This window comes from Paenibacillus sp. RU5M, assembly GCF_900221055.1.
Classification (GTDB): domain Bacteria; phylum Bacillota; class Bacilli; order Paenibacillales; family Paenibacillaceae; genus Paenibacillus; species Paenibacillus marchantiae.
In genome coordinates this window covers 57,672-115,342 of record NZ_OBQM01000009.1, presented here as the reverse complement: position 1 = coordinate 115,342, position 57,671 = coordinate 57,672, and the positions used below count along the sequence as shown (strand labels likewise).

Annotated in this window: 52 protein-coding genes and 1 tRNA gene (2 of these 53 cut by a window edge); 44 read left to right on the top strand and 9 right to left on the bottom strand. The window is 46.2% G+C overall.

Annotated features, from left to right (window positions below):
- The 5 genes from CRO25_RS23550 to CRO25_RS23530 all read left to right on the top strand — a co-directional run.
- Window positions 1–879, top strand: partial view of a GldG family protein gene (locus CRO25_RS23550; RefSeq protein ID WP_079696629.1) — the 3' portion only. The gene continues 516 nt to the left of window position 1, outside the view; 879 of the gene's 1,395 nt are visible here — the last part of the coding sequence; the start codon falls outside the window, past its left edge; its stop codon occupies window positions 877–879.
- Complete coding sequence (locus CRO25_RS23545; protein ID WP_179132247.1) at window positions 876–1,895, top strand: DUF4340 domain-containing protein; 1,020 nt, start codon at window positions 876–878, stop codon at window positions 1,893–1,895. The genes CRO25_RS23550 and CRO25_RS23545 overlap by 4 nt, the downstream gene beginning before the upstream one ends.
- A gap of 226 nt (window positions 1,896–2,121) precedes the next feature.
- Window positions 2,122–3,087, top strand: a complete 966-nt coding sequence (locus tag CRO25_RS23540; RefSeq protein WP_063566682.1) for a YhcN/YlaJ family sporulation lipoprotein — start codon at window positions 2,122–2,124, stop codon at window positions 3,085–3,087.
- A gap of 311 nt (window positions 3,088–3,398) precedes the next feature.
- Window positions 3,399–3,623, top strand: coding sequence for a helix-turn-helix transcriptional regulator (locus tag CRO25_RS23535; protein WP_017692532.1), 225 nt, complete (start codon window positions 3,399–3,401; stop codon window positions 3,621–3,623).
- A 198-nt stretch (window positions 3,624–3,821) separates the two neighbouring features.
- Complete coding sequence (locus CRO25_RS23530) at window positions 3,822–4,292, top strand: virulence RhuM family protein (RefSeq protein WP_097115821.1); 471 nt, start codon at window positions 3,822–3,824, stop codon at window positions 4,290–4,292.
- Between the two features lie 142 nt (window positions 4,293–4,434).
- Here CRO25_RS23530 and CRO25_RS23525 read toward each other — a convergent pair whose 3' ends face one another.
- Both CRO25_RS23525 and CRO25_RS23520 read right to left on the bottom strand, forming a co-directional pair.
- The gene (locus tag CRO25_RS23525) at window positions 4,435–5,181 is read right to left on the bottom strand and encodes a helix-turn-helix domain-containing protein (RefSeq protein ID WP_179132246.1); all 747 of its coding nucleotides are present in this window, start codon (window positions 5,179–5,181) and stop codon (window positions 4,435–4,437) included.
- A gap of 127 nt (window positions 5,182–5,308) precedes the next feature.
- A complete protein-coding gene (locus CRO25_RS23520) occupies window positions 5,309–8,080 on the bottom strand; it encodes a TrlF family AAA-like ATPase (protein WP_079696625.1) in 2,772 nt (923 codons plus the stop codon).
- A 415-nt stretch (window positions 8,081–8,495) separates the two neighbouring features.
- On the opposite strand from CRO25_RS23520, the gene CRO25_RS23515 reads away from it, so the two are divergent.
- Together CRO25_RS23515 and CRO25_RS34310 are read left to right on the top strand one after the other, a co-directional pair.
- Window positions 8,496–9,638, top strand: a complete 1,143-nt coding sequence (locus tag CRO25_RS23515) for a hypothetical protein (RefSeq protein ID WP_079696624.1) — start codon at window positions 8,496–8,498, stop codon at window positions 9,636–9,638.
- 3 nt (window positions 9,639–9,641) lie between these two features.
- A complete protein-coding gene (locus CRO25_RS34310) occupies window positions 9,642–9,806 on the top strand; it encodes a response regulator transcription factor (protein WP_101749464.1) in 165 nt (54 codons plus the stop codon).
- Window positions 9,807–9,886: 80 nt separating this feature from the next.
- On the opposite strand, the gene CRO25_RS33710 is transcribed toward CRO25_RS34310, so the two are convergent.
- Both CRO25_RS33710 and CRO25_RS23505 read right to left on the bottom strand, forming a co-directional pair.
- Entirely contained in the window at window positions 9,887–10,033 is a 147-nt protein-coding gene (locus tag CRO25_RS33710; RefSeq protein WP_218843447.1) for a hypothetical protein, read from the bottom strand.
- Window positions 10,034–10,194: 161 nt separating this feature from the next.
- A complete protein-coding gene (locus tag CRO25_RS23505) occupies window positions 10,195–10,548 on the bottom strand; it encodes a hypothetical protein (RefSeq protein ID WP_079696622.1) in 354 nt (117 codons plus the stop codon).
- A 244-nt stretch (window positions 10,549–10,792) separates the two neighbouring features.
- On the opposite strand from CRO25_RS23505, the gene CRO25_RS23500 reads away from it, so the two are divergent.
- From CRO25_RS23500 to CRO25_RS23485, 4 genes are all read left to right on the top strand, one after another.
- A complete protein-coding gene (locus CRO25_RS23500) occupies window positions 10,793–11,656 on the top strand; it encodes a MurR/RpiR family transcriptional regulator (RefSeq protein WP_063566684.1) in 864 nt (287 codons plus the stop codon).
- Window positions 11,657–11,660: 4 nt separating this feature from the next.
- Window positions 11,661–12,389: a glucosamine-6-phosphate deaminase gene (gene nagB, locus CRO25_RS23495; protein ID WP_063566685.1), complete on the top strand. Its 729-nt coding sequence runs from the start codon at window positions 11,661–11,663 to the stop codon at window positions 12,387–12,389.
- Window positions 12,386–13,600 carry an N-acetylglucosamine-6-phosphate deacetylase gene (gene nagA, locus CRO25_RS23490; protein ID WP_256863741.1) on the top strand — a complete coding sequence of 405 codons (1,215 nt, stop codon included), beginning with the start codon at window positions 12,386–12,388 and terminating at the stop codon, window positions 13,598–13,600. Before nagB ends, nagA begins: the two co-directional genes overlap by 4 nt.
- A 114-nt stretch (window positions 13,601–13,714) precedes the next feature.
- Window positions 13,715–14,086 carry a hypothetical protein gene (locus CRO25_RS23485; protein WP_053783145.1) on the top strand — a complete coding sequence of 124 codons (372 nt, stop codon included), beginning with the start codon at window positions 13,715–13,717 and terminating at the stop codon, window positions 14,084–14,086.
- Window positions 14,087–14,525: 439 nt separating this feature from the next.
- Here CRO25_RS23485 and CRO25_RS23480 read toward each other — a convergent pair whose 3' ends face one another.
- Window positions 14,526–15,881: a dipeptidase gene (locus CRO25_RS23480; RefSeq protein WP_079696621.1), complete on the bottom strand. Its 1,356-nt coding sequence runs from the start codon at window positions 15,879–15,881 to the stop codon at window positions 14,526–14,528.
- A 229-nt stretch (window positions 15,882–16,110) separates the two neighbouring features.
- Between CRO25_RS23480 and CRO25_RS23475 the strand changes: the two genes are divergently transcribed.
- The 14 genes from CRO25_RS23475 (at window position 16,111) to CRO25_RS23410 (ending at window position 37,532) form a co-directional block, all read left to right on the top strand.
- On the top strand, window positions 16,111–18,513 hold the full coding sequence (locus CRO25_RS23475) for an AraC family transcriptional regulator (protein ID WP_079696620.1): 2,403 nt from the start codon (window positions 16,111–16,113) through the stop codon (window positions 18,511–18,513).
- Between the two features lie 331 nt (window positions 18,514–18,844).
- The gene (locus CRO25_RS23470) at window positions 18,845–19,774 is read left to right on the top strand and encodes a sugar ABC transporter permease (protein ID WP_052016746.1); all 930 of its coding nucleotides are present in this window, start codon (window positions 18,845–18,847) and stop codon (window positions 19,772–19,774) included.
- Between the two features lie 39 nt (window positions 19,775–19,813).
- Entirely contained in the window at window positions 19,814–20,701 is an 888-nt protein-coding gene (locus tag CRO25_RS23465) for a carbohydrate ABC transporter permease (protein WP_079696619.1), read from the top strand.
- Between the two features lie 18 nt (window positions 20,702–20,719).
- A complete protein-coding gene (locus CRO25_RS23460; RefSeq protein ID WP_072735430.1) occupies window positions 20,720–22,225 on the top strand; it encodes an extracellular solute-binding protein in 1,506 nt (501 codons plus the stop codon).
- 239 nt (window positions 22,226–22,464) lie between these two features.
- Window positions 22,465–25,815, top strand: coding sequence for a glycosyl hydrolase (locus CRO25_RS23455; protein WP_079696618.1), 3,351 nt, complete (start codon window positions 22,465–22,467; stop codon window positions 25,813–25,815).
- 117 nt (window positions 25,816–25,932) lie between these two features.
- Entirely contained in the window at window positions 25,933–26,754 is an 822-nt protein-coding gene (locus tag CRO25_RS23450; protein WP_079696616.1) for a polysaccharide deacetylase family protein, read from the top strand.
- A gap of 11 nt (window positions 26,755–26,765) precedes the next feature.
- Complete coding sequence (locus tag CRO25_RS23445; RefSeq protein WP_256863740.1) at window positions 26,766–28,988, top strand: glycoside hydrolase family 105 protein; 2,223 nt, start codon at window positions 26,766–26,768, stop codon at window positions 28,986–28,988.
- Window positions 28,989–29,181: 193 nt separating this feature from the next.
- On the top strand, window positions 29,182–29,394 hold the full coding sequence (locus CRO25_RS23440) for an RHS repeat domain-containing protein (RefSeq protein ID WP_079696615.1): 213 nt from the start codon (window positions 29,182–29,184) through the stop codon (window positions 29,392–29,394).
- A gap of 100 nt (window positions 29,395–29,494) precedes the next feature.
- Complete coding sequence (locus CRO25_RS23435) at window positions 29,495–34,363, top strand: RHS repeat-associated core domain-containing protein (RefSeq protein ID WP_079696614.1); 4,869 nt, start codon at window positions 29,495–29,497, stop codon at window positions 34,361–34,363.
- 13 nt (window positions 34,364–34,376) lie between these two features.
- The gene (locus CRO25_RS23430; protein WP_079696612.1) at window positions 34,377–34,619 is read left to right on the top strand and encodes a hypothetical protein; all 243 of its coding nucleotides are present in this window, start codon (window positions 34,377–34,379) and stop codon (window positions 34,617–34,619) included.
- 119 nt (window positions 34,620–34,738) lie between these two features.
- A complete protein-coding gene (locus CRO25_RS23425) occupies window positions 34,739–35,698 on the top strand; it encodes an RHS repeat protein (RefSeq protein ID WP_143806581.1) in 960 nt (319 codons plus the stop codon).
- Window positions 35,650–36,564, top strand: a complete 915-nt coding sequence (locus CRO25_RS23420; RefSeq protein WP_079696610.1) for an RHS repeat-associated core domain-containing protein — start codon at window positions 35,650–35,652, stop codon at window positions 36,562–36,564. The genes CRO25_RS23425 and CRO25_RS23420 overlap by 49 nt, the downstream gene beginning before the upstream one ends.
- 20 nt (window positions 36,565–36,584) lie before the next feature.
- Window positions 36,585–36,908 (top strand): hypothetical protein, encoded by a 324-nt coding sequence (locus tag CRO25_RS23415; protein ID WP_079696609.1) that lies wholly within the window; start codon window positions 36,585–36,587, stop codon window positions 36,906–36,908.
- A gap of 219 nt (window positions 36,909–37,127) precedes the next feature.
- Complete coding sequence (locus tag CRO25_RS23410; RefSeq protein ID WP_079696608.1) at window positions 37,128–37,532, top strand: hypothetical protein; 405 nt, start codon at window positions 37,128–37,130, stop codon at window positions 37,530–37,532.
- Between the two features lie 380 nt (window positions 37,533–37,912).
- On the opposite strand, the gene CRO25_RS23405 is transcribed toward CRO25_RS23410, so the two are convergent.
- Entirely contained in the window at window positions 37,913–38,788 is an 876-nt protein-coding gene (locus CRO25_RS23405) for a DUF72 domain-containing protein (RefSeq protein ID WP_063566692.1), read from the bottom strand.
- 311 nt (window positions 38,789–39,099) lie between these two features.
- Between CRO25_RS23405 and CRO25_RS23400 the strand changes: the two genes are divergently transcribed.
- The 5 genes from CRO25_RS23400 (at window position 39,100) to CRO25_RS23380 (ending at window position 43,144) form a co-directional block, all read left to right on the top strand.
- Window positions 39,100–39,843 (top strand): class I SAM-dependent methyltransferase, encoded by a 744-nt coding sequence (locus tag CRO25_RS23400; RefSeq protein WP_063566693.1) that lies wholly within the window; start codon window positions 39,100–39,102, stop codon window positions 39,841–39,843.
- Between the two features lie 18 nt (window positions 39,844–39,861).
- Window positions 39,862–40,851: an MBL fold metallo-hydrolase gene (locus CRO25_RS23395; protein ID WP_079696607.1), complete on the top strand. Its 990-nt coding sequence runs from the start codon at window positions 39,862–39,864 to the stop codon at window positions 40,849–40,851.
- 170 nt (window positions 40,852–41,021) lie between these two features.
- Window positions 41,022–41,417, top strand: coding sequence for a hypothetical protein (locus tag CRO25_RS23390; protein ID WP_063566695.1), 396 nt, complete (start codon window positions 41,022–41,024; stop codon window positions 41,415–41,417).
- Window positions 41,414–42,457, top strand: coding sequence for an FAD:protein FMN transferase (locus CRO25_RS23385; protein WP_072735427.1), 1,044 nt, complete (start codon window positions 41,414–41,416; stop codon window positions 42,455–42,457). Before CRO25_RS23390 ends, CRO25_RS23385 begins: the two co-directional genes overlap by 4 nt.
- Window positions 42,458–42,490: 33 nt before the next feature.
- Window positions 42,491–43,144: a ferric reductase-like transmembrane domain-containing protein gene (locus CRO25_RS23380; protein WP_063566697.1), complete on the top strand. Its 654-nt coding sequence runs from the start codon at window positions 42,491–42,493 to the stop codon at window positions 43,142–43,144.
- A gap of 131 nt (window positions 43,145–43,275) precedes the next feature.
- Here CRO25_RS23380 and CRO25_RS23375 read toward each other — a convergent pair whose 3' ends face one another.
- Window positions 43,276–43,842, bottom strand: a complete 567-nt coding sequence (locus tag CRO25_RS23375; RefSeq protein ID WP_063566698.1) for a phosphatidylglycerophosphatase A — start codon at window positions 43,840–43,842, stop codon at window positions 43,276–43,278.
- Between the two features lie 214 nt (window positions 43,843–44,056).
- On the opposite strand from CRO25_RS23375, the gene CRO25_RS23370 reads away from it, so the two are divergent.
- The 8 genes from CRO25_RS23370 to CRO25_RS23335 all read left to right on the top strand — a co-directional run bounded on the left by CRO25_RS23370 (window position 44,057) and on the right by CRO25_RS23335 (window position 52,305).
- Window positions 44,057–45,112 (top strand): GerMN domain-containing protein, encoded by a 1,056-nt coding sequence (locus CRO25_RS23370; protein WP_063566699.1) that lies wholly within the window; start codon window positions 44,057–44,059, stop codon window positions 45,110–45,112.
- 145 nt (window positions 45,113–45,257) lie between these two features.
- Window positions 45,258–46,016 carry a ribonuclease PH gene (gene rph / locus CRO25_RS23365; protein ID WP_053783129.1) on the top strand — a complete coding sequence of 253 codons (759 nt, stop codon included), beginning with the start codon at window positions 45,258–45,260 and terminating at the stop codon, window positions 46,014–46,016.
- A 1-nt stretch (window position 46,017) separates the two neighbouring features.
- Complete coding sequence (locus CRO25_RS23360; protein WP_063566701.1) at window positions 46,018–46,641, top strand: XTP/dITP diphosphatase; 624 nt, start codon at window positions 46,018–46,020, stop codon at window positions 46,639–46,641.
- A 367-nt stretch (window positions 46,642–47,008) separates the two neighbouring features.
- Entirely contained in the window at window positions 47,009–47,851 is an 843-nt protein-coding gene (locus CRO25_RS23355) for an STM4015 family protein (RefSeq protein WP_063566702.1), read from the top strand.
- 12 nt (window positions 47,852–47,863) lie between these two features.
- Entirely contained in the window at window positions 47,864–49,216 is a 1,353-nt protein-coding gene (locus tag CRO25_RS23350) for an STM4014 family protein (RefSeq protein ID WP_244552227.1), read from the top strand.
- Entirely contained in the window at window positions 49,209–49,994 is a 786-nt protein-coding gene (locus CRO25_RS23345; RefSeq protein ID WP_072735426.1) for an STM4013/SEN3800 family hydrolase, read from the top strand. The genes CRO25_RS23350 and CRO25_RS23345 overlap by 8 nt, the downstream gene beginning before the upstream one ends.
- 53 nt (window positions 49,995–50,047) lie before the next feature.
- Entirely contained in the window at window positions 50,048–51,445 is a 1,398-nt protein-coding gene (locus CRO25_RS23340; protein WP_063566704.1) for an STM4012 family radical SAM protein, read from the top strand.
- Entirely contained in the window at window positions 51,442–52,305 is an 864-nt protein-coding gene (locus CRO25_RS23335) for an STM4011 family radical SAM protein (protein WP_063566705.1), read from the top strand. Before CRO25_RS23340 ends, CRO25_RS23335 begins: the two co-directional genes overlap by 4 nt.
- An 80-nt stretch (window positions 52,306–52,385) precedes the next feature.
- Here CRO25_RS23335 and asnB read toward each other — a convergent pair whose 3' ends face one another.
- Window positions 52,386–54,230 carry an asparagine synthase (glutamine-hydrolyzing) gene (gene asnB, locus CRO25_RS23330; RefSeq protein WP_063566706.1) on the bottom strand — a complete coding sequence of 615 codons (1,845 nt, stop codon included), beginning with the start codon at window positions 54,228–54,230 and terminating at the stop codon, window positions 52,386–52,388.
- A gap of 194 nt (window positions 54,231–54,424) precedes the next feature.
- Here asnB and CRO25_RS23325 point away from each other — a divergent pair, with 194 nt between their 5' ends.
- The 3 genes from CRO25_RS23325 to CRO25_RS34005 all read left to right on the top strand — a co-directional run bounded on the left by CRO25_RS23325 (window position 54,425) and on the right by CRO25_RS34005 (window position 55,326).
- Window positions 54,425–54,724: a hypothetical protein gene (locus CRO25_RS23325; protein ID WP_063566707.1), complete on the top strand. Its 300-nt coding sequence runs from the start codon at window positions 54,425–54,427 to the stop codon at window positions 54,722–54,724.
- Between the two features lie 25 nt (window positions 54,725–54,749).
- Entirely contained in the window at window positions 54,750–55,106 is a 357-nt protein-coding gene (locus CRO25_RS23320; RefSeq protein ID WP_063566708.1) for a hypothetical protein, read from the top strand.
- A gap of 91 nt (window positions 55,107–55,197) precedes the next feature.
- Window positions 55,198–55,326 carry a hypothetical protein gene (locus tag CRO25_RS34005; protein WP_256336669.1) on the top strand — a complete coding sequence of 43 codons (129 nt, stop codon included), beginning with the start codon at window positions 55,198–55,200 and terminating at the stop codon, window positions 55,324–55,326.
- 78 nt (window positions 55,327–55,404) lie between these two features.
- Here CRO25_RS34005 and CRO25_RS23315 read toward each other — a convergent pair whose 3' ends face one another.
- On the bottom strand, window positions 55,405–55,698 hold the full coding sequence (locus CRO25_RS23315; RefSeq protein WP_063566709.1) for a DUF4870 domain-containing protein: 294 nt from the start codon (window positions 55,696–55,698) through the stop codon (window positions 55,405–55,407).
- A gap of 279 nt (window positions 55,699–55,977) precedes the next feature.
- Here CRO25_RS23315 and CRO25_RS23310 point away from each other — a divergent pair.
- The 3 genes from CRO25_RS23310 to CRO25_RS23300 all read left to right on the top strand — a co-directional run.
- A tRNA-Arg gene (locus tag CRO25_RS23310) sits at window positions 55,978–56,051 on the top strand.
- A 158-nt stretch (window positions 56,052–56,209) separates the two neighbouring features.
- Window positions 56,210–57,004 (top strand): class I SAM-dependent methyltransferase, encoded by a 795-nt coding sequence (locus CRO25_RS23305; RefSeq protein WP_244552226.1) that lies wholly within the window; start codon window positions 56,210–56,212, stop codon window positions 57,002–57,004.
- A gap of 383 nt (window positions 57,005–57,387) precedes the next feature.
- On the top strand, window positions 57,388–57,671 hold the beginning of the coding sequence (locus CRO25_RS23300) for a S8 family serine peptidase (protein ID WP_079696605.1). 4,243 nt of this gene lie beyond the right edge of the window; the window shows 284 of its 4,527 coding nt (coding positions 1–284); its start codon is at window positions 57,388–57,390; its stop codon lies beyond the right edge, outside the window.

Sequence of the window (57,671 nt, the reverse complement as noted above, 5' to 3'; positions counted from 1 at the left end):
ACAGGACATGAAGAGCTCGGCCTGGATCAACTGACTACACTGCGCTCATCTCTGGAACAAAATAATATCACGACCGAAGAACTTCAGCTGAATCAGGCAGGTCAGGTTCCGGAAGATGCGGATGTACTCGCGATTATTGGACCACAGCGGGATATTAGTGATACAGAATTGAAGGCTATTCGGACTTATCTAAGTAAAGGAGGAAAATTGCTGTTATCCCTCGGTTTTCATGAAGACATGAAGTTGACTTGGAAAAATATCGATGCACTCATGACGGATTATGGCGTGGTTGATGAGCATGCAGTCATGGTGGATAATCAGCAGGCCAGCACAATGGGCCCACTGTGGGTTGTGCCGGAGTATGGCACACATGCCATCACGGATAAACTATCAGAAAGCAAACTTTACCCGATGTTATCTTTGTCCATTGCTTTGACGAGCAAAGAGCAGGATAAATACACCTTGTCGCCGCTCATTCATTCATCGGATGACAGTTATGGCGAGACGAACATTGCAGGTTTATTGCAAAACGAAACAACCAACGATCCCGATCAGGATGTACAAGGTCCTGTTGAGCTTGGATATGCGGCGGATACAACAGATGGCAAACCGAAGGCTGTAATTCTGGGTTCATCTATTTTCATGCAGGACTCGGAAATAGTGAACGGTGGGAACCGAGATTTTATTCTGAATACCGTCAATTATTTAAGTGAAAAGGAAGATGGATTAACGATCCGGCCTCGGGTGCAATCCGGTTATCAAACGGCGTACCTGGATGGTAAACAAGCCAGAACCATTTTCTTCGTGGCGATTGTCGCATTCCCGCTCATCTTTGTTATGATAGGTGTACTCTTATGGTGGAGGCGCAGACGCGTATGAAAAAATGGGTCCCAACGATTCTAGTCTTATTGGTCTTGATTATCGGGTGGATCTATGCGGCCAGTCAGAATTATTTTCGTGAAGAGGAAGCGGAGAAAGTCAAGTTACTTGGTATTAAGTCTGCCGATATACAGTCCATCACGATTCATGATAACAATACAGACACATCAGGTGCTTCAAAACCCTCATCTTCACAATTGGAACTAAAAAATGGCGTGTGGAGTATGGTGGAACCCAAGGCATATCCTCTGAATGGGTATACGGTTAGCAGCTGGCTTGATGCCTTAAGTGGTGCAGATCAGGAACTGGTTGTGGAGGAAGAGCCGAAGGATCTCGCCAAGTATGGATTGGGTTCAGATGCAACGTTGCTGGATATCCAACTGAAGGATAACCGTGAGATCAAACTGAGCATCGGTGGTCAGCTGCCAGCAGATGACGCTCGTTATGTGCGAGTAGACTCCGGACCTGTCGTAGCAGTACAAACGGAATCCATAAGTAATATAGAAAAATCACGGCAGGATCTGCTGGATACAACTCCGTTTAATCTGGATGAAACCAATGTCACTACGCTGGAATGGGAAGGCGAAGCAGCCACCTGGATGCTCAAATCTTCCTCCGAGGAAGGTGCGGCAGAGCAGACGTGGAAGCTTAATGGTGAAGCGGTTGAAGCTACCGATGCTGTATCGCTGATTGGCAAAATTAAAAACCTGTCCACAGCTGACGATGTGCGCAAAGCCTCTGAACTGAAAGGCACCGTGCCACGCTTTACTTTATCTGTTGAGCAGACGGTTAATGGAGAAGCTGTTACGGATGTGTACCGGGGACTTACTATTCCATCAGAACCGGATCAGATCTGGGTAGTCACACCGGACGGTCAGTGGGCCTATCCGATGGATGCAGCTAGTCTGAAGGAAGCAGAGCAATTTCCGAATTCGATCAAAAAATCAGAATCAGATGCAACCTCTTCTTCGAGTGGAGAAGATGCTGATGCGAATTCCTCATCCACATCCAAGTAAGGGATTGGCTCCTTCAACATAATAATGAAGGTTCTCACTTGAACAGGAAATACGCGGTTATACAGAGCGGTGCTGCACTTTGTGCAAGCATCGCTTTTTTATGTGGAACAAGACCCATTGAGCCCAGATAAAGGAGTCTAATGTTCCATATCCTTTCAGCATATCGCTCCGTACAGAAGAGCATCCTATCCTTGTGACCAAAACCAACATAATTGGAGGATGAGACATGCCAGCAGCCAAAAAGGCGACAGCAATCAGCTTATCTTTGTCTACTGCAATCTTTGTAATGGCCGGATTGACGGGTTGTGGAACAAGTACAAAAGATAACAATCTGCACACCCAAAGTGTTCGTCATGAAGTGAAAGGCATTAACCGTTATGGTGTTGAATCCAATGGGATGGATGGCATTCGTGCGAAAAGTTATCGGACGCATAACGTCACCGACCTGAAATCAAGTGACGAGCTGGCTAAACGCATTACGGAAATGAAAGAAGTGAAGTCAGCACATGTCATGCTGACCGATCGTAACGCGTATGTTGCAGTCCGTTTGACAGATGGTCACACTGGCAAATTGGAAAGCAAATCTTTGCGTAACCGGGCAAATGGCACTATGCGTACAGAAAGCATGGGTCAGGATATGGGCGGTTTGCGTGTAAATGGTGGTAATGGAACCATGTCTCCATACAGCACCAGTGGCATTGCTCCGGGACTAAACACCAATGCAGCTACGGATCGCAGCCACATGGGCAATGATCGCAGTATCTATGGCACAATGGGTACCGGATCTTATGGCATGATGCGTGGTCTAACTAACAGTGGCAATGGCAATGCACGTACAATGACCGAAGGTCACTACGGGATGAAGAGTGAAACATCGCGTATTGACAGCACGGATGACAACACATCCGAAGAGATTAAATCCAAAATCTCGGCGAAAATCAAACAATTTGCACCTAACGTCGAGAACGTATATGTATCGGCTAACCCGGAATTTGTTCAACATGTGGAGAGCTATGCCACAGATATCCGTAACGGCAAACCGGTTAGCGGCATGATTAACACGTTCCAATCGATGGTTGAACGTATTTTCCCAACGAATGCGATGAACACAAATCACCGTGACGGCGTGCTTGATGATGGCATCATGAATCGTAACAACAACGATGGCATGATGAACCGCATGAATCGGTAATTTAGGTTGAACAAGTATGCCTTTGCGCTGATGGTCAACATTAGTTGCAGGGGCATGTTTGTTTTTAAAGGGATATTGAAAATAACGATTAAGAAGGATGATACATAGTATGCTCATATAATACTTAGTCCAAATTGACGATTTTGGATTACTACGTTTGTACCTACATAGCGATTATTCGTTCAAATTACAATTCACTGCCCATTTTTTTGATAAAACTGAACCAACGCCCTTGACCTTACATAAGATGAGTTGACTGTATCCCCTTAACCTTGTTACACCAACACAACCCAGGCAAGGAGGGGTGAACATTGAAGGGTATCGATCATAAAAGCAAATTTCTGTTGACCCACCGTGAACGCGAAGTATTCGAATTACTGGTTCAGGACAAAACGACGCGTGACATCGCAGGGCAGTTATTCATCAGCGAGAAAACGGTGCGCAACCATATTTCGAATGTGATGCAAAAACTCAATGTTAAGGGTCGTTCGCAAGCAGTTGTAGAGCTGATTAAGCTCGGAGAACTGAAGATCTGACGCGATACTGCACAGTTGATTGAAGCAGCATGAAAGTCTTTTTCTATTCTTCATCATGAAGAATGGGGAAAGACTTTTTTGTGTCTAATTTAATGGCATTTATTAGCACATAGGGACTAACAAAGCTGGCTTGAGATATGATAAAATGGGAACATACATTCCAATGCTTGCAGAGTAAGAAATGAGAGAGGTTGAAAAATGGACAATCTTACAGGTATCTTAATGTATCAAACTGAAGATGGGAATACCAAAATTGACGTTAAGCTGGAGAATGGAACGGTCTGGATGAGTCAGAAAGCTGTTGCCGAGTTGTATCAGACAACCCCTCAAAACATCACTCTTCATATTAAAAACATTTATCAAAAAAGTGAGCTAGCATCAGAATCAACTTGTAAGGAATACTTACAAGTTCAAACTGAAGGTTCAAGAGAAATTAAACATAAAGTCAAGCACTACAACCTGGAGCTAATTGTTGCTGTAGGCTATCGTGTTCGTTCCCACAGAGGTACACAGTTTAGACGTTGGGTAATGGAGTATGCAGAGGATCAAGCTGAACATCAGTCTCCTATGTATATGAAAGACTGGATTGAAAAGCTAAATTTGTTCCCTAAATTTAATGAGCGCGAGATTTTGACCGATGGAGGAAAAATTTCGCAAGAAGTTGCATAGAAACTGGCTGCGGCTGAGTATGAAAATTTCAATCATTAGAGGTTTACTATTGAAGTGAACGATGATTTTGCTGACTTTGTGAAACAGAATCGATTGCATAAAAAATAATCATTTGGGAGGAGTTAAAAATGAGGAAAGGACATCAAAGATCCCTTTCTTCCAGCCTTTTTAGTGCCTTTTTATAAGCTAACTCTCTTTGAGTCTCTTCCCAGTCAAGTCTTTGTAAAATCTGTTTCCAGTAAATATTACCTTTAGCCGCATAGGATTTTGCTGTTTCTCTCCATAAATAAGTTTCTGCTTCTTCGAGTACAATATAGAATCTACTTTGTATTTTCAAGTGTGGCATACCATCTTCCTTTATTAGACCATAAATTGTTGCAGGACTGGTTCTAAAGTGTTCAGCTGCTTCTTTTATGGTTAAAACAGTTCTGCCATAGTAGCTTTGTTTTTCTTTTTTTGTAATACTCAAAATTTCTTTCGAAAAACTTTCAAGCTCTTCTTTAATTAATTGTCGAAATATATCCTCAATCATTGGTGATTTCTCCTTATCTTGATAAAAATTTGTAATTTGAGATTGGACTGCTTTTACATTCCACTTATTATAAGGATCATCCCATCCTATTTTTTTATAATTAGTTATCGAGTCAGATATTTCGGACTGTTCAAAAATGATTCGTGATCTTACTTTTCGATGCGGCATTGCTCTGGAAAAAGTAAGTTGTCTTAAAGTATATGTTCCAATTCGAGTAAGTTTAGAAACTTCACCCATAGTCAGATATTTCTTATTTACTGCAGTTTGAGAAATAGACACTGATCCAATCATTTCAGCAATTTCAGATTGTAATACCGTTTTCAACAGATCTTCAATAACTTTTTTGGTGTTACTCATAAAGTGGATGCGCTCCTTTTCAATCCAATGTTTCTTTTCTGTAAAAATCATTTTTGCAAAGTAAAAATTGATACAGAGCAACCTCCGAAGTTGTGTGATATTCGGAGGTTGTTTGCACGTAGATTGCTTAGAAGTTATACTTCTCTTGTCTTCGCCTAAAAGCTTCCCTGGAACCTTCCATTATGTTCAATACTGCTTCTTTGACGTTTGGTTTTTCTAGTCCACCTTCAGCCTTTAAAATACCTTTGCCCATTTCGGTATTTAATGCATAAAGTAATTCGCAATCACCGTTGACCGGAATATTAGCATTGTGTGTAGCAAGGATAATTTGTCGCTTATATTTGACTCTCCTCAGTAGTGGAACCAGTTGATTGTATATGAAATCTGAGTCCAGCTCATCCTCTGGCTGGTCAATGAGGATTGGATTTGTGCCATGAGCAAACAGCAAGGCTAAAATCGCAGTGTTCTTTTGTCCATCAGACAGCCCACCATCATCTAGAGATCCAGCGCGAGTTCCATCATCCCGATATAATGTGATATTAATTCTGTCATTGATACGAGTAATTTGCATTGTCTCCCAAAATCCAATGCCATCCCCCGTGAGATATGCATTAAAGTCTCTATGATGTCCTCTTAACTCAGCGGGCATTAACTCTTCATTCTCAAGCCACTGTGCTAGTATAGCCCACGGTGTCAATTCCTCGCTTGCTTCAAATGTTTGGAACAGCCGCTCACCGATTGCTTCCCAATTCCTTCCCAAACGAGTATTTCCGCGAATATTATGATTTGCACTCCAAATCTGCTTGAAATGTTCCTGGTCTCTACATTTATAAATTTCGACAGATATGAACGGAGAACCTTGCCTTGTGTAAGGAATAGATCCAGAAGCTAAAATTGAATTAATTTTCTCGATTTTTAACGTTGTTTGAGCGAGCCAAGTGTCATGAAGAGTTCCGATGCTTGCAAATAGTTTTTCGATTTCCTGCGATGAGTTGGTTAATTTCTTTTCTCTGTCATCTAAATCTTGCTCCTTTAATCGAATGTTTTGCTCTAGCCCTTTCATGACTTCAAGTTGATCGGGTTGAACTCCTTTTTCATGGCAGGCAGAAATAAAATCTGTTTTTGTTTGCTGAATAGCGATTGCTATTGTCTCCCATTTTTCGTTTTTATCAGTGAGGCTACCAATCTCTTCTGAGAATTTTATTAATGCCGCTTCAATATTCTTTTCTAATTCTTGTTTTGCAGCTCTTAAACCTATATTTAAATCATCAAAATAAGAATCATTTAACCAGTCTTGTTTAACAAGATCAGCGTGTTCTCTTGTTGATGATTTAATCAGTTCCTTCCATGATGTAACAAGTGTATTAGTTTCATCTACGACTTCATGGATGTAGTTTTCTGCCACGATTGCTTTATTCCTACGTTCATTTTCTGCTTGTACAGATACGAATGCATCCCACTGCCTTTTAATCTCCTTGATTTCTTGAAGAAGAGTGTTTCGCTCGTTCTTCAGACGCTCAATTGTCTTTCTTGTTTGGAATAAACTTTGGATAGTTGATTTCAACTCAATTTCATTGGATTTCAGCCTATTAAGCTCAGAGCCAGAAATTGAATCAATCAGAGTTGATAAACTTTTTTGTTCTTGAGCAATTTCAGATATTTCTCGCTGACTGAATACTTGCACTTTCAAGTTCTTCAAGATAGTTGCAGGGTCCTGTGCTTCTCTGCTAGTAATATTTGCGGTTTGAGAGACTGCATCGTACTCAAAGTTATCCGTCAGCCCATTTGCGCCCTCCCAAGTGAGTCTTACTACTGATGTTGGTGACAATGTTCTCCTTACTCTAACAACCTGATCTTTACCTTCAAATTCCTGCTTATGAGATACTGCGAGCCTGATGTATTCAAGAATTGATGATTTTCCAGAACCTCTACCTCCAATAATACAATTTAAATTAGGAGATAAATGAATTGTTTGATTATCAAGAAAGGCAACATTCTCAATGGAAAGAGAAACGATTTTATCGTGTCTGACATCTTCGTCAGGACTATTAAGACTCAATTCAATTCGTTCACAATCTAAAAAAGCTTGAATGACAGATTCTAAAGATGGGTTGGACATCTTAACCCAAGTATGTCTTTTTCCTATGTAGCCTTTAGAACCTTCATGCAAGCTGTACGCATCAGAGGACATGACAGCAGCTACTCTACGTTCTCTTCTCCACTCGGCGTGACAAGCAACATCTGCTGTAATCAGCATTTGCATATTGGCAGAAAATTCAGCAAGCGGCTTTGGGACTTCAATAGCTAACAGTTTCGGATTGAGGAACATATCCCTTTGAAAATAATCAGTGAGGAATTTATCATTTAAGAGTCCGCTTTCTGATAGAGGATGTGCAGCAATGATAACACCGTTATGGTCCTCCTGAACGATTTTCTGAATACTGTCAAAAGTAGCCTGTGGTAATGGAGCAATAGTCCCATTTATCACACGTTCAGAACGGGGAAGACCTAATTGTGTAACAATATCATCTATATCATGAAGTGATTTGTTTTCTTCAAAAACACAAAGTAAATGAACACCTAACCCTTGAGAAATCTCCACTTCAAATCCGGGGAATATAATTAAAGGCTTTTTTTGCAAATGATCTGCTATGTATTCGTTTCTCCCCTTCAATACGCGAAGATATTCTAGTCCAATAAAATTGTGATCCGTAATACACACTAATTCCAATCCAACTTCGTAACATCTAGTTAGATATAAATCAACGGACGTAATTAGTTCTTCTTGCGTATACTCCCTTCTTAAATAGGCAGGATCATTTTGCAGCCAATTATTAGGGTCACCGGGTGTTTGCATTTGAAAATCACACTTATACCATCGCATTCCTTTGTAAGACATGACAAACTCCCTCCATGCACATTTTGATCATGTTAAATTCGACACTAGACATGGAAAAACCTTCAAGTTCACCAATTGTTTCGGTTGGAAACATGAAATTAAGCCTACTCTGTCGAAACCATTACTATTCTTGTATAATTACAGAATAGTAACTTACGGGGTGGGCTTTTTAATGAGTACAGCCTATCATAGTCAATATTTTGCAAATGAACTGGACCTTGGTTACAAGGTGATATAATAGAACAGCTAAAAGTTCTAGTGAGGGTTCACGATTCCCAATTACATTACCTTCAGGAAGAGTTTCTGCTAACGGATGACCCAATCGATAATGATGTACATGATCGCTTGATGCATGTTTCTTCGCTGGTGATATTCATTCCGTATGTTTGTTATAAAAGATAGAGGGAGGATTTACGTGTTACATACAATTATTGATTTTTTTATATGGATAAAAAATTGGTTGGATTCATCAAGTGATTTAACAAAGCGAATTGCAGTATACATCGTGGCGTGTTTTGTAATCATATTTTTAATATCTTTTACTCTTACAGTTATTAAAGAGATCATTATTTTAATAAAACAGATATTCATTCTTATAAAGAAACAGACTTGTGTTTTTTCTAATTCTTCAAAAAATATTATTCAATCATTTAATGAATCGGGAATAATAGAACATAAAACTTTATATTTGTTGCCTGATGGACTTAAATTATTTTTCGGTAAGAAATCAGGCTTGCTTTTAAAAACAGGAATTTATATGCTAATACCAGAAAATTTAAAGGAGCGGTGGTTTGAAGGCTCAATTCAAATTAACAATAGAATTAATGAAGAAAATAAAGTTAGTCAAAATGGAATTGAATTACAAATATTGGATGTTATGATTATGCCTGGACAAGTAACAAAAGTCCTTTTTAAAATAAGTAATCTAGAGAAAATAGCGAAAACTATACAACTATATAAACTTAAAGCAAGAAAAAAGGATGATGAAGAGTTTAATGTACATAGTGGGCAAGAAAAAGACTTAATAAAACGAATAAAGTTATTTGTTGATAATCATATATTGTTATTTGAGCGATTTAATGAAAAACAATTGATTAGAGAAATAAATTTCGGAAAAGAAAATCAAATAACATTCGAAGCGATTTTCGAATCATTAGCATTATCAGAACTTAGAGAGGCAAAGAATGTGACTTTGGAAGTTGAATTTAGATATTTAAAACACGGTAACGAAAATGCTAAACAAATTAAATTGAGTTCTAGTTTAGAAATCTCAAGCCAAAAGGAAACCAACATTCATAATATTATTCGGAATCAGATATCATTGCCAATTATTTTTAACTTTTTAGCATTTGGTGGATATTTAATGTTTTTAATGCCATTGATAATCATTTTTAGTCTGCTGACTTTATTTATATACTCACGTATTTTATTTGTTTGCTCTGCTTTATTCCTGTATCTGATGTTTTGTTTAGCGATTAATTTGAATAGCAAACTTGCTCAATTATATTGGGACATGAGCAATGATAAAGAAACAGAGATTACTTATAATAATGGATAACAGATATCAATCGAGTGTATTTCAAACCACATCTCGAATGTGATGCAGAAACTCAATGTTAAGGGGTTGATTGAAGCAGCACGAAAGTCTTTCTCTATTCTTCATGATGAAGAATGGGGAAAGACTTTTTTGTTTGAAGTTGGAAAGCAAAAACAAGCGAATTCCTAAAATGAAGGAATCGCTTGTTTTAAATAGTCATTCTCAGAAGTCTGAATTCAGAAGCTGCTGAGTGCAGTCTGCTATTCTGCTTAGCTCGGATTTAGGATAGCCAAGACGATTTGTCTTTTCGCAGCACCACCAGCAGGAACAATGAATTTTTCCTTTGGCAAAAGTCCCTTCGAACTTGTAGGACCAATCGTACCGAATAGCGAGCTGTTTTTTACGTTGAATAACACGCTTTCTCTGGTGCCTGTAGTAGGCTTGATTTCTTTGCTGAGATTTCATGGATCATCACGCTCCCTTGGGAAAAGGCTCAGCCCGCAGAAATTCCAAGGGTATAGATTGCTACGGGCAGAGCGTGATGGAAATCGTAATCGTATATGGCATAAGGGTTCACCTACATATGGTTATTGGAATGTTCCTCAATAAAGGATCTCCATTGTTTCTTTGAAAAAGGCTGATAGAAGAGCTGCTCCAATTCCCTGTATTGTGTTTCATCTAGGTGCAGATAGAGTGCTTTTTTCGCAATTTTGGCAGCAGGTTGGGAGGAAGATTTTGTACCGCCAGTTTTACGTTTGATTGGAATATGAAACTGCAGCAAGTCTGCGAGGCTATTCCAACCTTCCCAGCTCAGTCGCGCTCCGCGCTTCCAGTCGATGGCATAGAGGGCAAAGTATTTACGAGCTTCGGTCTGTTTTATGGCAATAATCCAGGTGGAAGGAATCATTTTTTGACGTTGTCGTTGATTCATCGAGTGTACTCCTTCCTTTGAAGTGAAAATGTCCACATTCACTTCAAGGTTTATCTCCAATATAAGCGGAATCCCATTCCTTAATCAAGAAGATACCTTTTTAAAAATTTCATCATACATACCGCGAATACATGGTTAAAATCCTCTTGATTTGCAACAACGTATTGATTAAAATGAAAATATAAAAATAATTTTCTTTATTTATAATGAATTAATAAAAATAATTTTCATAAAAGGAGAACTCATGGCAGCCATACTACATGCGTTGCAGCAAGAGCTGAATGAACTTCCGTCTCAGGAACGACGAATCGCAGAGGTGATTTTACAGTCCCCATCTGATATTCCTGGCTGGACCATTAACCATCTTGCACAGCAAAGCGGAACAAGTGCGGCTACGGTAACCCGCTTTTGCAAATCATTCCATTTCAAAGGTTTTCCTGATTTCAAAATGAAGCTGGCCGCAGAATTGTCGCATTCCACCAATGAAACAGCATATCAGGATATCGTGGCAGGTAATCCTTTATCCAAAATTGTGGAAGCCATCGAAGCCAATCATCTTGCATCCATTGCGGACACCACCCGTTTGCTGGATCTAGGAAGGCTGGAGCATGCAGTTCAGTTACTATGCCATGCCCGTCGTATTGATCTCTACGGTGTTGCAACCTCTTCCATTGTTACGCAGGATTTCTATCAGAAACTTGTACGGATCGGCAAAAGCTGTACTGCCTTCTCGGATTCACATATGCAAATTACGTCGGCTTCTTCACTGGGTGAGGGAGATGTGGCGATGGCGGTATCTTATTCGGGTGAAACACCGGAGACGATCGATGCCTTGCATTGTGCCAAACAGGCGGGAGCCTCTACCATTTCACTGACATCCTATGGAAATAACAAACTTGCGGGGGTGTCTGATATTCCGCTCTTTACGTCTTCGTTGGAAGAAGGCATGAGACGGGGGGATATGGCTTCACGTATTGCACTGCTGCATGTCGTCGATATTCTATTCACGGGCATGGTTAGTGCCGACTTTGACCGTTTTATCCCCAAATTGGAACAATCGTATCACAATGTACAGTCTTATCGAGTTCAACATAACGGAGGTGCCTAAGAAGATGAATATTCGTATTTTTGAAAATGAAGAAGATTTGAATGCAACGGGTGCAGGGGTGATTGCCAGTTTGCTACAGACAAAACCCCGGGCTGTACTGGGACTCGCGACTGGAAGTTCTCCTGTGGGTATCTATAAACAGCTTATTGCTTTGTATCAGAAAGGTCTGGTCAGCTTTGCGCAGGCCTCTTCCTTCAATCTGGATGAATATGTCGGTCTTCCTGTAGAACATCGCGAAAGCTACCGCAGCTTTATGAATGAGCAACTGTTTTCGCATATTGATATCGATCTCGCCAGAACCCAGGTGCCGAATGGACAGGCTTCGGATTTAAATGAGGAGTGTGTTTCCTATGAACAACGGATTGATGATCGTGGACCAGTAGATCTGCAATTGTTGGGTATCGGACATAATGGCCACATTGGCTTCAATGAACCCGGAACCGAGCTTACAGGACGGACACATGTGGTGGATCTCAAAGAAGAGACAAGAAAAGCAAACGCCCGCTTTTTTAATCATATTGATGAAGTTCCAACTCAGGCCATTACGATGGGGGTAGGTACAATTCTGAAAGCCAAACAAATTCTGCTGATCGCCCGTGGTGAGGAGAAAGCCGAAATTATTCGTGAAGCCTTTATGGGGCCGATTACGACACAATGTCCCGCTTCGCTGCTGCAATGTCATCCTAATGTGGTCGTGTTACTGGACCGTGCGGCTGGGAGGCTGGTGAAATGAACGTAGAAGCTATGGAAAACCAGGAGCAAGAGAGTGAAAAAACCATTTCACTTCTTCGAGGTAAAATCGTACTGCCCGATGGTGTAATGGAGGATGGTGTACTGGTCTGGACGGATGGGAAGATCCTTTATGCTGGCGCACCCGAGGGATTATCTGAACAGATTCGCCGTGAAGCCGTATCTGTGCCTGTTTCCAAGCATGGCGTCATTGTGCCTGGATTTATAGATATCCACGTACATGGTGGCAATGGCGAAGACTTTATGGACGCGAGTAAGGATGTGATGGATAAAATCACTTCATTCCACAGCACACAGGGGACCACTGCCATGCTGGCAACGTCTATGACAGCGCCCAAAGATAGTCTGGACCGGGTATTGGCTGAAGTGGACAGCTACCGTTCCGGTGACATGCCTTATGCACAGCTGGAAGGTGTACATCTGGAGGGTCCTTTTTTCAGTCCGAAGTGGCCCGGCGCACAAAACCCGGATCATATTGTATTGCCTAATGTGTCCTGGCTGGACGCGTGGGAAAAACAATATCCCGGCCTGATTCGTCAAGTCACCCTGGCGCCGGAACGTGAGGGAGCGCTCGAAGTCATTTCATGGCTGCGCGAGCAGCGAATTACGGCAGCATTAGGACATACGGATGCGACCTATGAAGAAGTACAGCTTGCGGTCGAGGCCGGGCTGCACCATGCCGTGCATACATTCAATGCGATGACACCGCTCCATCACCGGAATCCCGGAGCTGCCGGCGCAGTGCTTAGTGATTCCCGCATCAGTGCAGAGATCATTGCAGACGGTATCCATGTGCATCCGGCGGCGATGTCTATTTTGGCTCAACTGAAAGAACAAGCAGATCAGCTTGTGTTAATCACAGACGCGATGTCTGCTACCGGGCTGGATGATGGTGAATACAAAATTGGCGATCTGCCTGTGATTGTTACGAAAGGTGTGGCACGTTTGAAAGACGGAGGCGCACTGGCAGGAAGCACGCTCACGATGATTCGTGGTTTCCGCTATCTGGTACAGGAAGTAGGCTTGAGTCTGAATGCAGCTTCACGCGCAGCCAGCCTGACGCCGGCACGTCTGCTCGGCATTGATCACCGCACGGGTTCCTTTGCTAAAGGCAAACAGGCGGACGTCGTTTTGCTGAATGGTGATTTGAAAATTGAGGAAGTGTGGGTGAAGGGAAGACGAATCGGCGGTTAATTCTACATTTGTAGTGTTGTCGTGTGCCTCAACAGGCAATAGCTTGCGTAATGTGTTAAAATAGATCTCAAAAAAGCCGGGATCTGCGGATCACGCATTACGGAGGCGTGAAACATGGAACGTAACGCTATGCTCGAATTCGACCCGTTCATCACAGAGCTGGCGGAAAAGCTGCACGTACACGGATATTATGCCTTTTATGGCGAGCACTACAATGAGACCGATATGGAGCAGTACCGTAGACACCTATTCACCTCATTCAGCAATATCGTATGGGTGGAGCTGGATGCACGCAAAAAGTATATGATTGTGGATCATCGTGGACGCAATACGGTCATGAAGTTAATCGACGGTATGCTGAACACCCGTAGAACGCTGCGGGCCAATCTGGCGATGGCAGGTACAGACACCTCCGAAGTCCAGCAGGAAATCACGCACATGATGCAGCTTGTGCATATGTTAAATTTCACAACCTTCCGCTCATAAGTGGAGGATACAGGATTAAAATCTAGAGGATGTCTCCGGAAGTTTGTATACTTCTTCTAGTCACAACGCTAACGAATCTGTCGCACCAATTATAAAAGGGGCGTGCCGTCATGAATATAGACGGCACACCCCTTTTTATCTATATATCTACCTACCCTACTACTACCCTTCATTTGTAAAGTAAGCTCAGTCTTAAAATAAGTTCATGGAAAAGCTGCAAAGTAGTGAAGGGGACGAAATCGATTCTGGAAAAGCGAAGCGTTCGCCTAAAAGCTTTCTGCAAGAAAGCTACTTCGGAAGCATATGCTATCGTCGGATCTTACCCTTTGAGAAGGGGAATCAAAGAAATCCGGGGATAACAGCGATCGAAAGAACGATTCGGCACCGGAACGTCAACCCAGCACGCTTTCCAATACTTATTTTTCACATGAACTATACTTTACAAACTTTTTAAAAACTGAACAATCGTCAACAACCCTTTATCAAAGTTCTCCAGGTTGAAATGCTCATTCGGTGCATGCAGGTTCTCATCTGGCAAACCGAAGCCCATCATAACAGCCGGAATACCAAGCACGCGTGAAAGTTTCTCCACGATCGGAATGGAGCCGCCATCTTTCGTAAACAGGGCACGAACGCCGTACACTTGCTCATAGGCATCAGCTGCTTTTTGCAGTACCGGATCGGAAGGATCAGTATTGAACGCAAAGGCTTTCTCGATCTGTTTCACATGCAGCGTTGCGCCAGGTTGAACGTGCGCGCGCAGATGTGCTTCGATACGGTCCAGCACCTGCTGTGGATCTTGATCCGCAACAAGGCGGCATGTAATTTTGGCATGAGCTTCCTTCGGAATAACGGTTTTGGTGCCTTCACCTTGGAATCCGCCCCATACGCCATTCAGTTCCAGCGTTGGACGTGCGCCAATACGCTCTACGAACGAGTAGCCTTCTTCCCCGTACAATTGCTCCAATCCGAGGTCTTGACGAAGCTGTTCTTCATTGAAGCCTTGCTTCACGAACTCTTCTCTCATCTCAGGAGAGAGCGGCAGAACGCCATCATAGAAACCATCTACGCTCACGCGACCTTGCTCATCATGCAGCGAAGCGAGCAGGGATACGAGTGCGTGCAGTGCGTTCGGTACACCGCCTCCAAATGAACCGGAGTGCAGGTCCGTGTTGGCTGTATTCAGATCCACTTCAAGTGAGCAAAGACCACGCAGACCCGTGGAGATCGCCGGTTTTCCTTTTTCGAGCAGGGACGTATCCGAGATCAGTACCATGTCTGCACGCAGTTTGTCTGTATTGTCGTTCAGGTAGATCGGCAGGTTCGGGCTGGAGATTTCCTCTTCGCCTTCGATGCAGAATTTCACATTAACAGGAAGTTCCTTGTTTTCGGCAAGCAGAGCTTCAACCGCCTTGATATGTAAGAAAATTTGTCCTTTGTCATCCGTAGCACCACGTGCAAACAGTTTGCCATCACGAACGGTAGGTTCGAATGGAGGTGTTTCCCACAGGTTAAGCGGATCGACAGGCTGAACATCATAGTGTCCATAGATCAGTGCGGTTGGTTTGCCGGGTGCATGCAGGTGATCTGCATATACAATCGGATGTCCCGCTGTTGGAATTACCTCTACATTTTCCATACCTGCACGAGTGAGTGCATCTGCAGCCCATTGTGCCGCACGGTTAATATCCTCTTTATGTGCCGAAATGGCTGAAATACTTGGAATGGACAACCATTCGTTCAATTCCGCCAGGTGTTTCTCTCTATTTTCTTGAAAATAAGTTTGTTCCTTCATTAAAAGGCCTCCTTCATGTTTTGCTTTATCCTATTGTAATCCATTTTGATGCGTTAATAAAACATTGGTTAAAAAATGATCTGCTACAACCCGTTTCATTCCCCCGGAAATTATGCGTATAATACAAGAAACGGATTTCATCCATATATTCTCATGTAAACCATTCAGCAGGGGAGTGAGGGAGTTCCCATGACAGTCAGAGCATACGCAAGCAAGCAGGTGAGCACTGATGGAACCAGTTAGGAAGGTAAGATCCTCCGGCAGACTCACGCGTTGGCCAGGGTTAACCACAGGACGACATAAAGGGCGTTTTTATCGAAACAGCCTGATGCTTATTTTGCTCATTGCCAGCATTCCCGGACTGATTACAGGCATCGTGATGTATCAGTTGGTCGTTGGCCGGATGGAAAATGAATTTAATCAGATGCACCAAAGCCAGATTGAGAACCGGGCGCGCAACGTGGACGACCAACTCGCTTATTTGGAGATGACCTTGTCCCATTGGGCTTTTGAACCCAGGTTTGGCAATGCGCTGCGAACACTGGATTTTGTGTATTATTTCAACGAAACACAGGAGATCGTCACCACACTATACGTGTTGCAAGGCTCTCATCCGCTCATCAAATCCGCGCAGCTATATTTACAGGAACCGAAACCGATTTTGTTTAACCGGGATTATAACGAGTTGAAGGATGATGCAAAAATACAGGCCTACGACCGCTATCTGACGATGGGCAACCATGTGTATTGGACAGACTGGATTGCGAGCCAGAGCAGTGATAAAGCATCTCAAACGAATGATAGTATACTGCATACCGATCCGGGTAATGCACTGGTTCTTGTACATAAGATTCCGGGTGAAAGCATTAATCCATTTGGTGCGCTGATCATTACGCTGGATAATGAGAAAGTCGCCAGCTTGTTGAAAACGCTTACTCCTTATGATGAAGGGTTAACGTTCCTCATGGATAAACAGGGTAATACACTGGTTACCGGTAATCCGGTAGCAGGGAAGACCGACCTTGCTTTTGAGCAGCAGCTCAAAGAAGAGGTAGCCCTGCATGCAGACAACCATTCATTCCTGTTCAAATATGAGGACGAAACCTATTCCGTGTCCTATGGATCACTGAGTCGGATTGATTCGGACTGGACGTATGTCTCCGCAGCTCCGCTGACATCGGTGACCTCACCGGTGAAGCTCGTATCCAAAATCATCGTCATTGCGAGTGCTGGCAGTCTTATCCTGGGGTTGGTATTATCCTGGTTTGCTTCACGCAGAATATACTCTCCCGTAGCAAGGATGCTCCATTTATTGACGCCGGGCAGGAGTGAAACGACAACAGATACCAGGCTAGATGAATTCCAGCTATTGGAACAACAGTGGAACGAATTGACTTCGCAGAGTCTGACCGCCCATCGACAATTACAGGAGCAGCTTCCCCATTTGCGGGACAGTTTTGTATTACAACTGGTGCAGGGGCATCTGTATGCCTATAACGAGAAGGATCTTCAGCAGCGGATGAGGAATCTTGGTTTTGAGGTGGAAGGCCAGCAGTTTTTGCTGCTTCAGATGTATTTTACGGGCTATGCCCAGTTACAGGGGCGATTTGGGAGCCAGGATACAGGGCTGGTTACCTTTGCAGCAGTTAATATCATTGAAGAAGTTGCCAAAAATGTTTTCAGTCAAATTAGTGTAATGAACTTTCACGACCTGTCTTCAGCCATGCTTGTGATTGCTCCCAACGACGAGCCTGTGAAATCACAAGCGTTATTGTGGGGACAAGAGTTGGTGGAGGTCATAGGTCAGACTTTGAAAATGAACGTGACGGTGATCGTAAGTCGTCCTGCTGCCTCCCCGCAGGAATTGCCGGGATTATTCATGGAGATGGAGCAGGCGGTTGCTTATCGCAGCGTGGAGGACGGGAGCCAGATTCTCGATTTGGAGGATGAGCAATGTTTCCGCAGAACGGAAGAAGCCTCATATCCACTGGGGCTGGAACGTGAGATCCTTCAGGCGATTAGGCTTGGGAAGAAGGATGAGTCTGAGCGTGTACTGGAGCAATTTGTGACCGAGATCACCCAAGCGGGCAGTTCCGAATTCCAGGTGCAGCAGATGATGCTTCAATTGCTGGGAAGTATTCAGCATATGATGCTGCAGACCGGGGTAACGCCTTACAAGCTGTTTGGTGGCTGCAACATGTATGAGCGCTTGTCCACGATTCGCGAACCTGCACAAATGATGAAATGGATGATCGGAGAAGTATTGCTGCCATATGTTCAGGAGATCGAGATGCGTTCCCAGGAGCCGATGAAGCAGGTAGTGGAACGTACGATGTTGTTTATTGATGAGAATTATAGAAACGAACTTTCCCTGGAAGGCTGTGCAGATGCGGAGCAGATGACTCCTTATGCATTAAGCAAGGCATTCAAGCAAGTATCTGGCATGAATTTCATTGATTATTTAACACGGGTACGAATGGATGCGGCGAAGCAATTGCTGCGTGAGACCACGATGAAAATCAATGATATCGCAGGCGCTGTTGGATACCAGCACAGTTACTTTAATCGGATTTTCAAGAAACAGGAAGGTTTAACCCCGAGCCAGTATCGGGATCAATGGCTAGGTAAATAAACCTGTTCATAAGACTTCATCATTGACCGGAATCCCGCTTCATGGGAGTCCGGTTTTTCATGTTTCACCTCGGAAACAAAGAAGGATAATGCTGCAAAAATGTGCAATAACCTTTGCCAAAATATATCCAAATTGAAGAAGGAATGGCGTTATAGCGGGCTTTCGGACCACTTTGCGCAACCATGCAAAAAATGAAGGTTGCCGGAAACAAGGCAGCTGTATAGTCTGAATAACAGGTCGATTGATAACGCTTACATAAATGGGGAGGGGAGACATTATGAACGGGAAGACGGACTGGAATGGAAATGGCGCTACAGCAGCTCAAGTGGATATGGCCGCATTGCCGATGAAGCGGGAGTCCAACTGGAAGAGGCAGATCAAACGAAATAAATGGCTGTACGTGCTTGTGCTTCCCGGATTTTTGTACTTTGTCATTTTTAAATACTTGCCTATGTGGGGGATCGTTATTGCCTTCCAGGACTATCAGCCTTTTCTGGGCATTCGCGACAGTCAATGGGTGGGTATGGAGAACTTTACGAATTTTTTCTCCAATCCGGACTTCTTCCGATTGCTGAGGAATACGCTCGTCCTTGCCCTATATGATCTTATATTCTTTTTCCCGGCACCGATTATCATCGCTTTGTTACTTAATGAAATCCGGGTCGCTTTCTTCAAAAGAACGATTCAGACGCTGGTCTATGTACCTCACTTTGTTTCCATGGTCATTATCGCGAGTATCACTTATGTATTCCTGACTCCGCAAGGCGGGGTACTCTATGACCTGATCTCCTGGATCACAGGCAAACCGATCGATGTATTGGCAAGTCCGGGGTCATTTCGTCCGCTCATTATTGTTCAGATGATGTGGAAAGAGATGGGCTGGGGAACGATTATCTTCCTCGCAGCACTTGCAGGTGTGGATACAGAGCAGTATGAGGCTTCAATTGTGGATGGTGCAGGTCGATTACGGCGCATGTGGCACATCACGCTTCCAGCGATCCGCACGACCATTGTTATCTTGCTCATTCTCAGGCTGGGGAACTTCCTGGATACCGGTTTTGAACAAATCTATCTGATGACCAACTCGCTGAATCGTGATGTGGCAGATGTATTTGATACGTATGTATACACCGTCGGGATTACGCAAGGTGCATTCAGTTACAGTACCGCGGTCGGGTTATTCAAGTCGGTTGTCGGAATTATTCTGGTGCTGGGCAGCAACAAACTGGCCAAGAAATTCGGACATCCCGGAATCTATTAAGAGCATGTTCGTCATCCATCGATAAGGAGGAAATTGCCCATGAACAGCCGTCTATACAACAGCCCTGCCGGCAGAGTATTTGATATTTTCAATTACGTCATGCTGGGGATTCTGGGCATATTAACCGTCCTTCCTTTCCTGTATATTATAGGAAATTCATTCGCGACCGAAGCCGAGATTACCGAACGCAGTTTTTTCCTTATTCCGAAGGTGTTTTCGTTCAGTGCGTATGAGTATATTTTTTCCTCGTCCACCATCTTCCACAGTATAGGGGTTTCGATATTTGTTACGGTTGCAGGTACATTGGTCAATCTCTTCTTCACACTGACGATGGCTTACCCACTGTCCCGAAGTGACTTCTGGGGCCGAAATGTCATGATGAACATGGTGATTTTCTCCATGTTGTTCGGCGGCGGGATGATCCCGACCTATCTCGTCATTCGTGGACTTGGACTTCTGGATTCCTACTGGGCCCTCATGCTTCCTGGCGCGATCAGCGCTTTTAACTTAATTGTTGTCAAAAACTTTTTTCAACAAATGCCGCCAGGGCTGGAGGAAGCGGCCCGCATCGACGGCTGTTCGGATCTTGGGGTACTGTGGCGAATTGTTCTGCCATTGTCGAAACCGGTGATTGCCACCTTTGCGTTGTTCTACGCCGTAGGGCACTGGAACAACTTTTTCTCGGCACTCCTGTACATTTCCGACAGTGACAAATGGCCATTGCAAGTCATGCTGAGACAGATCGTTCTGCTCTCACAGGCCAGTGTCGGAGATATGGCAAACATGGACCCCAATTTTGTACAGCCACCGGAGCAGTCCATTAAAATGGCGGTCATTGTGGTTGGTACCATCCCGATTTTGCTGGTGTATCCGTTTTTGCAGAAGCATTTTGCCAAGGGTGTCATGTTAGGTTCAATTAAAGGCTAAAGCCAAGGGGGAGAACGTATGGGACAAAAGACGGGATTCAAAAAAGGCGCATTGCTACTCTCTGCATCATTGGTATTGAGTACGATTCTGGGAGCTTGCTCCACGGACAAAGCAGGTTCAGGAACAGCTGCGGGTGGCACGGATCAGATCACGATTATGCTTCCGAACTTTGAAGCGGAGAATCCGCCGGATAACAGTCCTGTGATTCAGAAGCTTGAGGAATTGACCAAGATGGATGTGAATCTGCAATGGGTACCGAGTAGCTCCTATGAGGATAAATTCAATATCACACTGGCTTCGGGCAAGCTGCCCGATGTTATGGTTGTGCTTGGTAAGTCCCCAAGTTTCATTAATGCGGCTCGTACTGGAGCTTTCTGGGAGCTTGGACCTTATTTGAAAGACTATCCGAACCTCAGCAAGATGAATGAAATTATCACTAACAATGCTTCTATCGATGGCAAAACCTATGGCATCTACCGCGCACGTGCTCTCGGACGTAACGGTGTCACGATCCGCAAGGATTGGCTGGAGAAGCTTGGTCTGGAAGAGCCAAAGACCATTGACGAGTTCTACAATGTATTGAAAGCGTTCACGAAGGATGATCCAGACGGCAACGGTAAAGACGATACCTACGGTCTGGTGGCGAGCAAATTCACAGGTCCTTGGGATAATATGCAGATTTGGTTTGGTGCACCCAACAAGTGGGGCGAGGATGGTAACGGAGGTTTGATGCCGGCACACGAGACTCCAGAATATATGGAAGCTTTGAAATTTTTCCGTCAAATCTATAGCGAAGGTCTGGTCAACAAGGACTTTGCCGTGATGGATGCAACCAAGTTGTCCGATCCGTTTGTGAACGGGCAAGCAGGCGTAATGGTGGATGTAGCAGATAACGCACAGCGTATGGATCAGAAGATTCTGGAGAAAGATCCGTCAGCAACTGGGCATGTGGATGTGCTTCAGGCAATGGAGGGGCCGAACGGTTTGCGTGACATGCCAACATCCGGCTATTCCGGCATGATTGCCATTTCCAAAAGCAGTGTCAAAACGGAAGAAGACTTGAAAAAGGTACTGAGTTTCCTGGATCAGCTGAATGAACCTGAATTGCAGGCGCTGCTGGGGAACGGTCTGGAAGGCAAGCAGTATGAGAAAAAAGAGGGTTACATCATTCCGACAACTGACAAACTGGCGCTGCGAGATGTACAGGGTCTGAATCAGATCCTTATGTTTATTCCAGAGGACAAAACACTTCGTGTGCAACAGACACCTGTTCGCGAAAAGGTTGCACAAGTGCAGAAAGCCAATGAGGAAATCGTCATTGCTAATCCTGGCGAACCGCTGATTTCCGATGTGTATGCCCAGAAAGGACCACAGCTGGATAACATCATTAATGATGCCCGTATCAAATTCATCGTGGGGCAAATTGATGAAAAAGGTTTCCAGGATGCTGTAGCACTGTGGAAAAGCAGTGGTGGCGACGATTATGTCAAAGAAGTGAATGAGCTGTACGCTGCACTGAAGTAGATTGATGTTCCAGAGCCCGGCAGCCTTTCTTGTAGTGCAAAGGTGGCAGCCGGGCATTTCCGTGTATCCCTAGTTAGTTCAGGCTATTTAAAAAACGATCTTCATCTCTTTTTTTGTGAATTATAGCTTCCAGTATTTAGATTTTGATGTATAATCAATGCAAAACAAACCTATTTGAACTTAAATGAACGTTATCGGTAGATGGACGACCACTCTTGCACATACAGGGAGGAAGCGACATGTGGAACGGGGATGCATTTGAAAATCCCGAGGCGCAGTACCGGGTTCATCCCTTTTGGTTTTGGAATGGGGATATGGAAGAAGGGCAAATCAAACGACAAATAGCCGAAATGTCTGCACAGGGCGTAGGTGGTTTTTTCATCTGTCCACGTCAGGGGCTGGAGATTCCCTATCTGTCCGAAGCATGGTTTGACAAGGTACGGATTGCAGTGGAAGCGGCGGCTGCCTGCGGTATGCAGGTATGGTTATATGACGAGTATCCCTATCCAAGTGGGATGGCTGGCGGTGAGGTGACACTTGATTTTCCCGAGGCGAAGCAGCGCCAGCTTGTGCATCAGCAGATTCGTGTTCATGGCGGAGATACAGTAGATCGTGAGTTGCCGTGGGGTCGAATTCTAGTGGCGAAGGCAATACCCAAGGATGCGCAGGGCAAACGATTGTGGCATGAATCCATTGATTTGCGCAATAACATTGGCAATATCCAGACGGATCAGGTCTATCAGGAGACAGGACTCACGTCGTATAATCGAAAGCGGTTTTTTACATACCGAACGGCTTTCCGCCTGTCATGGAAAGCTCCCGCTGGGGAATGGGACGTGATTATATTTCAGGAAGAAGAGATGGATGATTTCAAATATTACGGCAACTTTGTAGACCCGTGTCACAAGGAAGCGATGAGCCGTTTTATTGAACTGACCCACGAACGGTATAAGGAAGCAATTGGAGAACAGTTTGAAAGCGTAATCAAAGGCATGTTCTCCGATGAAATTGCGCCGCTTGGGCGTATCCCCTGGTCTCCACAGCTTCCCGGCTATTTCAGTGAACGCTGCGGTTACAGTCTGATCGAGTCCCTACCTGCTCTGCTGCATGGCGATGTCCCAGACGCAGAACGCATCAGGTATGACTATTATCAGTCGCTACATCTGCTGCTCAGGGAGTCGTATCACAAACAGGTACATGACTGGTGTGAAGAGGCAGGGATTCAGTATGCGGCAGAAGTGCCCGGGGTACGGATGACCACGCAGTTGTTCAGTCATATGCCAGGTGGAGATTCGGCACATGAGAAAATCGGACGCTCCTTATCCTGGATTCTGGAACGGTATGGCAAGAAGATGCGCGACAATCCGAAGATGGTCAGCTCGCTTGCCAGACAGCTTGGCCGAAGCCGCAATCTGATTGAGTGTTTTCACAGTGTGGGCTGGTCGATGACTTTACAGGATGCCAAATGGATGATTGACCGCATGGCAGCCATGGGTACCAACTTTTTTAATTTCCACGCCTTTTTCTATACCATCGGCGGACTCGCCAAGCATGATGCACCGCCGTCCCAGTTTTTACAGAACCCGTATTGGCGTCACTTCCGGCAGTTGGGAGATTACACGGGACGTTTAAGCTATCTGATGAGCACGGGGACTGCGGACATTCGAATTGCTGTGCTTGATCCAACGACCACGTTCTGGAGCTTGATGGGCAATCCGCTTCACGGGTTCGAATATGGCGGAGAAGACGAAGCAGAACGGGCGAAGCTGGATCGTCTCACGAACGATTGGATGCGGATCACCTCGCATCTGCTCGAAAACAGACGTGACTATGATCATCTGGACCCCGAGCTGTTAGCCGAAGCTGTACTGAACGAGGGTACGATTCAGATTGGCGTTGCACGTTATGAGGTACTGATTCTTCCACCGATGCTGAACCTGGAGGCAGCAGCCTGGCAGCAGGTTAAGCAGTTCGTAGAACAGGGGGGAACGGTCATATCGGTAGGCATGCCTCCGCATGTAGCCATCCAGCCAGGAAGCCCTGCAGGAAATGAGGCCGCTCAGTTCTTTGGAGCAGGCAACCAGCCGCACGAGGCATATTGGGGCAATGCGGAAGAAACAGGTCACGAGAGCAGCGAATTGATGTGGCAGCAGGGCCAGGGGAGTGCCTATTTTCTACCTGCGGGAACAGGTCGCGGGGATGACTTCTCCTTGGAACTGATCTCCCTGCTGCTGGATCAGGTACTGCCCGAACCGATCTGTTGGATCATGGAAGAAGAAAGTGCGTCGCTGCTTATGCAGACCCGTCAATTATCGGACGGAGAGTTTATGATCTTTTTGTCCAACCAGGAAGGACAACAACTTGCAGGGCAATTGAAAATGGTAGCCAAGCGGTTATGGACGGATGTGGATTTTTCGACGGGTACACGTCTGCTGGCGGAACGGCTCGATTTGGAGACAGGACAGCGTGAATCATTGCCGTTTACCAGCAGTGGTGGTGAATGGTGCATTTCGTTAAAGCTTGCTCCCTATGAAGCACATGTGGTGAGGCTTACTTTACAACATGCTCAAGAGGCATCAGAGGAGAATTCTTTTGCTCTGAACCAAACAGGGACGAAGTCTGGAGCGGATCGTTTAGTTACTGAGATTGAGAACGCACCCTATACGATTCAGCTTCCTTCGGAGGGGCCATGGCGACTGGAAACGGTGCAGTCCAACACACTTCGGATGGGGCAGTTCAACGTAACAGCTTCCAATGACAACGGTGTAATTTTTGAACGTAATCATGTTACAGTCAAGCCCTTTATTGATCAGGCGGCTGAATTGTCGGAGAACCATCATCTGCCGCTCCAGTTTAATCAGGTATTTGGTACACCGAAGAAAGCATCCGTTGCCTATCCAATCCAGTGCAAGTATACAACTACATTTGAGCTGAGAACGGCATTGGAAGAATGTCTGTTATTCATGGACAGGGCAGCGATATCAGGTGACTGGACCATGGAAATCAACGGTCAACCGATCGGACCTGATCTATTTGAGCCAATTGAAATTACCGATCACCATAATATTGGCTGCAATATAACTGAGTTGTTGCGCAGTGGCCTGAATGAAATGATCGTTACCTTAGAGGTCACGAGGGATGAAGAAGGTATCGTTGATCCGCTGTATCTGCAAGGGCGGTTTGGCGTGGAATTCCATCATGAAGGCATGGTCTCTCTCGTTCGTGAGCCGGATACGTCGATCCGAATTGGGCCTGAGCCACAGCCGTTGTATCCCCATTTTGCAGGAGAGATGAGTTACAAACGAAGCTTCTGGGTGGATCAGCCTGCTGAAGAGGTCGCGTCTTTTGAACTGGAATTCAGTAACTGGCAGGTGCAGGATGTGGTAGAAGTACGGGTGAATGGTTACAGTCTGGGCGTTCGATGCTGGTCTCCATATCGCTGGACGGGAGAAGCCTCGTGGCTGCGAGCAGGGGAGAACGATATTGAAGTACGCGTTACCAATACATTAATCGGACTGCTGGAAGGTACGTATTTTGACTCGGGCAGCCACAGTTTGCAGGAAGCCGGTCATATATTAGCTGAAGAATAAGCCTCCCAAGATAAACGGATTTATTCCTTAAGGAGGTAGAAGGATCGTTGATCTGCTGTTTTACAGCAAGGAAAATGAAAAGCCGGAAAAAGCAATTGAAGTGGGAGGAGGAACAAGATGGGACATCGTATCCGGTTTGACCGCTACCCAGGTGGCGTGATGAAGGCCATGACGTTCAGTTATGACGATGGTGTGGTGCATGATCGCAGATTGGTGGGAATTTTCAATCAACATGGGCTGCGGGGCACATTCAATCTGAATTCCGGTACCCTGAGCAAGCCTGGCCGAATTGAGACGACAGAAGTTGCGAAGTTATATGCCGGGCATGAAGTGGCTGTACATACGGTCACCCATCCCACATTGCCCTATGTCCCGGATGAGCTGCTGACCGAAGAGATCATGGAAGATCGGAGATCGCTGGAACAGCTTGTCGGTTATCCGGTAAGAGGTATGGCCTATCCGAATGGAGGTTATGACCGTTCACTCAGCACCAAGCTCGAATGGCTTGGCATCGATTATGCACGCACGGTTGAATCCCATGGCAGGTACACACTGCCTGAGCGGCCGCTTGAATGGCATCCAACCTGCCACCATAACCATAATTTGGCGGCCCATGCCGAACGATTTATCCAGCATACGAAGACAGGTACGCCACTCTTGTTATATGTATGGGGTCACAGCTATGAATTCAATGATAACGACAATTGGCAGATTATAGAGCAGTTTGCTGAGCAGATTGGTGGCCGGGATGATATCTGGTACGCAACGAACATCGAAGTGATTGCTTACTGGAAAGCGGTCAAACGCCTGGAGTGTTCAGCAGATAGGTCCATCATCCACAATCCGTCCGCGATCACCGTCTGGTTTACGGCGGATCAGCAGGTGGTTGAAGTGAAGGCTGGCGAGACATTGCGACTAACCGAACGAATCAAGGTATAGGGAGGGAGCTGATGATCATTCGTTATTTTCATGAGAACGAGGCGATTGCAGGCAAGGTGTATGATTCAATTCCGGATATTTTGACTACCGTGGCACAGCGTTATATTGGGGACCATCCGAAACACTCCTTTTTGTTCCGAGCGTACCATCGTGGAGGCTTCCGCAGACTTGGGGATTATCGTTATGATCTGAATCTGGATGCCAAGTGGAAAGAGGCTCGTGCAGGACAGTACGTATACGTATGGGGCAAGTTGTGGAGCCAGCAGGAGGCTACGTTAAATACGGGACTGAACTGTTATAGTCCGGTGACGGTCTATGTGAACGGAGAAGAGATTTTCAAATCTGAGCTATTGCAGGAGTTATTTCCCGAGCGCAGAACCCAGATTCCGATTTCCGTGAAATATGGCTGGAACGATGTGTTGCTTTGTTTTGTAAAAACAGAGGTGGGATTCGGCGGGATCTACGGAACGGCCTCATTTAAAAACTTTCCGCTTCACTTCCTCACACCTGGTGTGAATCGCCAAGGACAGGAGGGCTGGCTGTACTCGGAACCCGTCGATGAACCTTTATCATCACTCCCTCGTGATGGCATGACTGAAGAAGAAACGGGCCTGTCCTGGTATCCGCGCAGGGACTGGACAGAAGGGGAACAGAACGCTGGAGCTTTCGCCAGAATCTTTGGGACAGAGCAGCCTGCTGTTGCGTACGCATGGTCCAAACTGGATGTCATCCAACCGGGATCGTCACCTGTTCTTTTGCAAGGAAAACATGAAGGTGCTCTCACCCTGTACGTTGATGGTAAGGAGATATATTCCGCTGGGCAAAGCGGCAATTACCGCATTGAACTGCCTTGCCGCTACGGTCCATCTGATCTGGTAGCAAAGGGTGAAATCAAGGCTGGGAGCGAGTTGTGGGGATTCACACTGGAAGATGCGAAGGATTCCACTGCAAAAGGATGGAGATTAAGACCACCTCATCCGGTTGCAGGATGTCCCGATGCGTGGCTGTATACGGGTGCATTTTCCCCAGGCTCTGAACCATCTCCCCAAGACATCGTGGTCACAGATACCGTATTTGATGATGGAGCCCATGGCGTGTACTGGCATGTAGATCTTCCTGAAACGAGTGTCCGTCCCTATTTGGAAAATACCCATTATGGCAAATGGAATTATCCACTCGGTGTCACCCTCCTTGGACTTCTTCAGATTGGACAGGAGTTGGGACGTGACGACTATGTTCAGTATGTGCGGGACCATATCGGCCTGAGTACATCGTTTGATCGTTATGGTCTGTGGGATCGGGAAGGGTACGGCGCCGCGGGAATTAATAATCAGTTGTCTGCAATCGACAGTCTGGATGATTGCGGTTCATTTGGATCTACGCTGCTCGCAGCGATGGAACTCGGCGACATTCGTGGAGGTAAAGATACCGCAGATCGTATTGCGGGCTATATTACGGATGAACAGGAACGTCTGGAAGACGGGGCCTTTTACCGTGTTCGTGGCAGCGGGGAGATGCGCCAGGAAACGATGTGGTGTGATGATCTGTATATGAGCACACCTTTTCTGATGCGGTACGGTCAGTTGACGGGAGATACTTCTTATTGGGAGGATGCAATCAACCAGTTCCTGATGTTCCGCAAATATCTGTATATTCCCGAACAACAGATCATGTCCCATGTGTATGATTTTGTGCGTGGACGGGCGACGGGCATACCATGGGGACGCGGAAATGGATGGGTTCTGTTTTCGCTAACCGAACTACTGTCGATTCTGCCAAGTGATCACGTCAAACGGCCAGAACTGCTGAGCTTCTACCGGGATTTATGTCAGGGGTATCTGGCGCTGCAAGGTGAAAATGGTCTCTGGCATCAGGTGCTGAACCGCCCGGATTCATATGAGGAAACCTCCTGCACGTCGATGTTCATCTACGCTTATGCCCGCGGTATTCGTGAAGGCTGGCTGGAGCAGCCAGAGGCCTACCTGGATGCGGTGCGCAAAGGATGGGAGGGCATGACCCATCTGTCCATTGATTATAAAGGCAACGTCTACGGTGTATGTCGGGGTTCTGGTTACTCCTTTACCGCACTTTATTACCGGGACGATCTGGGATGGATTCTGAACGATACGCACGGTATCGGCATTGTGCTTCTGGCCGGGATTGAGGCGTATAAAATGAACCAGCAGCTCTGCGAGGCGTCTATCGATTCTTCGGTTACAGCCGTGCAGCGCTGATGTTTGATTAAGTCCATATGAAGTGAAATAAGACTATTTAGGCAACTTAATTGCCTAAATAGTCTTATTATTGTTCTATTGCCACAATTATTCTGGATATTCTGGATCAAACGACAAATTTTGATAGATAGTTACAAAATGTATTTATTATAATAGGGAAGATCCAATTATTCTGTCATAGGGAGGAATTGAATTGAAAAACAAAGGAAAATGGAAAAGCTGGACTGGAACATGCGTATTAGGTCTGGGAATATTGTGTATGGCTTCATCAGTACAAGCGGCAGGCAAAACGACCTATGTATATGATTCCAACAATCGATTAACATCCGTGACGACCGCTAATGGAAAGGTATATACATATCAGTATGATACCAACGGAAATCTATTAAAAATAGTTCAGCGATAGGTCAGCTTGAATTCTTGAATTATCGTAGTAGGGACGATCCAAAGTTAGTGCGCGTTCGTCCAACGGGGAAGTACAATCCATATGGGGAGAGATTAATGATATGAAAAAAGGGCTATCCATCCTGCTTATTTTCTCTTTTTTGGCATCCATGTTATTTCCGCCAGAACCGGGGATACAACGTGCTGTAGCTTCTCCATCCTATGACACACCGGATACCGTGAGTGTGACAGAAGATGTATACGGTAATGCTTCATTGAACCCAGCGTTGGGAAGCGCTGTGGATTCGAATGATCTGATCACCATTACGACCATATCTGAACGCTTTCAAGTGGAACGGGACTGGATCGTTCTTGAACTGGGCAAAGGCTACGCACTAAATGAAATCTATCAGGCATTACTTGCTCAGGAGCAAGGAGGCTCCTATGAAACATACATACAAGAGAAATATCCAGACACCATGAATCATTCATTAACAGTTAGTCCTGAATCAGTTACATTTGAAAACGAACCCGGTTCGTTGGGCCGGGTGGATGAGCCCTCGGTGACAGAGGCTACATACAACGATGAATATGTGTCTCCTTCTGTAACAGACGAGGTGTATGCATCACCTCATTCATTCGCTCTCGCTGCCAACGGTTATGATGACATTGCCTTGCAACGTCAGTCCATCAAGTTCGATCAGGCTCCTTATGGAGTGGGATCGGTAAATGATAGTATCTCTACGAGCGATGGCTCGCTCAATATAAGTGTGGTGGATCTGGTCATGCCGGGGGCCAACGGTCTTGATTTTACTCTGCGTCGCAAGTATGACAGCTCGCTGGGCAAGGACCAGATTGGTGCGAGAGTAAATCCTGATTTTAAAAACACAACCGAATCGACAACAGAGGAACAAAAATTTCCAATCGGTAAAGGCTGGACCTGGGATTTGCCTTATGTGAAGCATGAAGGTGGTGGGACGTATGTTCACATTCCGGGAATGGGTACATTTGCCCGTCCTGAAACGGGCGGATTGGCAGGGTATCCATGGGAGAATCTGGACTTTGGACTTGTACACTCCGATCTCTATGTATCGGGAGAAAAAGCGTACTATGTTTTAACAGATTACAATACCGGTATTGTTCAATATTTTGATCAGGCAGGCAACATTCTGCAAATTCGTAATCAGTATAATAACACCATTGAATTTTATTACACTACCAACTTCAATTACGGCACCGTTCTGAGTTTTGTTATGAGTCGGGCAGGCAAGGGACAGCCTGTACAGACGATGGATTTTTCATACAGCACCAATCAAGTCAAAGTATCCTTTGATGATCGGGTGGTCACCTATAAAACACGAAATGTGACGAGTAACAATCGTACACAACGATTGCTCGATCACGTCATTGATGCAGAAGGAAGAATAACGAAGTATGGGTACCTTCGATGGAATGGTCTCCTTTTCAACCTGATTGATTTCTACAAGGATTATACGGGAGAAAATCAGCAGGTCTATTGGGGATGGAATGACTGGCTCGTGTTGGCCTCCATTGAGCATCCAACCAAAGCGATGACGCAATATACTTTTGGTGGGACTGTACTGCGAAAACTGGGGCCGACTGGTGCGGAGACTCAACCTCGATATGGTCAGCGCAGAGTGTACTACAGCACAGCGGGACAGGAAGTATCCAACCAAATCAATGTGAGTTATAGCGGCGATATTGGTGCGATATACGGACAAAACAATACCTTTACGACGACGGTGGAGGATGGGCTAACCCGCAGCGAGTACAGCTTCAAGAAACAATTTGTTGCACATAACAAACCGGACGTCGTCTATAACACACAAATCAGCACCCGCGCCATCGAAGGAAACCAGCGGCGGGTTACAGCCTATACGTACAATGAAGCCGCTTATCGGAATGTACCAACCCGCATTGAAGAACGTTCGTATGATACGGCCGGTGCCTCCAGTGCAGCGGTGACTTCACTCCAGTATAACGACTGGGGGCAGGTGATTGCCCGAACGAATCAACTGGGTGCAACGATCAAGTCCACTTATGAGATGAAGTTTTTTAGCGGATACGACTTGTCACCGCTAATCGCCCTTACCCAAAGTACGGAAACGGGCGGTAGCAGCCAGCAGGCAACCACCAATTACAGTTATGATTCGGTTACGGGATCATTAACACAGTCCGTCATACGGGACAGTCAAGGCAATCTTCTGGGCCAGACTAATTATCAATATGATGGATACGGGAACCCGATTGTGCTCCAACTGAAGGGAGAGACGGCGGATACCATCGTTCGTCAAGAGTTTGGTTACAAATCCATGTTGCCTACCCGGCAGGAAGCCCAAGTTACGGATGCGGCTGGGAAGAGTTCTACCGTTACTGTGCAAGCAGGGTATAACGCCACTGGTGAAATGAACAGCTATAAGGACGGCAATCAGAATACGACAACGACGACCTATGATAAGCTTGGGCGTGTCATTTCTGAGAAGAATCCGGACGGAAGCATGACCACCTTGTCCTACGATGACGTAAATAATACGTTGACGGTAAAGACGCCTGATCTGAGCCAAACGGTATACCGTTTTGACTCGCTGGGCAGGTTGTCCAGTGAAACGAATGAACGGGGCAGCAAGACGTATACGTATGATGTCTATGACCGGATGATCGCTCAGACGGATGCCACTGGTCAGACGACAACGTATGTCTATGATGCATTCAATCGGGTTATTCGTCAGCAGGACGGGACGTCCACCACCCAAATGGCTTATGATGATGCGGCGCGTACCCTGACGATCACCGATGGGGAAAACAACCGGATTCGGGAGACGCACAATGTTATGGGTCAGGTGACCAAGAAGGAAGAGCTCAAGGCTAGCGGCAACGTAGCTCTGGCCACCTACACGTACGACAGCGTGGGCAACGTCATCTCCATCACTGACGGAAACGGCAACCTGACCACGAATGGCTATGATGCCTTGTCCCGTCTCACCTCGGTGACCGATGCCGAGAATAAAAAGACAAGTTACACTTACAATCTCGGTGGTGACTTAACCAAAGTAACCTATGCCGACGGAAAGACCGTCCAGAAACGTTATGATGAGATTGGACGTTTACTCGTCCAGACAGATCCCCTGGGACAAGTCACGACCTATACGTATGATGCGAATGACAATGTGACCAAGGTGCTGGATCGCAAAGGGCAAGAACGAACTTATGTATACAACAACCGAAACTTCCTGCTGGAGAACCGGGCCAGTGACGGAACGATCTCGTACACCTATGATGCCATGGGCCGGAGAACCGGTATGGGTGACGCTACCGGAAGCACGCAATATGTTTATACACCCGTCGGTGAACTGGAGCGTATTACTTACCCGGATGGGGCGACATTAACGCTGGGCTACGATGCCCGAGGTGTGCGGACCCGTCAGATCTTCCAGCAAGGCAGTTATACGCTCAACCTGGGCATGTCATATAAGGGAGCCTCGGCGCTACCAGCAACCCTGAGCTTGACGAACGGTAGCGGAACGGCCCTCGGTAGCTTCGCGTACACGTATCGCGGCAACAACAATCTGGCACAAAAAAGTGCAGGGTCCGGTTGGAAGGAAGTCTATACCTACGATGGCCTGAACCTGAAGGGACTCACGCATACATTCCAGGGAACGAATGGCCCAAGTTACAGTTATGCCTATGATAACAACCGAAATATGACGAGCAAAACAGATCAGGGGATTGCTTCCCAATTCACGTATGACAAGCTAAATCGAATTAAAACATCCAGCCCGTATCAGGAGACGTATACGTACGATGTGCGGGATAACCGGAGCAGTCTGGAAAGTGACCGGGAGTGGAACCCGCCTGTGCCAGCTTCTTATTCCTACGATGCTCGCAATCAACTCACAGGTGCTACGGTTAACGCTCAGACCGTGAGCTACCGTTACAATGGGGACGGTCTGATGACCGAGCGAAGTACAGGAGGTCAGACGACTCGTTACTACTACGATAATCGTGGACTGCTGGTGGCGGAAGGTACAGTCGGCAGTACAGGAGCGGTGCAGATCACGGTAGGGTACGTCTACGATGCCACCGGCAAACTGACTGCCAGGCAGATCGCCGGAGCAAATCAGCTCCAGTCCTATGTGACGAACGGACACGGGGATGTGACCGAAGTCCGAGATGCATCCGGCAACGTATTGAACCGTTACACCTATGATATCTGGGGCAACCCGGAAACAACAGAAGAAACCGTCCCGAACGTCTTGCGTTATGCGGGGGAATATTGGGATGAAGTGACTGGCCTCCAGTACCTGAGAGCACGTTGGTACGACCCGTCCACGGCTCGTTTTATAAATGAGGATACGGTGGAAGGGGAACTTACGAATCCATTGAGTTTGCATTTGTACACGTATGTGGAAAACAATCCGTTGATCTATGTGGATTCAAGTGGGTATGGCAAACGCCCTGCGAATAATACAATTGAGGGAATGGGACTTGGTAGTGGAAGTGCCAGTGGAGGGCGAATGACCCCAGGCGGAAGCATGGGTGGAGGTGGAAGTAAAGGTGGAAGCGGAACGTCTGGTAGTAAGCCGTCGACATCAGGTAAGGTTAGTGGTTCTCTGAATGGTTTAAGCAATGCAGAGAAGAAAGTTGTAAATGATCTGATTAACAGTGGCAAAAATGTTGAAATTATTCCGAAAGATCCATATTCAAAAGTTAAAACACCTGATTTTAAAGTCAATGGAATTAAAACAGAACTCAAAACTTTAGAAAATGCTAATATTAACACTGGTATAACAAGGATACAAAAAGGATTGAAACAAGGAGCAGACACAGTGATAATTGACGCTAGGGCCGCAGGATTAACTGTAGACCAAGCAAAGGAGATTATTAAGCGTGCTTCTGGAACATACTCTAACAAAACAATTCCTGGTAAGGTTGAAATTTGGACGAATGAGGGGAATATAACCTATCCGTGAGAGGAGTGCTTTTATGGCAAGATTACAATGTAAATGTGGTGCAACATTATCGAATTCAAAAGCACCTAATGACGTTGAATTAAGAGTGTATACAGATAAAGAATGGGACGATATTATAAATTTAGGGGACTTAATTGACCCAGTAACAATACCAACTCCTCGATACGATGTTTGGAGATGTTTACATTGTGAGAGAATTTATGTTTTTGATGAGGATACTGTAATAAAGACATATTTGTTGGAAAGCAAAGTTTAGATTATTGGGCAAATGTCTGTATTGAATAATATATACACCTTGAACGACCACTTGCTTTGAGCAGGTGGTCGTTCAACTAAAGTAACCTATACAGACGCAAAGACTGTCCAGACAACGCTTTGACGAGATTGGTCGTTTGCTCGTCCAGACCGATCCCTTGGTATACGTATGATGCGAATGACAATGTGACGAAGGTGCTGGATCGCAAAGGGCAGGAACGCACCTACGTATACAACAGCCGCAACTTCCTGCTTGAGAACCGGGCCAGTGACGGCATGATCTCGTACACCTATGATGCCATGGGGCGGAGAACCAGTATGGGCGACCCTACCGGAAGCACCCAATATGCCTACACACCCGTTGGAGAACTGGAGAGCATCACGTATCCAGACGGAGCTACGCTAACGATGGGTTACGATGCCCGAGGCGTGCGGACCCGTCAGACCTTCCAGCAAGGCAATGACACGCTCAATCTGGGTATGTCGTACAAGGGAGCTTCTGTACTTCCAGCATCGCTTAACGTAACCAATGGGAGTGAAACGACGCTCGGCAGCTTCGCCTACACCTATCGGGGCAACAACAGTATGGCCGAGCAAAGTGCCGGGTCTGGCTGGAAAGAGACCTACACGTACAACGGCCTGAATCTGACCGGGCTCAGCCATACTTTCCAGGGAACAAACGGCCCGAGCTACAGTTATGCCTATGATAACAACCGAAATATGACGAGCAAAACAGATCAGGGGATCGCTTCCCAATTCACGTATGACAAGCTAAATCGAATTAAAACATCCAGCCCGTATCAGGAGACGTATACGTACGATGTGCGGGATAACCGGAGCAGTCTGGAAAGTGACCGGGAGTGGAATCCGCCTGTGCCAGCTTCTTATTCCTACGATGCTCGCAATCAACTCACAGGTGCTACGGTTAACGCTCAGACCGTGAGCTACCGTTACAATGGGGACGGTCTGATGACCTTTAGAAGAACAGGAGGCCAGACGACTCGTTACTACTACGTAATCGTGGACTGCTGGTGGCGGAAGGTACAGTCGGCAGTACAGGAGCGGTGCAGATCACGGTAGGGTACGTCTACGATGCCACCGGCAAACTGACCGCCCGACAGATCGCCGGAGCAAATCAGCTCCAGTCCTATGTGAATAATGGGCACGGGGATGTGACGGAAATCCGGGATGCATCCGGCAATATATTAAACCGATACACCTATGATATCTGGGGCAACCCGGAAACAACAGAGGAAACCGTCCCGAACGTCTTGCGTTATGCGGGAGAATATTGGGATGAGGTCACGGGCCTCCAGTACCTGAGAGCACGTTGGTACGACCCGTCCACGGCTCGTTTTATAAATGAGGATACGGTGGAAGGGGAACTTACGAATCCGCTGAGTTTGCATTTATACACGTATGTGGAAAACAATCCATTAATCTATGTCGACTCTAGTGGAGAGTCCAAAAGACCAGCAAAGAACTCTTTAGAAGGATTAGCATCTGGGAGCGGAAGTGCCAGTGCTGGCGCAGGTCGATCATCTGGAGGAAGTTTTGGTGGGGGCGGAAGTAAAGGAGGGGGGAGAGGAAGCAGTAGCAGCGGATCAAGTAGTAGTAAGCCATCGACATCAAGTAATGGGCAATCGAGCCAGGGGGCGGCTAAACTTTCGGAGTCGATTAGTAGTAAAGCTTTTAAACAAATATTTAAAAAGTGGGGTAAACAAGGTGTCGACGCCTTTGTAAAAGCAGCAAATAAGGGATTAGTGGGCCCGCAAGGACAGAATGGAATAAAATTATTAAAAGGTGACGGAATAAGCATTGGTGGTAAAACTTATACTCATGAAATTAAGGTTTTGAATAAAGAGTATGGTGATTATCGAATTTTTGGATATCTTGATGAGGCAGGTAAATTTATTTTTGATCAATTTAAAAAGGGATTACATTAATAATCAAGGAGTTGAGAAGTTTGAACACCGATGAACTCTTAAACTGGGCTTCAACGAACGATATAATTGAACGTGCTAAAAAAGCCTTTTGGTCATATATGGAAAACTATAAAATGGAGGAGCTGGATGAGTATAGAGAGTTATTTAATAATGTGGATTTGAATCTTCTAGATACAAACATTAGCAAAATAAGCTTAACAATTAATTATAGATTTGACGAGCCGATTAGTTTTGTATCTGTTTTTATAGAAATTATTTATGAGGAAGAAGAGTTGTGTATTTATGAGTCCTTATTTTCACTAGATGGAAGTGAGTTAGATGATTATTTAAGAATGACAAATTAGAAGAAAGTTCTATATTTGGTGGAGTTACGAAATTTAAATCAGGTATGAGTAGTGCTAGACATGAGATTGCAAAACAAAATGATGCCACTTACTCTCTATACTCAAATTCGCGGATTCCTCAAGCGATTAAGGATTGGCTTACAAAGAAGAGAATTGTCTTAAGGAATTTTTAGATTAAAAGGAGAGATGATCCATGTCTGTCTCATCATCTATTGAAATATGCTTATCAAAGCAAATATCAGGAATGACTATTCTAAGCAAATTAGAAAATTCGGTTGGTCGTATAACGATCACGGACATGCAACTTTCCTGCCCATCGGTGACGAAGATGATTATGGTTGGCAACACGTAAGTATTTCTAAAGAAGAGTTGTTAAAGATTCTAAGTACAAAAGAAAAGCAAAGAGAATTAATCGGGGTTGGAATGACTTGGAAGGATACGAATATAGGAGGCACTTTTTTAATTAGTGATAATGGCACTTTTGTAATGAGTCCTGATATTAATCGTAAAGTTGTTGAAGTAGAGAGTTACAGCAATATAACAGATATAAATTGGTACATGACCAAAATGATCCCTATATTTGGTCCATTATTTGAGTCAATTTCTTACTACAAACATGAATAAGTTCTTTCCCCTAATGAAACCTTGAGGCGAAACATCCTCAAGGTTGTTTTCTTATAAAAAATTAATCAGCACCTCTCCGCTTGACAAACCTTCGGAGAACGTATGGTTTGTGAGAAATGATTTCAGGTCTCAGGTCTTCTCGGTCAGATCAGTTATCAATATGATGGATATGGGCAATCCAACTGTGCTCCAACAGGAAGCCCATGTTACGGATGTGGACGGGAAGTAGGGATGAAGTGACAGGCCTCCAATAACTGAGAAGTGGTTTGGACGAACTGAGTGTCGGGCAATTTATTAGTGAGGATTTGCCCGAAGGTGAACTGATGAATCCGCTAAGCTTGAATCTGTAGCTTATTCTAGTTTAAATCTTGAGTTGAAGCTTAAAACAGCTCCAATTGCTCTGGTCCCTCTTCCTGCTCCGGCTCCGTACGGTCAGGAAAGGGCTTCACGGGCTGCTCCAGCAGCTCCATCATCATCTGTGCATTGGCAGCCGCGTCACCGCCCGAGTTGTTGTTGAAAATCACATACACATCTTTGCTCTGCTCTTGCAATTGCTCCAAATAACCTTTCCACTCCAGCAGCTCTTCCTGGTTGTAACGATACAGATAGCGGGTCTCGCGCCAATTGGGCGCACCATTCTGATGCCAGCCTGATACATTGCGCCCATGCATACGTACCAGCGTCATCTCGGCATCGGTAGCTTCGGGTACAATAGGGATAGATCCTGGCCCCGCCTGAGGTTCATCACAGACGCTGTGAATCCAGCCTTGTTCCTTCAGAAATGCAAGCGTTCGTTCGCGCATGCCCTCTTCATACCAGCTGCGATGACGAAATTCGAGGGCACACGGGATGCCTTCCATTCTCAGTTTTACTTCACGCAGTTCATTGACATTGTCCCGATTGCATTCAAACCACGGCGGGTACTGGAACAAGGCCGCTTGCATCTTGCCTGCTTCCATGACAGGCTCCAAGGATTCGCGAAAAGCCTTATACATCTCCGAGGTGCTTGTGAAATAGGGTTTTCCCCGCAGATGTCCTGTCATCCCTTGATAGGCTTTGACGATAAAAGCAAAGGACTCCGGCGTCTCCGCTGCCCAGCGTGCCATCCGATCCCGAGGCTGAACGGCGTAGAAGGAACTGTCTACCTCCACGGTCGTAAAATATTGTCCATACAGACGGAGCTTGTCTTTCGCTTTGGTACGGTTCGGGTACAAATCTTCCTGATCTCCCCAGCCCGTAAGTCCAATCCGAATCATAAATAACACCTCCTGCTGCTTCTTCTGATGTCGCGTTATATTTTAGTTGTCTAATGGCGTTCATGAAGTGAAGATGCCATAGTAGTTATATATCAATCTTCTATGTATAGTTAACCGATTCGCGTGGGCCTGACTATGTTTAACATTATATCGTGTGGTTTCCGGCCGTTCAATGTGGGCGAAGCTTGGAAATTTTTGAGTTTGAAGGATAAAGACGGTACAATGGCTAAAAGCTATAGAGATATGATCCGGCTGATATAACAGCGTATTACGGATAGTTGGGCCAGTGACCATGTGGAGGGCGATACGTAATGACGGAATGGTATGAAAAGAGTTTTGGAGAAGACTACCTTCTTGTGTACAAACATCGGGATGTGCAAGGTGCATATCAGGAAGTACATAAAATGATCAATTGGTTAAAGCTTCAGCCAAAGTCCAAGGTACTTGACCTGTGCTGTGGTATGGGCCGACATTCTCTGGCCCTTGCAGATGCTGGTTTTCAGGTGACCGGAATCGACCTGTCTGATGTGCTTCTGCGTGAAGCACGCAGCATGGATACCGAACATCGTGTAGAGTGGTATCACGCCGATATGCGCGAGCTTCCACTGAAGGGCGGATTTGACGCCGTGGTCAATCTATTTACCTCATTTGGCTATTTCCGAGAGGATGGAGAGCAACTAAGAGTGTTACGCGCCATTCATCGGATGCTGAAGCCGGGGGGCAGCTATATTATTGATTTCATGAACACGGCTTATGTGACTCGTCATCTGGTGCAGCATTCAACACGTGAAAGCGAAGGACAGAATATTGAGGAATTTCGCAAGATCCAGGATGGATTTGTGCAAAAAGAAATTCACATTACCGATACCGAATCGGGCCAAAAACCACGAATCTATCAGGAACGCGTCAAGCTGTACACTCGCGAACAACTACGTGATCTGCTTCACGAGGCAGGACTCGTGGTGGATCAGGTACATGGCGGTTATGATGAAGAGAAGTACGATGAGCAGACATCGCCGCGGATGATTTTTGTCGGTCATCGGCCGGAGCAGTAGAGTTGGAGGAGAATATTAATGAAGCGAACGGAATCCATTCCCATGCCAGCAGGCATGCATCGGGTTAAGATTACAATGGCTTTTCCACTGCGTTGGGTGAACAGCTATGTGCTTCATGAACCGGATGGAACAATAACGATTGTTGACCCGGGACCACGCAGTACTGAGACGGAACAGGAGTGGCACGAAGCACTCGCAGATTTCAATTTAACTTTTCAGGATATTAGTCAGATTGTACTGACCCACCATCACCCCGATCATCTGGGGTTGTCCGGCTGGATACAGCAGCAAACGGGTGTGCCTGTTCGAATGTCCACACGATCCCGCCAGGAAGCGGATTACATGTGGGGAACGGAGGCAACTATAAATACAGTTTTGCCTGAATATTATAGTCACCATGGAATGCCGGAAGACAAGACGCAGCAGATCCGTGAACATATGGAGGGATTCATCTCACAGATTACGCCACTTCCCGTAGTGACACCGATTGAAGATGGCGAATGGTTGGTTATGGGCGGGAAAAAGTGGCGTGCTGTAGAAACAGGTGGTCACGCGCCAGGACATCTATCCTTCTATGCGCCAGAATCCAGGGAGATCTTGTGTGGAGATGCCGTATTGCCGCAGATCTCACCGAATATTAGCCTGCAGCCGGGAAGTGACGATCAGCCTTTATTGTCTTATATGGAAGGGCTGCATCGACTGGGGGCTTTGGATGTAGAAGTGGCATATCCAGGGCATCGGAATCCGTTTGGCCATTTTGGCGATCGAACGGTTCATCTGCTTACTCATCATGAAGAGCGCCTTCAGAAGATGATGGAGCGAATCCGGGAAGCACCGACGAATGCGTATGATATCTGTGTGTTTATGTTTGGTGACCGATTGGGAACACATCAGCTTCGTTTTGCGATGAGCGAGACTTTGGCGCACCTGCAGGAATTGATCCGGCGGGAGCGTATAGTACAGGAGCAGCAGCCCGACGGAGTGTTCTTTTTTATCGAAAATACTTAGGATGACAAGACTTTGACCAGGAGAACTGCCTGTTCAGAGTCTTTTTTTTTGCGTGTAACGACTCCAATGAATGAAAGCTTTAGTCTCTCTTAACCGTTCATTCATCTTCTTTTAAGGCAGCACTTCTATGATAAATGCATGAACTTCGCCAGAGAAAGCAGGGAAGAGCGATGACTAGGAAAAAACGAAATCAATGGAGAAAATGGCAAGCCTCAGCGGCAGCAACGTTGACCGTGGCTGCACTCTTTCAATATGTAAGAACTTCTGATGCCTTTGATGTCGCTTATGCGGCGGCTAATGGTACCGATATAAGCAGTACAGCTTCTACTCAGATAGATGCTCAGGATGATGTCATGGACGAATGGACGAACAACGCAGATGGCAATTCCGATGCATCGTCCAATGAGGGCTATAGCCTGGATGAGGGAACGGCCGATGGAAGCAATGCCATCGGTTCGAATCAAGGCAGGTCTTCGGGCGGTTGGATAACAGATCAGAACAGCAATCAGGATACAGACTCCGGATACAGCCGTGGCAATTATCAGTCACGCACGGGTGCATCATGAGCCGCACGGAGCAAGTCTCCCGTCTTCTTAAGTTCCGCTTCCGGGCGATGAACACGGACGTGGAAGTTCAGTTAGCCGCAGGACGGGAAGAAGCTGAGCATGCAGCAGCCTTGGTGAAGAATTGGTTCGAAGCGCAGGAACAGCGTTTCAGCCGATTTGTGGCAGACAGTGAATTGAATCGTCTGAATCGTTGCACAGGATGGATGCCCATCTCCGCAGCAATGGATGAAGTGTTAAGTTTGGCATACGGTTATATTGGACAGACGGAAGGGATTTTTCAGCCAGGTATTTCTCAGGCTCTACGGGCTTCTGGTTACGATGTCAGCTTCGAGCAGCTGCAACAAAGAGAGCTTCAGCAATCTGGAACCGAACGCAGATTGGACATCCGACAATTGGATATAACAGATATGCTGAGAGACGAATATGACTATAGCCGCCCACGTTGGATTCAAAGGGAAGGCAGCCGAATGGTTCATAAAGACCCTGGGACTGAGCTGGACCTTGGGGGCATTGTTAAGGGTTGGGCCGTTGAGCGTATCGCCGATTGGCTGCAACGTACACTTCATATTTCAGCCGGATTAATCAATGCAGGTGGAGATATTCAGGCATGGGGGACAACACTTCATCCGATGTGGTCCGTGCAAGTCACCGATCCTTATCAGGAGGAGCGTAATCTGATAGGGAATATTCAATTGAGGAAAGGTGCAATTGCTACTTCAGGAGTGGTACGAAGACAGTGGCAGAATACGGACGGAAGCCTTTCACATCACTTAATTGATCCCCGGACGATGGAGCCAGCAGATACGGATGTGCTACAGTGTACCGTTCTGGGCCAGCATACTTCGCAATGTGAGATTATTGCCAAGACCGTCTGTATTTTGGGAAGTGCCGATGCAGTAGGTTGGTTAAACCGTCATTACGACCGGCATGATGTCCTGTGGATGACCCGGGATGGGAGCACTTATTTTAGAGGAAATACCGACACGCTCGCTGAACGCTGGCCTGGTTTCGATCCGGATCACCGCTTCAGTCTTATATAAACGACAAGTCTATCAGATATGGGGGAGCCGGTTATGGCGCAATGGATTGTAGATTACCTGCCGACGTGGAATATCATTCGAATTAGTGGGATCGCCGCTTATTTGCTGCTCTTTGCGGGGGTATTTCTGGGAATTGCTCAAGGCATGCCCATGGCTAAAGGCAAACCTAAAGCGGCCATGTTTAAATGGCATACCCGAACGACCTGGCTCGCCTTTGGACTTGGGCTCGTGCATGCGTTAACCCTATATATTGATCACTATAGTCCATTCACCTGGAGTGAACTGCTCATTCCGTTTACGGCTTCAGTACATCCGATCGGCAGCGGACTGGGCACGTTATCCTTCTATGGTTTGGTGATCGTTCTGCTATCCAGTGATCTGCGTAACAAGCTCGGCCGCAAATGGTGGTTTATGTTCCATATGTTGTCTTATCCCGTATTCATCGGTTTATTGTTCCATGGCATGGTTACCGGCTCTGATTCAGGCAATGTGATTTTGCGTCTGATGTATGTGTTTACTGGCTTGAGCATTCTTGGTATTACGGTACTTCGTGGCATGCTGAGAGAACGCAAAGGCCCGGAAATTACAATTGGACCCAGTCGTGTACAGCCTAAGCCAGCAGCGGAACAGAAATGGGCTGAGGTGTATCGTTTGGCGGGAGCGGGAAGACAGGAGCATCTGAAATAGCGTATTACAAAAATAAGTGAATCAACACAAAAGAAGCGGCCTTCGTGGCCGCCTTTTTGTCATGATCAGAAGAAGTCTGATTGTTGAATTTACTTGGTTCGTTCATTTCCAACTCCTATTACACATGCAAATTATACGATATCATCGCTGACAGGTTTTTCTCCCAAAGCTTCTTCAAGCTCCGATTGTTTGCGATGCGCAATCCGGCTGCTGGCCGCTGAGGCAATGGCCCCCACGATATCATCCAGAAACGTATGCACAGGCCCGAGACTCTTGTCGTTTAAACGTTCAAGCACACCGGGTTTTAGCTTGTCTACATAACCGTAGTTCGTAAATCCGATACTTCCGTATACGTTGACGATGGAGAATGCGAGAATCTCATCCACGCCATATAACCCTTCATCATTCTCAATCATCTCCTGCAAAGGAGAAATGAGTAAGCCTTGCTCTGCCAGCAAGTCCAGTTGAATACCTGTCAGGACTGCGTTCTGCACCTCACGTTTGCGTAATACTTTCTCCACATTGTCGATACATTCTTCCATCGTTAGACCTGGGTAATACTTATTTTGCAGCATCATGACCAGTTCTGCGATCTCAGGGATCGTAACGCCCCGCTTGTGCAGCCATTCCCTCGTTGCCTCTGCCACTTTACGGCTATTCAGGCTGTAAGGGATTTTTTCTTGCTCCGGATGTTCCATGGGCGATTCCTCCTCTGAAGTTAGCATTGTCCCTACACTTGTATCCTAATACGTTATTAACCGTTTTGGGTTTCTTTGCTATCCCTCGATGGGGATGGAAAGCCTGTTTTCAGTTTTATGCATGATGAGCTTGTTTAAAAAGTAGTTATTTTTTGGGCAAAGGCTCGTATACATGGTAGTACAAACTGTAAAAATGATGAGGGGGAACGTGATCATGAGTAAGATCCGTTATTTGCGTACAGCTTCTGCAGCTGCACTGTTGAGTATTCCTGTGGTGTTATCCGGATGTGGTATGTTTGGGGCACAGTCCTCCGAGGCTATTGATCCACCGCCGCCGATTCAGGAAGCGGCCATGATTCAGGCGGCCGAAGGCAACGGATCACTTGCCAAGCTGCCACTTACAACCGTGTATCTGCAGGACCAGCAAGGTTTATTGGCTCCAGTATCCATGACACTTCCGTCGGGCACGGACGTCAGCAGTCCCAAGACCGCTCTGGATACACTTGTGACGGGTGGTCCATATGCTGGGATGTTGCCTGAAGGATTTCAGGGCGTTCTCCCGCAGGGTACCGTTGTTCAGAACGTAACGATTCATTCGGATGATAAACTGGCAGTCGTGGAGTTCTCCGGCAATTTTGCCAAGTATGATGCCAAGAACGAGCGCAAAATGCTGGAGGCTGTCACCTGGACTCTCACCGGCACACCAGATGTGCAGAATGTACAGATTTGGGTAGACGGCAAAAAGTTAACGCAAATGCCAGTAAACAGCACACCGCTGCCGGAACCGCTGAATCGGGCGGTAGGCATTAATCTTGATTTGGGTGATACATTCACGACCAACAGCAGTCCGGTAACGGTTTATTTCTCAGCCGCTTCGCCAGCAGGCATTCAATATTACGTCCCGGTTACACGTCTAGTGACACCAGGTGGAGACCGGGTGCAGGCGGCGTTGAATGAACTGATCAAGGGGCCAGCCAAAGGCGGCGAGCTGGAAGAGGTTATGACGGGCGGAACGCAGCTGCAATCGGTCAAAACGTCTGAGGATGGAACCGTAACGGTTGCACTCAAAGATGATATGTTCACTGAGGGAGATGTCGTGCCAAGTGAACTGCTGCAATCCGTTGTATTGACTACGGCCGAGAATACAGCTGGCAAGGAAGCTAAAGTCCAGATCGAATGGAATGGGCAAAAGACAGTCATGAGTGATGATAATCGGGATTACAGTGCCCCAGTATCGAAGCCTGAATATATCAATGAAATTCCAATTTAAGTCACAAAGGCGTTTTAGCCTACTGTTGGTAGAACTCTTTGGGGGACAGGATGCTTTTAAGTGAACTCTTTGGTAATATAGAAGGGATTAGTAAAAGTGTGAACAAGCTCGACATTACAGGATGCTTAAGTCGTAGGAGGCAGAAATGATGAGATCTAACGGACGAACCAGCGACCAGCTGCGCCCGATGAATTTAACAATTAACACGAATAAATACGCCGAAGGTTCTGTACTGATTGAAGTGGGAGATACCAAGGTTATTTGTACAGCTACGGTGGAGGAACGTGTTCCTCCCTTTATGAAAGGGCAGGGTAAAGGCTGGGTAACAGCTGAATACTCCATGCTGCCACGTGCAACACATACCCGTAATCAACGTGAAGCGAACCGCGGCAAATTGACTGGACGCACCATGGAAATTCAGCGTCTAATTGGCCGGGCACTGCGCTCGGTCGTTAACTTGCAGGCGCTTGGTGAACGTACGATTACACTGGACTGTGATGTAATTCAAGCAGACGGAGGTACACGCACAACGTCCATTACTGGTTCGTTTGTAGCTCTGGCACTCGCGGTGAACAAAATTGCCCAACAGCATAAATTGCAAGTATTCCCGATTACGGATTTCATTGCAGCGGTAAGTGTGGGTGTAGTTGGAGAACAGCCTGTGCTGGATCTGAACTATGATGAAGATTCCAAAGCCAAGGTAGATATGAACCTCGTGATGACAGGCGGCGGGAAATATGTGGAGCTTCAGGGAACAGGTGAAGAAGCACCATTTGACCGTCGTGAGCTGAACGCGATGCTGGAGCTGGGTGAGCAGGGCATTCTGGAGATGATTGAGCGTCAAAAAGAAGTTCTCGGACCCATTGCACTCAAGATCGGTGCTCGTGGATTAGGAGAAGCCTAACATGAGTCTGGATAGCCCAATTATCATTGTCGCAACCCGTAATGCAGGGAAAGTACGTGAATTCGCTCATGCATTCGCTCCACTGGGCAAAGAGGTCAAAAGCATGTTCGACTATCCGGAGCTGCCGGATGTTGTTGAGGATGGCGTAACCTTTGCAGATAATGCCTGGAAGAAAGCCAAAACGGTGGGCGATGCTCTTGGTTTGCCTGTCCTAGCTGACGATTCGGGATTGTGCGTGGATCTGCTGGACGGTGACCCGGGAGTGTATTCTGCGAGGTATGCAGGCGAGGGTGCAACCGATGAGAAGAACAATGCCAAACTGCTTGAAGCGCTGGAATCGCTCAAATCCGGTGAGGATACGGAGCAACCGCTTTTGAGTCCAGCAAGATTCGTCTGTGCATTGGTGCTGTATGATCCGGCAACCGGAGACAAGTATGAATCAGAAGGCATGGTGGAAGGCTGGATCACAGCTGAGGCAGCCGGTGGTGGCGGTTTTGGATATGACCCACTCTTCTATGTGCCTGAATATGAGATGACGATGGCCGAGCTTACGCTGGAGCAAAAGCAGGCGATCAGTCACCGGGGCCATGCCCTGAGAGCGCTCGTATCCAGCCTGAAAGGCTGAGATTCAAACGAATCAGCTCATATGAATATGAATGTATAAGGTGAATTATGGCCTTGCTTAAATATCAAAGCGTTAGTGGAAGGTAAGAGTCATTCCTGTGGAATGCTTCACCGACCATTAACGTTTTTTTATTTTTATGAGTGGAGCAGATTCGTTTAAAGCCAATACGTGGGACCCAAAATAAATCCCGCTTTTTTTAGTGAAAATATCGGAACGTACGTTCTTGTACCTATATAAAAAATACGGATATTTCACGTTTGAGCAGCGCATTAGGACCGGGGTTGGAAGAAGTTGCAAGTCTTGTACAGTATGGGTTAACATTCAAGTTAACGAATCATCAATGAACTCAAACGGAGGGGATTTGCTTATGCAAGAAGTGAAGCTTACGGTGTCTTATGATGATTATGAGAACGGTATTCGTATGGAAACGTTGATTAGGGAACTGGCTGCCAAACCGGAGGCTGGTTCGCTGGAGAGTCTGATTATTGGAGACTGGGGGCAGGCTTATGAAAATTCGCCGGATGAATTTATGGGCACGCTCATCGAGCTGGCTCCCAGCTTTCCTTCTTTGAAGAAACTGTTCATCGGAGATATGGGCTTTGAAGAATGCGAAGTATCATGGATTATTCAGACGGATCTCACACCACTATTGGCTGCTTTTCCTGAATTGAAGTCATTCTCAGTGAAGGGCAGCAGCGGACTAAGTCTGGAACCCATCGAACATGCCAAACTTGAAGAATTAATCATTATTTGCGGTGGTCTTCCCAAAAGCGTGTTAGCTTCAATTGCCCGGGCTAAGTTGCCTGAATTGCGTAAGCTTGAGCTGTATCTGGGCGTGGATGATTATGGATTCGACGGTTCACTTCAAGATGTACTTCCACTTTTGGAACAGGGCTTATTTCCAAAGCTCGTATACCTGGGTCTGAAAGACAGTGAAATTCAGGATGAGATTGCGAAAGCTGCGGCTGAGGCACCCATTCTGGATCAACTTGAAATCCTGGATCTGTCAGAGGGCACGTTGTCTGATGAAGGGGCAGAGGCGCTGCTCGCTAGTGATAAGATCAAAAAACTGAAACATCTCAATCTTAGTTACCACTACATGACAGACGACATGCTCATTCGCTGGAAACGTTCAGGTATACACGTAGATGTTAGCGAGCAACAACAGAGTGATGAAGATGACTGGCGTTACCCGTCGTTAACGGAATAAATGATGTCAGGCATGACAGAAATGGAAGAAAATTTGCAAAGCCCAGTTAAGGATTCGGATATGACGCTGGAGCAGCCGTTATTGTTAATTGGAAACCCGAATAATCGCCGAACCCTTGGATTACAGGAGGCAAGACAGCGTATTGGCTTACAACCTGCACTTGTGCTGCCTTATGCCCGGTTGCTAAAGACTTGGAGACGGGGCGGAACCATGGCGGATGCCGTACAGCAATGTCTGGAAGGGCGAGGGACTACACACGTTAAGGGAGAGCCGTGGATATCTTCACCAGCATCGATATTATATGCGAATCATGATTTAGTTCATGGAGTGAATAGTGTACCTCTTATTCGACTGGATGCCCCTGGTGAGGAATGGGAAGTAGAGCGTGAGCTGCTCTTTCTTGGAGCTGTGAATGATGTATCTCCGTTAATCGATGGCCTTTCTGCGGGAATGATTCCGGCAGAACAGACACTCACTCTTGAACAGGAGTGGGGACGGATCTACGCGCCCAACCAATGGTTTCGTGGCTGGAAGGCCTGTTTGGAACGAATTCGCCATGAAGCTCTGGAATATTGGCCTAATGCCCGGTTCATGAATGATCCTCATGACATTGCGATTATGTTTGATAAAAGGAAATGCCAGCAGCATCTATCTGTCCATGGCGTTCACGTTCCCCCAACGCTCCAATCTTCGGAACCGATCCGCAATTATGCGGACCTGCGTACAGCGATTACAACAGCCGGTATGAATCGCGTTTTCGTGAAACTTGCATGTGGCTCCGGGGCTTCAGGCGTTGTTGCCTATCAAATTAATCCGCGAACGGGTGCCGAAATCGCTATAACCACTGTGGGAATGGAACGGGTTCAGGGAAAGGTCATTTTTTATAATGAAGGCCGGTTGCGCAGGTACACACATACTTCAGAGATTTCTGCGCTGATGGATTGGCTGTGTTCTGAGGGTGCCCAGATTGAACGTTGGATGGCAAAAGCATCCCTGGGTTCAAGCGTATTTGATATTCGCCAGCTTGTGGCAGGTGGACAAGCAGGTCATGCCATCGTACGGCTAAGTCAGACACCAATCACCAATTTGCATTTGCGTAATGAGCGGTTGCTGCCTGCAGAAGCAGGGCTGGATGAACAGCGGATGGATAGAGTTCAGACAGCAGCGAAAGCAGCAATGGCTGCCTTCCCCAACTCATGGTCTGCCGGGATTGATGTGATGCTCAGTGGAGGTACTGAGCCGCGTGCCTATATTCTGGATGTGAATCCGTTCGGAGATTTGTTGTACAGAGTGCAGCATAACGGACTTGGAACCTATGAATGGCAAATGGAACTTTTGCGAAAGGAGCCTTACAACCATGACTGATATGAACACCATCGTAGGCTCCCATGATCTATTAATGGTTACGCTGGACACGTTAAGGTATGACGTGGCTAAGCTGGAGGAACAGAATTGCCCCAACCTGTGCGGTACGGGTCCTTGGGAGAAGCGCCATACTCCGGGAAGTTTTACCTATGCGGCACATCATGCTTTTTTTGGTGGCTTCATGCCTACACCTGCCAATACGGACAAAGCCTCCCACGTACGACTTTTTCATTCCCGAAATACCGGATTAAAGACGCATCCGCATACGTGGCTGTTTGACACACCGGATATCGTATCCGGGTTAGCGGCTGAAGGATACCGTACGATTTGTATTGGCGGGGTCATTTTCTTCACCAAGAAAAATCCACTTGCCAAAGTGCTGCCGGGTTATTTTCAGCAAAGCTATTGGCGGATGAATTTTGGGGTAACCAATCCTAAATCAACTGAGCATCAGGTTCAGCATGCCTTGAAGCTGCTGGAGCAAAGCGCACCGGATGAGAGGTTGTTTTTGTTCCTGAATGTGTCTGCTATCCATGGTCCCAATCGCTATTTTGTGGAGGGTGCAAGAGAGGACTCGGTAGAAACACAGCGTGCAGCGCTTCGGTATGTGGACGAGGCCCTTGGGCCATTGTTTGATGCAATGAGGCAGCGTTCACGGCCTACGTTTTGTTTAGCTTTTTCCGATCATGGAACGGCGTATGGGGAGGACGGTTATCAGGGGCACAGGCTTGCGCATGATGTTGTCTGGAATGTGCCTTACCGTGAATTTATTTTATAGAACTAATGATTCATATCATCAACAACTACAAACCGGATATAGGGAGGAAACCGATGGACGATCAATCTCAACATACGACAGCAGGTCATTCCGCACAGTCCGGATCCAATACAGCTACAGGTCTCAGAGAAGTGCTTGCTTCCCCCTATCGCTCTTATTTATATTCGTATCCCCACAAGACCGCATATCGGGAGTTGAACCCACCTTTACCGCTCGGTCCATTGTGGGAACGTGAGAATACCGATACGTATTTTTTATATATGCACATTCCGTTTTGTGCCGCTCGTTGCGGATTCTGCAACCTGTTCACGTTGCCGGATCGTCGTGATGACACCCATGTGCGTTATGTGGATGCGCTGGAACGGCAAGCCAAACAGTGGGCACCACTCACATCACGGAGACCCTATTCGAGGTTTGCCATCGGTGGTGGGACGCCCACATTATTAAATGAAATTCAATTGAACCGCTTGTTCGATATTGCGGAACAGGTGATGGGGCTCGATCCAACGCAAGCTTCGATCTCGGTAGAAACATCACCGGATACCGTGACGGAAGCCAAATTGGCGATCATGAAGGAGCGAAGTGTGGACCGGGTAAGTATGGGCATCCAAAGTTTTATCGAAGCCGAAGCCTCGGCCATTTACCGTCCGCAAAAACCACAGGAAGTGGAACGCGCGCTTGAGAAGCTTACACGGTATGAATTCCCTCTGTTGAATCTGGACCTAATCTATGGTCTGCCAGGACAAACGGTGGAATCATGGCTGTATTCGCTGGAACGTGTCCTTTCATATGAACCGGGTGAGATTTTCATTTACCCACTGTACACCCGCGAGAATACCATTGTGAAACCGGATGATATACAACGTCAGGGACCGGATATTCGGATGGAGCTGTATAAGGCTGCGCGTGAGACTTTAAAAAGCAGAGGCTATGTCCAGTATTCCATGCGCAGATTTGCCAAAGAACAATCATCTTCTGGAAGCAAAGAGCTTCTACCCTACAGCTGTCAGGAGGAAGGCATGGTTGGTCTGGGTTGCGGTGCACGCTCTTATACCAGTGAAGTACACTATGCTTCCAAGTATGGTGTTAGTTATAAGACCACACAGAGCATCATCGCCGATTATGTGGCAACCGAGCGTTATGATGTGGCCGATTACGGCATTGTACTCAGCCGGGAGGAGCAGAAGCGCCGCTTTATTCTGAAAGCCCTGCTGCATCGGGAAGGTTTGGCGCTGTCGGATTATGATCAGCGATTCGGGACGGAAGTCCTGTCAGACTACGGATGGTTGAGTGAACTGTTGTCTGAGGGCATGGCTGAGCTTGAGCAGGACGATAAGGGTAACCGGGTACTGCGTCTGACAGAAGAGGGACTAGGCTACTCGGATGCCATTGGAGATTGGCTCATATCCGCTGAGGTTCGTGAACAAATGGAAGGGTTTGTGTTCTCATGAGAGCAACCTTGTATTATCGGGGGAAGCTGTCGTCCTGTAATTACGACTGTCCATACTGCCCGTTTAGCAAAACGGTAGATTCCAAGGAGACGTTGGAAGTGGATGAACAACAACTGCGTCAATTTGTGAATTGGGTTAAGGATCAGGAGAGTGCTGGACATCAATTTTCGATTTTCTTTAACCCTTATGGAGAAGCTCTGGTAAGACGTTGGTATCGGGAAGCGATGATTGAACTATCGCATATGCCACATGTGGATAAAATTGCAGTCCAAACCAATCTGTCTGTCAAACTGGACTGGGCGCGCGAAATGAACCGGGATAAAGCGGCATTCTGGGCAACCTATCACCCGCGTGAAACGAAGGAGTCTTCCTTCGTCAAACAATGTTTGACTTTACGTGAGATGGGACTTGCTTTCAGTGTGGGGACGGTTGGATTGCGCAGCGCATTTCCTGCTATTGAATCGATGAGGCAGGCGTTACCCGATGACGTGTATATGTGGATCAATGCATTTAAAGATCGACCCAATTATTACAGCGTGGAAGAGGTCGACTTTTTACGATCCGTTGATCCGCTGTTTGATGGGAACCTGCGGGATTATGATAGTCTGGGCAAGCGCTGTTCCGCTGGTTCGGAGGTATTTTATGTGCAAGGGTCAGGGCATGTAAAAAGGTGTTACAAGGATCGTCGAATTATTGGGCATCTCTACCGCGATGGTTTGCAGGCTTTGGCCGCAGATCGGCCGTGTGGCATGAAGAAGTGTGGCTGTTACATCGGTTATATTCATATGGAGGATTCTCCGTTCAGAGATATCTTTGGAAGTGGATTGCTTGAACGTAATCCGGTACTGATCAATCCATAGATATCGGTAAAGGGGTGCTTGATGAACAGCTATTATGCTGCTCATCAGCACCCCTTTTAAGAATGAAAAGATAGCTTTTTTTATCGAATGGCCACTTTGTACGTACGCAACCACGAGTTGATCTGTGTCAGATATGCAAATAGCTGTGGACCCGACATTAACTGTCCAAACCAGGGCAGGTTCGATGAAGCATCCGGTGAAGAGGCCAATTTACGAATTTGAGCTTTGTCGATTAAAGGCAAGATCGGTGAGCTTGCGTCATCCAGAATATCAAGCACCTGCTGTTTAACGGCAGCAAGATACTGCGGATTATGTGTTTTCGGATAAGGACTCTTTTTCCGGTACAACACATCGTCAGGCAGTACACCTTCCAGCGCTTTACGCAGAATGCCTTTTTCCCGTCCGCCTGTCATTTTCATGTCCCAAGGCACGTTAAATACATATTGAATCAAACGGTGATCACAGTAAGGTACCCGAACCTCAAGGCCCGCTCCCATACTCATCCGATCTTTCCGATCCAGTAGTGTAGGCATGAAGCGGGTGATGTTCAGATAGGACATTACTCGCATTTGGGCTGCTTTACCGGTCTCCCCATCGAGTAAAGGTACTTCAGCCACAGCATCCGAGTAGCGGTCCGCGAGATAGTCGAGTGGCCTGATCCATTCCCGAATGTCCGGGGATAATAATCCTGCTCGCATATCAGGCGCAACAGACCATGGGAATGTACCGGAGTTGAGCATCTCTTCCCGGTGGAACCAAGGATAACCGCCAAATACTTCATCCGCTGCTTCGCCCGAAATGGCAACGGTGGCTCCTTTTTTGATTTCTTTACAGAACAGATAGAGAGAGGAATCTACATCCGCCATACCCGGCAAATCACGCACAAGCATCGCCTGGGTCAGTGCGTGAACCAACTCGCCATTTTCAATCTCAATCCAGTGATGATCTGTCTTCAGTTCATCCACCATACGCTTAATCCAGGGTCCATCTGCACCAGGCTGGAAGGAATGGGCCTGAAAATGCTTTGCATTATCCACATAGTCAACAGAATACGTGCTGACCTGGCCTTGACCTGTACGGTTATAATAATCTACCGCTAACGCAGATAGAGCGCTTGAATCCAGTCCCCCCGACAAAAGAGAGCAGACCGGAACGTCAGAAGCTAATTGGCGTTCTAATGTATCCTGCAACAGTCTGCGTACTTCGGCAGCTGTCTCTTCCAAATTATGTTCGTGATTCTGACTTTCCAGCTTCCAGTAAGCATAGGTTTTAATACCGTTTCGGTTGTAGATAAGCGCATGCGCAGGTTTGAGCTCGTTAAGGGAGGAGTATACGCCGTGTCCAGGTGTCCGGGCAGGACCGACAATAAATACTTCTGCCAAACCTTCAGGGCCTACTGCAGCTTCTACATCCGGGTGGATGAGCAGTGATTTCGGTTCTGAGCCAAATACGAGTGCATCCTTTGCATGACTGTAGAACAGGGGTTTGACACCCAACCGATCACGGGCGATAAAAACCTGTTCACGTCCGCCATCCCATATGGCAAAAGCAAAAATTCCGTTAAACCGGTCAACGCAGGCCGGACCCCACTCAATATAAGAGGCGAGCAGCACTTCCGTATCACATTGTGTGCGGAAATGGTGTCCGCGCTGGAGCAATTCCTTTTTCAACTCGGGTGCATTGTATAGTTCTCCGTTATACACGACGGTATAGGAGGTGTCTCCCTGTAACGCATGCATGGGCTGTGCCCCGTTCTCCGGGTCCATAACGCTGAGACGCCGATGTCCGAACGCACAAGGATTGGAGATCCATGTACCTGAAGCGTCGGGCCCCCGGTTCGACAAGCTGTCCGTCATCCGGACCAGCAGCTCTGATTCCTGGGTCAAATCCCGATTCCACTGTATGAAGCCGGTTATACCGCACATGGTTTGTTCATCCTTTCTTAGTCGAGTCATTCATCCGTATGGCTGCTTAGTTGCTAACAGCCAGCAAATGTTGTCTTTTTCGTCAGAAGTCGTAACAAATATATGCCGAAAGCAGGCATAAAATGTCTGTCCTCTTCGGAAACTATATCTAGGGACAACGGCCTCAACATGCCTGTGAAGGAGAGAACTTGCAAATGGACAGTATGACCTATTATGTATCTGTCATGGGGCGCTCCGTTATTCCGGACCCGCACGTAACGTCGTATGAATGGGTGATCCAGGCGACGCCTCAGGAGGCGGAACAATTACTGGGACTGCTTAATCTGATGCAGGAAAAAGAGGAAGAGGCCTTTCCAGGAATGGTATTCCCTTGGCCGGATACGCCGGAGGAGTCTGTAAACCGCGCATATGAAGCTGTGTTACAGCAGGTGTATCGGGAGATTTACCGTTTGGGAACACCAGAGACCCGATACCAGATCGAACAAAGTACATGAAATGGACAAAGGAGCGCGATAACAAATGTATGCCATTCAGGATGCCAAAATACGCAGATTAACCGAAGTGGATGGATTGTCTTGTGCAGAAGTTGAGGTACAGCCTGGAAATACGGGTGATCCGTCTTTGCTTGTATACGTTGCGGCTACCCAGCCAGGGAATTCGCTTGAAGTCGTTCGAATTGTACGCAATCATTCGGATGCAGTCCTGGATTGGTACAATAACAATATGCACAACGCGTTTGAAGATGCCACGGAAACGGCGTTTGAGAACAGTGAAGGCATTACAGCAGGAGAAGATAAAGCCCGGTTTCAGAGTGAGTTACTTGCTTTTGGATTACTGGGACCGACGCTTCAGCGTTATTTGGTGGGGCAAGGTTAAGGTGGGCGTTCCAACAAATGCCGATAGCTGCAAAGGATAAGCGGAATTACCCGGAGCCATACTATATGCAAGTTCCGGGGAGGTGATAGCAGTGGCTTCCAAGTTCAAGAAAAACAAAGGGAACCTTTATGCGCATCATACCGAGTTTGCCGAGGAAGTGCTCGCCATTAACAGCAAGCGTCCTGCCCAGAGAAATCCGTGGCGTCAGGGAAACAAGTAACCGGAATGCAGAAACCCGCCCTTCTTTCGAAAGGCGGGTTTTTGAATGTTTATTTTAACTTCGTTGTGGAGCTTGTGGTTAGGCATATTCACGCAGTACTTGAATACCTTTGACGATATTGTACACAAAACTTAATGCATAAATGACAAAGAACAGAATTACGAATCCGACAGCGGAACCTAGACTGTGGGCGGTAACGAAGAAATAAAGTAGCGGGATTGCCGCAAGAAACGGGAATATATGTGAGAGTAAGGCTCGTTTAGCATGTCCCTCAATATAGTTGTCTTTAGCTACAATCCAAATAATGATGGGAAACAGGAACGGGGCGAAGAAGATACTAAAATAGGATAATGCTGATAAAAGTTGTCTCATAGCGGTTTCTCTCCTTTATTTGGTTCAGTTGAATGTATGTATGCAAATGATTACCCAGCAAGTCTCATCCTGAATATGTCTGCCCATTTTAAATGCAACTGAGCTTAATATCCTCAATATTGCCTGCTTAAAGCATTCATATTCTGTATCTGTGTTGAGTATGAAAATAATACGTTCAAGTCATGTGGAATGATGCAATTAATTTTTTTATAAAACTATTGAAAAATATAGAAATGAGAGTATAATAGGAATCGCGCGGTATTTTTATTATACATATTTGTCTCAGTAGCTCAGCAGGATAGAGCAACGGCCTTCTAAGCCGTCGGTCGGGGGTTCGAATCCCTCCTGGGACGTTAGAAAAAAGCTTCCTTCGGGAAGCTTTTTTGCGTACAAGGGATGAGAACCCCGAAGTTAGGAGGTTGGTAATTATTTATAGGTGTAAACTATCAAGTGTATAGAATTTATATATTTAATTAATAAACCATCCTGTGACACAATGAAGATATCAATCATGAAAGCGATGGTGGTATCCATGCAATCGATTAATCAATGGCAAGCGGATGAGTATGACAACAAACTGGCTTTTGTATCGGGTTATGGTAAAAGTTTAATCTCATGGCTTCAACCTCAAAAAGGGGAGTATATCCTTGATTTGGGATGCGGGACAGGGGATTTGACGTACGAAATTACTGCAGCGCAGGCTGATGTAGTCGGCATGGATGCATCACCCGACATGATTCGTCGTGCAAGAGAGAAGTTTCCCAATATCGAGTTCATGGAGGGGGACGGACATCAGTTTGAGACGAACAAGCTCTATGATGCCGTCTTTTCCAATGCAGCTCTACATTGGATGCGAAGTCCGCGACTTGTAGTGGATAGTATATGGAAGTCTTTGAAGCCTGGGGGACGTTTTGTAGCGGAGTTCGGTGGCAAAGGCAATGTACAGATCATTGTAGATGCATTAGAGGAAGTGTTTGAACGACACACTGGCATTCCTGGATCAGAGCGCAACCCTTGGTATTTCCCGACGATCGGGCAATATAGCAACATTTTGGAACAATGCGGGTTTTTGGTGCGACAGGCCTACCACTATGACCGTCCTACTAGACTGGCGGATGGTGAACAGGGTATAGAGGGCTGGTTGGCTCATTTTGGAGGGGACTATTTTGATGGTTTGAGTCAGGAACAAATTCAGGAAATCTGTCGTGAAACGAACCAAATCGTTGTGCCGAAGCTCTGGAAAGAAGATGCAATCTATGCCGATTATAAGCGTCTTCGAATTGAAGCAGTGAAGCCGGGAAGTTAAATAAACAAAATATGTATCTTTGTTAAATGAATTAATAGAATGTTTTTCATGAAATCCATCGATCACAATTAGGCTAGGAATCTCTTTCAGAATGAAGAGGCTCTTGGCCTTTTTTCCTATGCTGTATTTAAAATTTGAAATATTCAATCGACAAATAAATACAATTTCACGCTTTTCTCTTACTCAAGAACCATATAAGTAATTTTGATATCATATTTGTAATTATTTAGAAGGAAAATGTGTTATTTTAGTAGAATAATTTACCAAGGGTCAATCTTCTTGCAGATAGGGCGGTGAGTTGTTCACAGGTATTGCAGTACTTGTCATAGCAGGACCCAAGCGATTGGTGAGGTACTTTCATATTGAGAAGGAGGGGCATAGTCTTGAATAAACGATTGATATCCATATTGTTAAGTATCCTAATGACTTTTTCTATCATCATGCCAGCGGCCGGAGCCGCTCCTGTAGGTGTTCAGCTTGAGAACTCGCTAAGCAAGGGCGAAGCCACACAATGGAGAGAGATTCTTGCCCAGCGGGAAGGAAAGCTTGCAGCAGATCCATTTTTGGACAAGAGCCTAGAAGGTCTTGGGGGAGAGAAAACAAGAGTAATTGTTGAGCTCTCCAATAAACCAGTTGCTGTTGCGCAAGGCGAATCTACCCTCTCAGG

Excerpts from the sequence above, each read along its gene's own strand:
- CRO25_RS23545 (WP_179132247.1), top strand. The coding sequence starts at position 876 with ATGAAAAAATGGGTCCCAACGATTCTAGTCTTATTGGTCTTGATTATC.
- CRO25_RS23540 (WP_063566682.1), top strand. The coding sequence starts at position 2,122 with ATGCCAGCAGCCAAAAAGGCGACAGCAATCAGCTTATCTTTGTCTACT.
- CRO25_RS23530 (WP_097115821.1), top strand. The coding sequence starts at position 3,822 with ATGGACAATCTTACAGGTATCTTAATGTATCAAACTGAAGATGGGAAT.
- CRO25_RS23525 (WP_179132246.1), bottom strand. The coding sequence starts at position 5,181 with ATGAGTAACACCAAAAAAGTTATTGAAGATCTGTTGAAAACGGTATTA.
- CRO25_RS23520 (WP_079696625.1), bottom strand. The coding sequence starts at position 8,080 with ATGTCTTACAAAGGAATGCGATGGTATAAGTGTGATTTTCAAATGCAA.
- CRO25_RS23505 (WP_079696622.1), bottom strand. The coding sequence starts at position 10,548 with ATGAATCAACGACAACGTCAAAAAATGATTCCTTCCACCTGGATTATT.
- CRO25_RS23500 (WP_063566684.1), top strand. The coding sequence starts at position 10,793 with ATGGCAGCCATACTACATGCGTTGCAGCAAGAGCTGAATGAACTTCCG.
- nagB (WP_063566685.1), top strand. The coding sequence starts at position 11,661 with ATGAATATTCGTATTTTTGAAAATGAAGAAGATTTGAATGCAACGGGT.
- nagA (WP_256863741.1), top strand. The coding sequence starts at position 12,386 with ATGAACGTAGAAGCTATGGAAAACCAGGAGCAAGAGAGTGAAAAAACC.
- CRO25_RS23485 (WP_053783145.1), top strand. The coding sequence starts at position 13,715 with ATGGAACGTAACGCTATGCTCGAATTCGACCCGTTCATCACAGAGCTG.
- CRO25_RS23480 (WP_079696621.1), bottom strand. The coding sequence starts at position 15,881 with ATGAAGGAACAAACTTATTTTCAAGAAAATAGAGAGAAACACCTGGCG.
- CRO25_RS23475 (WP_079696620.1), top strand. The coding sequence starts at position 16,111 with ATGGAACCAGTTAGGAAGGTAAGATCCTCCGGCAGACTCACGCGTTGG.
- CRO25_RS23470 (WP_052016746.1), top strand. The coding sequence starts at position 18,845 with ATGGCCGCATTGCCGATGAAGCGGGAGTCCAACTGGAAGAGGCAGATC.
- CRO25_RS23465 (WP_079696619.1), top strand. The coding sequence starts at position 19,814 with ATGAACAGCCGTCTATACAACAGCCCTGCCGGCAGAGTATTTGATATT.
- CRO25_RS23460 (WP_072735430.1), top strand. The coding sequence starts at position 20,720 with ATGGGACAAAAGACGGGATTCAAAAAAGGCGCATTGCTACTCTCTGCA.
- CRO25_RS23455 (WP_079696618.1), top strand. The coding sequence starts at position 22,465 with ATGTGGAACGGGGATGCATTTGAAAATCCCGAGGCGCAGTACCGGGTT.
- CRO25_RS23450 (WP_079696616.1), top strand. The coding sequence starts at position 25,933 with ATGGGACATCGTATCCGGTTTGACCGCTACCCAGGTGGCGTGATGAAG.
- CRO25_RS23445 (WP_256863740.1), top strand. The coding sequence starts at position 26,766 with ATGATCATTCGTTATTTTCATGAGAACGAGGCGATTGCAGGCAAGGTG.
- CRO25_RS23435 (WP_079696614.1), top strand. The coding sequence starts at position 29,495 with ATGAAAAAAGGGCTATCCATCCTGCTTATTTTCTCTTTTTTGGCATCC.
- CRO25_RS23430 (WP_079696612.1), top strand. The coding sequence starts at position 34,377 with ATGGCAAGATTACAATGTAAATGTGGTGCAACATTATCGAATTCAAAA.
- CRO25_RS23410 (WP_079696608.1), top strand. The coding sequence starts at position 37,128 with ATGCTTATCAAAGCAAATATCAGGAATGACTATTCTAAGCAAATTAGA.
- CRO25_RS23405 (WP_063566692.1), bottom strand. The coding sequence starts at position 38,788 with ATGATTCGGATTGGACTTACGGGCTGGGGAGATCAGGAAGATTTGTAC.
- CRO25_RS23400 (WP_063566693.1), top strand. The coding sequence starts at position 39,100 with ATGACGGAATGGTATGAAAAGAGTTTTGGAGAAGACTACCTTCTTGTG.
- CRO25_RS23395 (WP_079696607.1), top strand. The coding sequence starts at position 39,862 with ATGAAGCGAACGGAATCCATTCCCATGCCAGCAGGCATGCATCGGGTT.
- CRO25_RS23390 (WP_063566695.1), top strand. The coding sequence starts at position 41,022 with ATGACTAGGAAAAAACGAAATCAATGGAGAAAATGGCAAGCCTCAGCG.
- CRO25_RS23385 (WP_072735427.1), top strand. The coding sequence starts at position 41,414 with ATGAGCCGCACGGAGCAAGTCTCCCGTCTTCTTAAGTTCCGCTTCCGG.
- CRO25_RS23380 (WP_063566697.1), top strand. The coding sequence starts at position 42,491 with ATGGCGCAATGGATTGTAGATTACCTGCCGACGTGGAATATCATTCGA.
- CRO25_RS23375 (WP_063566698.1), bottom strand. The coding sequence starts at position 43,842 with ATGGAACATCCGGAGCAAGAAAAAATCCCTTACAGCCTGAATAGCCGT.
- CRO25_RS23370 (WP_063566699.1), top strand. The coding sequence starts at position 44,057 with ATGAGTAAGATCCGTTATTTGCGTACAGCTTCTGCAGCTGCACTGTTG.
- rph (WP_053783129.1), top strand. The coding sequence starts at position 45,258 with ATGATGAGATCTAACGGACGAACCAGCGACCAGCTGCGCCCGATGAAT.
- CRO25_RS23360 (WP_063566701.1), top strand. The coding sequence starts at position 46,018 with ATGAGTCTGGATAGCCCAATTATCATTGTCGCAACCCGTAATGCAGGG.
- CRO25_RS23355 (WP_063566702.1), top strand. The coding sequence starts at position 47,009 with ATGCAAGAAGTGAAGCTTACGGTGTCTTATGATGATTATGAGAACGGT.
- CRO25_RS23350 (WP_244552227.1), top strand. The coding sequence starts at position 47,864 with ATGACAGAAATGGAAGAAAATTTGCAAAGCCCAGTTAAGGATTCGGAT.
- CRO25_RS23345 (WP_072735426.1), top strand. The coding sequence starts at position 49,209 with ATGACTGATATGAACACCATCGTAGGCTCCCATGATCTATTAATGGTT.
- CRO25_RS23340 (WP_063566704.1), top strand. The coding sequence starts at position 50,048 with ATGGACGATCAATCTCAACATACGACAGCAGGTCATTCCGCACAGTCC.
- CRO25_RS23335 (WP_063566705.1), top strand. The coding sequence starts at position 51,442 with ATGAGAGCAACCTTGTATTATCGGGGGAAGCTGTCGTCCTGTAATTAC.
- asnB (WP_063566706.1), bottom strand. The coding sequence starts at position 54,230 with ATGTGCGGTATAACCGGCTTCATACAGTGGAATCGGGATTTGACCCAG.
- CRO25_RS23325 (WP_063566707.1), top strand. The coding sequence starts at position 54,425 with ATGGACAGTATGACCTATTATGTATCTGTCATGGGGCGCTCCGTTATT.
- CRO25_RS23320 (WP_063566708.1), top strand. The coding sequence starts at position 54,750 with ATGTATGCCATTCAGGATGCCAAAATACGCAGATTAACCGAAGTGGAT.
- CRO25_RS23315 (WP_063566709.1), bottom strand. The coding sequence starts at position 55,698 with ATGAGACAACTTTTATCAGCATTATCCTATTTTAGTATCTTCTTCGCC.
- CRO25_RS23305 (WP_244552226.1), top strand. The coding sequence starts at position 56,210 with ATGAAAGCGATGGTGGTATCCATGCAATCGATTAATCAATGGCAAGCG.